We start from the raw sequence: 57,131 nt of genomic DNA, 5'->3' as shown, positions 1-57,131 counted from the left end.
GGATGCGCACGGCGGTGCAGCTCACCGGCAGGTCCGGGATCTCCAGGATCTTCCGGGTCTCCCAGGTCACCTTCATCTCCTCCTTCGTGTAGCCGTTCTCCTGGAAGGCGTCGATCTGGGGGATCAGGTTGAAGGGGATCGGGTGGCGGAACACGCTGTTGACGACCGGCTTGCCGTCGAGCTGGTTGCGGGTCTGCTCCTCAAGCTCGGCCATGCCCTCCGCACCGGCGCCGCTGGTCGCCTGATAGGTGGAGACGATCACGCGCTTCAGCCCGAACGCCTTGTGCAGCGGGCCGAGCGCCACCACGGCGATGGCCGTCGTGCAGTTCGGGTTCGCGATCAGCTTGGCGTCGCCCATGGCGTGGGCGTTGATCTCCGGCACGATCAGCGGGACGTTGTCGTCGTAGCGGAAGGCCGAGGAGTTGTCGATCACCAGAGCCCCGCCCGCGGCGATGGCCGGTGCGTGCTGCTTGGCGAAGTCGCCCGACACGGCGAGCAGGACGATGTCGTAACCCTTCACCTTCTCGACGTCGAACGCCACGAGGGTCTTCTCGCCGAACGGGGTCTCGACCGTGCGGCCGGCGCTGCGCTCCGACGCGAACAGGCCGAGCTCCGCGACCGGGAACGAACGGCGGTGAAGAACATCGACCATCTCGCGGCCGACGGCGCCCGTGGCACCGACGATGGCGACGCGGCGGGGAGAAGGAGAAGAGGTGCTCATGGGTCTGGTCCGTCCTTTGGTCTTGCCCGGATCGAGCGTGGACGGCGGCCCCGGATACACCAAGGCCCCGTCCGTGTCCGGCGGGGCCTTCGTGGTGGGTGAAGCGTCTTACTCGATCAACGCACGCCACCAGCCGACGGCCCGCCGGAGCGGGTCGTTTTGGTAGTGGTGGTGGTGATGGCGAGCGAGCGATTCATAACCCGGTAGATAAACGAAAGGCGCGGGGCTTGTAAAGCGCCCGCGCCTTCGCAACGCATTTTTTGTCTACGCTCCGGCAGCTCGCCTCAACGGTCCGTGTCGGTGGGATGCTCCGGCTTCACGGGATGCACGTCCCAGATTTCCGTCGCGTATTCCATGATGGTGCGGTCGGACGAGAACCAGCCCATGTTGGCCGTGTTCAGGATCGCCTTGCGCGTCCACTCCTCCTGGTCGCGGTAGAGGTCCATGGCCGCCTGCTGCGCCTCGCAATAGTCGGCGAAGTCCGCCGTCACCAGGAAATGGTCGCCGCCGTCGGTCAGCGCCTGGAGGATCGGGTGGTAGCGGTTGGGATCGTCCGGCGAGAAGACGCCGGTCGAGATCATGTCCAGCGCCCGCTTCAGGCTGGGGTTGGAGGCGATGACCTCGCGCGGGTTGAAGCCGCCGCTGGCGCGCAGGTCGTTCACCTCGTCGGCGGTCAGGCCGAAGATGAAGATGTTGTCCTCGCCCACATGCTCGCGGATCTCGACGTTGGCTCCGTCCAGCGTGCCGATGGTCAGGGCGCCGTTCAGGGCCAGCTTCATGTTGCCCGTGCCCGACGCCTCCATGCCCGCGGTCGAGATCTGCTCCGACAGGTCTGCCGCCGGCATGATGATCTCCGCCGCCGTCACGTTGTAGTTGGGCAGAAGCACGATCTTCAGGTTGTCGTGCACCGACGGGTCATGGTTCACCACCTTCGCCACATCGTTGATGAGCTTGATGATGAGCTTCGCCATGTGATAGCTCGGCGCCGCCTTGCCGGCGAAGATCTTGGTCACCGGCACCCAGGCGACGGTCGGGTTGTCGCGCATCTCGTTGTACAGCGCGATGGCCTGAAGGATGTTCAGGAGCTGGCGCTTGTACTCGTGCATGCGCTTGACCTGAACGTCGAACAGGCTGTCCACCTGCACGTCCACCCCGGTCTGGCGCGCGATGTAGGCGGCCAGCCGCTTCTTGTTCTTGCGCTTGGCGCGACGGAACTCCTCGCGGAAGACCACGTCGTCGGCCTTCTCGGCCAGCGCCTTGATCTGGCCGAGGTCCTTGATCCAGCCATTGCCGATCCGGCTGGTGATCAGCGCGGCCAGCGGCGGGTTCGCCTGATGCAGCCAGCGGCGCGGGGTGATGCCGTTGGTCTTGTTGTTGATGCGGTCCGGGAACTCCGCGTGGAAGTCGGCGAAGACGGTCTGCTTCATCAGCTCGGTGTGCAGCGCCGACACGCCGTTGACCTTGTGCGAGCCGAGGAAGGCCAGATTGCCCATGCGCACGCGGCGGTCGCCGCGCTCGTCGATCAGCGACAGGCGCGACAGGCGCCCGTTGTCGCCGGCCGCCCGCGCCTTGGAGCGGTTCAGGAACTTGGCGTTGATCTCGTAGATGATCTGCATGTGGCGCGGCAGAACGCGCTCCATCATACGGACGGGCCACGCCTCCAGCGCTTCGGGCAGCAGCGTGTGGTTGGTGTAGGAGAAGGTCGCGCGGGTGATGTCCCACGCCTTGTCCCAGAGCACACCGTGCTGGTCCACCAGCAGCCGCATCAGTTCTGCGATGCCGATGGCCGGGTGCGTGTCGTTGAGCTGGATCGCCGCCTTGTCCGGCAGGCTGTCGAAGTTGGAATGATGCTGGAGATAGCGGCGCAGGATGTCCTGGAGCGAAGCGGAGGTGAAGAAATACTCCTGCTTCAGCCGCAGCTCCTTGCCGCCCTCCGTCGCGTCGTTGGGGTAGAGGACGCGGCTGAGATTTTCCGTCAACACCTTCTGCTCGACCGCCTTCATGTAGGCGCCGTCGTTGAAGTGGCCGAAGTTGAAGTCGCGCGTGGCGCGGGCCGACCACAGGCGCAGCGTGTTGATCGTGTCCCCGCCGTAGCCGACCACCGGCGTGTCGTAGGCCATGGCCAGCACGCGCTCGGCATCGACCCAGCGGTAAGCGCGCTCGCCCACCGAATCCCGGAACTCCTCGACGCGGCCGTAGAACTGCACGGGGTACAGCACCTCCGGACGCGGGAATTCCCACGGGTTGCCGAACTGCAGCCACTGCTCCGGATACTCGACCTGCCAGCCATTCTCGAAGCGCTGCTCGAACAGGCCGAACTCGTAACGGATGCCGTAGCCGTAGCCGGGAAGGGCCTCCGTCGCCATGCTGTCCAGGAAGCAGGCGGCCAGACGGCCCAGGCCGCCGTTGCCGAGCGCCGCGTCCGGCTCCGCCTCCACCACGTCGTCGATGTTCAGGCCGATGCGGTCGAGCGCCTCGCGGCACTGGTCGTTGATGCCCAGGTTGGAAAGGCTGTTGGTCAGCAGCCGGCCGATCAGGAATTCCAGCGAGAGATAGTAAACGCGCTTGGCATCCTGCTGGTAATAGGTCCGCGTCGTGTCCATCCAGCGGTCCACGAGGCGATCGCGCACGGCCAGCGCCACGGTGTGGAACCAGTCGCGCCGGGTCGCCGCCCGCGCGTCCTTGCCGACGGAATAAACCAGCCATTCCAGAAACGAGCGCTTCAGCCCGTCGACATCCAGACTGCGGCGTTCGATCTCGCGGGACTTATACCGAGCGTCCATGTCTTGACTTTCTTCTTTCCAGGGCCAACTGGAGCGGGCGGTTTCGTAGCCGGCCTTCCATCGGCGGCAGTTTCCGGGGTTATGGTTAAGCAACTTTTAAGTCGCTGCGGCCAACCGGTCGAATCGGCTAGGCCGTTCGTCCAGAGCAACAGGCGGGACTTGCCCTTGTGCCGTCCCTTTTGCCGTACGCGCTTTGCCGATACGGAAACCATCGACGCGGAACACCGGATTCCGGTAACCGCTGCGAAGCCCCGCTGGAGGGAGTAAGATGGCGTCCGTGTCAGCCTCTTCGAACCTCCCGATGCTCGATAAAACCATTTCTGCGGACCTCGATCAGGACCGCGCCGGCGACGCCACCATCCTGCTCCGCCAGGCACAGCCGCCGGACATCCCGGCCCTGCTGGCCATCGAAGAGCGGTGCTTCGCCACCGACCGCCTGACCCGACGTAGTTTTCAATATTTGCTGACGAAAGCCAAGGCCACTTGCCTTGTGGAAGTCCACAGCGGCAAAATCGTCGGCTACGCGCTGGTGTCCTTCCATTCGGGAACCTCGCTCGCCCGGCTCTATTCCTTCGCCGTGGACCCGGACCACCGCGGCCAGGGTGTCGCCAAGCGCCTGCTCGCCGCGGCGGAGCAGGCGGCCCGGGCGCGGGACTGCATCCATCTGCGGCTGGAGGTGCGGCGGGACAACACCCCGGCCATCGACCTCTACAAGAAGAGCGGCTACCGCGAGTTCGGGGTCTACGCCGACTACTACGAAGACCATATGGAGGCGCTGCGGCTGGAAAAGCGCCTCGGCCACAGCGGCCCCAGCGCGCCGCCAGGCGGCCCCTTCGTGCCCTACTATCAGCAGACGCTGGACTTCACCTGCGGGCCGTCGGCCCTGATGATGGCGATGAAGGCCCTGAAGCCCGACGAGATCGAACTGGGACGGAAGCTGGAAATCCGGCTGTGGCGGGAATCGACGACGGTGTTCATGACCTCCGGCCATGGCGGCTGCGGCCCCTTCGGGATGGCGCTGGCGGCGGCGCGGCGGGGATTCGCGGTGGACATCCACGTCAAGGACAACGCCACCCCCTTCCTGGACAGCGTGCGCAGCGACGACAAGAAGGAGGTCATGCGCATCGTTCACGAGGATTTCCTCGACGAACTCGAGGGCAGCGGCGCCACCATCCGCCACAACACCCTGACAGCCCAGGACATGGCCGACGCGGTCGCGGGCGGCGCTGTTCCCATCGTGCTCATCAGTTCCTACCGGATCTATCGCGAGAAATTTCCGCATTGGGTCGTGGTGACCGGTGCCGACGACCGCTTTCTCTACGTTCATGATCCGCTTGTGTACGACCGTCACCACGCTCACATCGACCGGATGAACATGCCGATCCCGAAAGCCGACTTCGAGCGCATGGCCCGATACGGAAAGGCCCAGTTGAAGGCCGCCCTTATCCTCCATCCACGGCCGGCCGCCTGATGCCCGCGCATCTCCTCGTCGTCGACCGCCGGGCGGACGAGAGATGGGCGAAGGACGGCCTGCCGGTCGTCAGCGCCCGCGACTACATCGCCCGTCCGGAGCAGGCGCCGCGCGGCGCGCGGGTGCTGAACCTGTCGCGCAGCTACCGCTATCTGGGCACCGGCTACTACGTCTCGCTGCTGGCGGAGGCGCGCGGCGAGCGGGTGATCCCCTCCGTCCGGACCATCCTGGACCTGTCGCAGAAGACCTTCTACCGCGCCCAACTGGCCGAGGTGGAGGAGGCGCTGCGCAAGACCATAAGAAGGATGGAGCGTCCGCCGGAAGCGTCGTTCAACCTCCATGTCTTCTTCGGCCACGCCGACGACGCGCGCTTTCAGGACATCGCCCGGACGATCTTCGACCTGTTCCGCTGCCCGTTGCTGAAGGTGCAGGTGCGGCTGAAGGAGGGCTGGACCGTCCACGCGCTGGAACCGCTGTCGCTGGCCGACCTGCGGCCCGACCAGGAGGCCGCGTTCCAGGCGGCGCTGGACGCCTACACCCGCGCCTCCTGGCGGGAACCGGCGGCCAAGGCGCCGCCGCGCTACACGCTGGCGATCCTCCACAACCCGAAGGAGGAGCTTCCGCCGTCCAGCCCCCGCGCGCTCCAGAAATTCGTGAAGGCCGGGGAGAGCCTGGGCATCGCGGTGGAGTTGATCGAGAGGAAGGACTACGCCCGCCTCGCCGAGTTCGACGCCCTGTTCATCCGCGAGACGACGAATCTCGACCACCACACCTACCGCTTCGCCAAGAGGGCGGAGAAGGAAGGGCTGGCGGTGATCGACGATCCGGACTCGATTCTGAAATGCACCAACAAGGTCTATCTGGCCGAACTGCTCCGCGCCAACCGCATCCCGGCGCCGAAGACGGTGATCTTCGACAAGCGCGGGCTGGCGACGCTGGACCGGGAGATCCCCTACCCCATCGTCCTGAAGATCCCGGACGGCTCCTTCTCCCGCGGCGTCTTCAAGGTGCAGACCCGCGGCGAGCTGGAGGCGACGGCGGACAGCCTGTTCGAGCAGTCCGACGTGATCCTGGCACAGGAATTCATGTACACGGAGTTCGATTGGCGAGTCGGCGTGCTGAACCGGCAGCCGATCTATGTCTGCCAGTATCTGATGGCGAAGAAGCACTGGCAGATCGTGAAGCACGGCGGCAACGGGCGCGCCGAGCAGGGCTCCTCCCGCACGCTGGCTGTGGAGGAGGCGCCGCGCGAGGTCGTCGAGACCGCGGTGAAGGCGGCGGGCCTGATCGGCGACGGGCTTTACGGCGTGGACCTGAAGCAGAACGACCGCGGCGTCTTCGTCATCGAGATCAACGACAACCCCAGCATCGACCTCGGCGTCGAGGACGCCAAGCTGAAGGACGGACTGTACCGCCTCATCATGGGCGAGTTCCAGCGCCGGCTGGATTCACGGCCCCGGAAGCCGGGCGGCGGGACCTGAGATTCCCGTTCGGATAGCGGACTCATCCCAGTGGATGATCCCCGGATTCCAAACACTTCTCCTCCTAAGATGTTTTCGGCTGTGGCCGCCGGGGAACAAGCCACTTCCCCCCGCGTTATGAAACCAACGTCACCACGAACGGGAGCAATACCGAAGCGTTTCAGCGCTTTGGGATTGACCAGTTGGAGAACGGGAGACCGTTGATGACGACAGCCTGTTCCGCGTGCTGCACCGGACCGATGCCCAGGGCCTGCTAGGCGGCACCGCCGGATTCTACGTCACCACCATTCGCATCACGGGACCGGCGCGGCCTCATCGCCCGCGCCGGAAGGGGTAACGCGTCACCAAGGGATCGTCTGCGATCGAAATCTCGTGACCGGGGCGCCGTCACCACCGACCGGCAGCCCCGCCGAACGAAGAGAAGCTGGAGGAAGAGCAACAATGGCGTATTGTTTCGAATCCGAACTGATCCGTTGCATGCCGAACCTGCAGCGCTATGCCTGCAAGCTGACGCGCGACGTCAGCGCCGCCGAGGATCTGACCCAGGACTGCCTTGCCCGTGCCCTGTCCCGCCAGCACCGTTTCGAACCCGGAACCAACATGCAGGCTTGGCTGACCACGATGCTGAAGAACCTGCATTTCAACAACCTCCAGCGCGAGAAGCACGTCACCAAGGTGGAGCTTTGGGACGGCGCCATGTCGGTCGAAGCCTCGCAGATCGCCCGCCTCGTCTTCCGCGACGTGGACCGCGCCTTCGGCGCCCTCACCCCCAGCCAGCGCAAGGTCGTCAAGCTGGTCGCCATCGAGGGCCGTCCCTATCAGGAGGCCGCGGAGAAGCTGAACGTCTCCATCGGCACCATCCGGTCCCGCCTGTGCCGCGCCCGCGAACGGCTGAACAACCTTATGGCAGCCTAGGACGGTCGAAGACCGTACGTCTCCGGTGGGCGGGATTCGCCGCGGGGTATGGCAGCCGTACAACAGGTTGATTTTTCCGAAGCTTCCGGACGATCCGGCATCGGAACAAGCGATAAGGGCGGCTGTTACATCCCCCGTGCGAACCGAGCAACGGCTGCAATGGGGTTGCCAAGGCATCCACGGGGAACGAACGGATACGATCCGCCTACCACTTGGCGTAACCGGCGTCATCCCCATAAGAAGAGGTAAGGCACCACTCCCGACGCCGTGCAGGACGTACTATATTTGAACTCTGTGTCGCGGATCGTTTCCGTCTCGGAGGCTGGCCTCCGGAGACGTTCCGGGATCAAAAGACATGAAGCGTGTGACGATGAACCATATCAACGCATATCTTGACGGTGCCTTGGACGATAAGGAGCGTCAGGAGTTCGAGCAGTCCGTAGAGGGCGACGCCGACGCGAAGGCCGTGCTGACCTTCCACAAAAGCCATGTGGAGGAGCTTCACCGCCTTTACGACCCCGTGCTGGAAGAGCCGGTGCCGGCGCGCATGCTCGAACTGCTGAGGCAGCGCCGCAAGAGCTAGGCCCGCCGTTTCCCGCGTTCCATCGTCACACAAGGGGCGACCGGGCGATCCGGCCGCCTGTTTTTTTGTCCACACCCTTTTGTTGTCCGCACCCGGTTTTTCTGCGCCGCTGCGGGTCCTTCCGCATTTCCGCACCCCTTCTCCCTTCGGAGAGCCGCTTGCCCCTTTTACAGACCATCGGCTTTCCCCATAAACAGGAGCCGCGGAAACGGAAGCTGGGCCATGGGCGCCCGGACCGGCGGGAACGAAGAGGGTAAAGAGCGTTCATGGCGCGCGGCAGGCCGGCACCGAACATCATTCTGGGTCCCGTCCTTTATTTCCGGGGAGAACAGGGCGACCGCTGGTGGCTCTCCGCCCTCTTCGTGCTGGAGGGAGACGCCGAACCCGACGACCTGCGGGTCGATGGGGTGACCCTGCCCGTCCCGCCCCGCCACCTCGCCCGCTGGCGCAACCGGCATGTCTGGCGGTTCGATTTCGCCATTCCCCGCGGCACCCGGGACGTGGACGCCGCCTATGGCTTCACCGACAACGCCTCTCCGGGCGACACATGGACGGTGACCGTCCCGGGGCGCGCGTCGCCGCCGCGCATCGCCTACGTGTCCTGCAACGGGGCGGAGGACGAGGAGAAGATCGCCGCGCTGAACGCGCCGCGCAACGCCCTGTGGGGTGACCTCCGCCGCCGCCACGAGACGGAGCGGTTCCACCTGCTGCTGCAAGGCGGAGACCAGCTCTACGCCGACGCGGTGTGGCGCCGGCCGCCTCTGCTCAGCGCCTGGAAGAAGCGCACGGACGCCGCGCGCCTGGAGGAGTCCTTCAGCCCCGCCATGGCGGAAGAGGCGATGGACTTCTACTTCGACCTCTATCTGCGGGTCTGGGGCCAACCGGAAACCGCGGCGGTGACCGCCCGCGTGCCGTCCGTGATGATGTGGGACGACCACGACATCTTCGACGGCTGGGGCTCCCATCCGGACGAGGAGATGATGTCCCCGGCCTGGCGCGGCGTCTATATGGCCGCCCGCCGCCATTTCGCCCTGTTCCAGTTGGGCGCCACCACGGAAGCGCTTCCGGAATGCGTGTGGGGCGCGCCGCTCGGGTCCTTCAGCCAGGGGTTCCGGCTGGGCGACGTCGGCGTTCTGGCGCTGGACATGCGCAGCGACCGGACGCCCCGCCGGGTGCTGTCGGACCGGGTGTGGGACGCCCTGCCGGAGTGGATGGAACGCTTCAAGGGCTGCCGCCATCTCATCCTGATGTCGAGCGTGCCTTTGCTGTATCTCGACACCGGCGTGATGGAGCGGGCGGTCGGCCTGTCGCCCGTCCGCGTCGGGATCGAGGACGACCTGCGCGACCAATGGCGCAGCCCTGCCCATGCGGAGGAGTGGCATCGGCTGATCGATTTCCTGGCCGGATTTTCCCGCCGCACCGGCTGCCGCATCACCGCGGTGTCGGGCGAGATCCATGCGGGGGGCCGCGCCGTCCTGCGCGGCGGTGGGGTCGAAATCTGGCAGCTCATCGCGTCGGGCGTCGTCCATCCGCCGCCCGCCAAGGCGACCGCCTTCGTCCTGGAATGGCTGGCCGGACGCAAGGAGACCCTGCCCGGCGGCTATGGCTTCGAGATGCCGGCCTTTTCCGAATCGGGCAGGCGGATCATCCGGCAACGCAACTGGCTGTCGCTGATCTTCGACGGCAAGGGCCAGATTCATGCGCGCTGGTCCGCCGAAGGCGAACCGAACCGCTATATCCAGGTGATCTGACGGGAAGAGAGGCCGATCACTCCGACTGGGGCGAGCGGCGGCGGTTCCGCAGGTTCAGAGCGTTCAGGAAGCTGGTGGCCTGGGCCGGGGTGGCCGAACCGCCGGAACCCGGTGTCTTGGCCGAGGTCGCCAGGAAGCCGCCGACACGGGCGCGCAGTTCGACGGAATCGTGGGCCGCCTGATCGGCGTCCTCCGCCACCCGGCGGCGCACGTCGGCGTCCAGCGTGTTGAAGGCGCGGGAGGCGAACTCGAAGGCCGGCTGGGACTTGGTGGCGATCACCTGCCGCAGCGCCTTGGACACCAGAACCGTGTCCAGCCCGCCCGGGCCGTCAACCCCGTCCAGAACGTCGGCCAGGATGCCGATGGCTTGCAGGGTCTGGTTGTCATCGAGCGAGATGGGCTCCAGGCCGTCCATGACACTCACTTCCGATGTTGGTTGCCGAAGCTTGGTTGAACCGGCGGGCACCGCCGGCAAGGTTGCCGGTGCGGGGAAGCATAGTCGGACGGCCCCGCCGAGGCAATGCGCACGGCGTCAGGGGGCTCGCTTGCCGCTCCGGTTGACCAGCGCCACCCCGGCCACCGCCAACGCCATGCCGGCCAGGGCCAGAACCCCCAGCCGCTCCCCGAACATCGCCCAGGCAGTCACCGCAGTGACCGGCGGAACCAGATAGAACAGGCTCGCCACCCGCGCCGCCGCACCGCGCCGGATCAGCAGGAACAACAGGAAGATCGCCCCGACCGATAGAACAAAACTGAGCCACAACAGGGCGAAGACGAACTCGCCGGTCCAGTCGATGCGCATGGTCTCGAACAGCGGGGCCAGCACCGCCAGAACCGCCGCGGTCGCGGCGTACTGGATGGCCGCACCGCTGCGCAGGTCCATCGCCGTGCCGTGGCGCTTCTGGTAGAGCGTCCCGAAGGTGATGCCCAGCAGAGCGGCCAGAGCAAGCCCCACGCCGATCGCGTCCGCCGAGTCGAAACGGAGCTTCTCGCTCACCACCAGCCCGACTCCGGCCAGCCCCATCAGGAAACCGACCCACTGCCGCCCGGTCACCCGCTCGCCCAGAAGCGGACCGGACAGGGCGGCGGTCAGCAGCGGCTGGATGCCCACGATCAGGGCGGTCACCCCCGCCGGCATGCCCTTGGCGATGGCGCAGAAGACACCGGTCAGATAGACGCCGTGCACCAGAAGCCCGGCCAGAGCGATGCGCCCGGCCTCCGCCCAGCTTTTCGGCCAGGGCGCGCCGGTGATCAGGGCGACGATGCCCAGAACCACCGCGACCAGCCCCAGCCGGACCAGCAGGAAGGTCATCGGCTCCGCATAGGGAAGGCCGTACTTGGCGCCGATGAATCCCGTGCTCCACAGCAGCACGAACACGCCCGGCATCAGGCCGACCCAATCGGGCCGCCCGCCCGTGGCGGCGGTGGTGGCTTGCACGGTCATCTTGCGCCTTCGTCTCCTATCCCCGCGCCTGCGCGCCTTCGACGGATGATGCCTGGGCCTCATCCCGGACATCCGCCTGGACCTCCACAACAGCCGCCGTTTCGCCGGGCGGTTCCGGTGAGGCCGCGTCATCCACGGGCATCGCGGCCTCCTCGACCGGCTTCGGCGGCGGGTTGCGCCTTGCCTCGGCCACCGCCTGGAGATGGGCGCGCAGGCTCGCGTCCTTCTTCACCAGCCGGTGGAAATCTCTCACATCCAGGACCAGCAGTTGGCAATAGCCCATCGCACGCACATCGGCGTTGCGTCTTTGGCGGGTCAGCAGCGCCATCTCACCGAACACGTCCCCGGTGCCGAGTTGGACCGGCTCGTCCAGCCCCGGAACCAGCACCTCCACGGCGCCGGACGCGATGAAGAACATGGCGTCGCCCCGTTCGCCGCGCCGCACGACGGTTTCCCCCGGCAGGACCAGCCGCGGCTTCAGCAGGGTGGCGATGCCGCGCACGCGGTCGTCCTCCAGCCCCTTGAACAGCGGCACCCGCCCGACAAGCTCCATCAGATCGAGCCGCAGATCCAGCTTCGGCAGGGCGTCGAGCGCGCGCCGCCGGGCATCCAGGTCGCGTTGCAGGTCGCTCAGGATTTCCTGGCTGATGATCGACTCGGCGAAGAGCGTCCGGTAATCGGCCTCCTCCAGCCGCAGGGCAGCCCGGCTGACGTATCGCCTTTGCAGGAGCAGCGCGTAGTCGGGATATTGCAGCTTCAGCGCGGCCAGGGCCTGCTCCACCATGGCGAGGCGGACGGTGAGAATCCCCTCCAGTTCGCAAGCCACGTCGGTGCCCAGCACCTGCCCGACCTTGTCGTTGATGAACTCCAGCAGTTCGCGCTGCACCGTCCGCACGCCCAGCAGGATTTCGAACCGGAAGGCGAGGCGGCGGGCCAGCGGCGCATGGATGCCCAGCCGGCGGTGCAGCAGGCTGGCGAGGCGCATCCAGGGGGTGAAGGAGATGAAGGACTCCTCGAAGGCGCGGTAGCCGGCGCGCCCCTGGGTCTTCACCGCGTCGAGCAGGCTGCCGGTGCGGCGGGTCAGAAGCTCCGCCACCCCGCGCGACAGGATGCCTTCCTTGAAGTGCTCGTAATACAGCTCCTCTTCCCGGTTCACCAGGATGACGAGGCCGATGGTCACGCGGTCCTCGCTGCCCAGCGGCGCCTCGGTGGACCGCTCCCGGACGATGGCGTCGAGCCGGTCCACATATTGCGACACGGTGGAACCGACGGCCTGCTCGTCCACCTCGTACCGGTGGGCAAGCCCCTCCACCCGCTCGCGCACCCCGGCAAGCGACAGCGCCAGGGCGCGGTTGCGCATGGCGTGCTCCACGGGGGACAACCGGTTCAGCCCGAGCAGGTTGATGACGGCGCGCAGCGTCGTCCCGTTCACGAACAGCGTGTAGAAGACGAAACCGGTGACCAGGACGGCGACGAAGCCCTGCACGCGGTCGGGGACGCGCCCGTTCTCGGTGACGGCCAGCGCCAGCGTCAGCGACACCGCCCCGCGCAGGCCCCCCCACAGCATGACGGCCTTGTAGGCGTGGCTGACCCTCTGGGCCAGCCCGGCGGCGGACAGCAGCGGCAGCAGCCCGAACAGCACCACCGCACGCGCCACCGTGGCCGCCCCCACCACGACCAGCACCAGCCCCACATCCCTCCAGCCGATGCCGCCCAGCAGCCGCGGAACCAGAAGCGCCGTCATCAGGAAGATCAGCGAGTTCGCCCAGAAGCCGAGCTGCTTCCAGACATGCTCCAGCGCCCCCCAGGTGTCCGGGGAGATGCGCGTGCGCCCGACGGAGCCGACGACCAGCGCCGCCGTCACCACCGCCACGACGCCGGACGCGCCGACGTAATGCTCCGCCAGCACATAGCTGAGATAGGCGAGCGCCACGGTCAGGGTGATCTCGGCCATGGGCTGGTCGCGCACCGGCTCGACGATCATGCAGACGACGCGCCCGCACACATAGCCGGTCAGCACCCCGCCCGCGAAGTCGCGCAGGAACTCCACGCCCGCCTCCGCCGCACCCCCGTGGGCCTTGCTGGTCAGCATGCCGAGCAGCAGCGTGAACAGCGCGATGGCCGCGGCGTCGTTCAGCAGGCTCTCGCCCTCGACCAGCATGGTCAGGCGGCGCGGTGCGCCGAGATCGCGGAAGATGCTGACCACCGCCGCCGGGTCGGTGGTCGCGACGATGGCCCCCAGCAGAAGGCAGGCCACCAGCCCCATGGAGGTGAACAGGCTGAGCGCGTAACCGACGGCGAAGGTGCAGACGAACACCGCCACCACCGCCATCAGCAGGATCGGCCACATGTCGTCGAACAGCCGCCGTACGTCCACCGCCAGGGCGGTTTCGAACAGCAGCACCGGCAGGAAGACGTAGAGCAGCACCTCGGACGAGATGTTCATCTCGGCCAGGGAATTCAGGAAGTCATGGAAGGGGCCGGTGCCGCCGCTTCCCGCGAAGCTCTGGATCACCACGCCCAGCGCGACACCCACGGCGGCCAGCAGCACCGTGTAGGGCACCCGCAGCCGGGCCGCCAGCGGCGGCAGGAAGCTGACCAGCGCCAGAAGGCCGGAAACCGCGAGGACATAGATGACGATAACGTGCATGGGCCTGCCTTGCCCTTCGGGGGTCGGGCCGCACGGTATCGCCCGATCGGGCCATGAGCAAGGTCAGGATGGGGGACAAAGCTGTTCCGTACGTGTGACCGGACATGCGGTCCGGCCACATCCGTACGAGTTGGGCGCGTACAGGGCGCCAGCCCCCCGCGTTACGCCACCGCCAGGGTCACGGTCATGCGGAACCCGCCGGTCGGGCGGTTCTCGGCGCGGACCTTGCCGCCGAACGCCTCGATGTTCCGCCGCACGATCCACAGGCCGATGCCGAAATGGGTCGCCTCGGCCTGGTTCTGGGCCGCCGTGTCCTCCGGCATGCCCCGCCCCGGCTCGCGCTGGGAGAAGTAGCGTTCGAAGATGCGCGGCAGGTTCGCCGGATCGACGCCCGGCCCCTCGTCCTCCACCACCAGTTCCGCCCAGGCGCCGTTGCGGGACAGGCGCACGCTGACGGTGCCGTCCGGCGGGGAGAAGCTGACGGCGTTCTCCACGAGGTTTTCGATGACCGTTTCCAGAATGTCCTCGCTGGCCCGCACGACCACCCCGGATTCGATGCGCGAGCGCATGTGGAGCTGCCGTTCGGCGAGCAGGCTGGTGTAGCCGCCGGCCATCCGCTCCACCAGATCGGACAGGTCCACCCGGCGGCGCGGCGGGACCAGCAGATCGGCGGCGGCCTCGTCCATGCGGCGCCCGAAGGACACCAGACCGTCCAGCTTGTCCACCGACTTCTCGATCATGGTCAGGGCGCGCTGGCTGCGGCTGTCCCCGGCGGACAGGGAGCGGCGCAGCGGCTCCACCGACTGGCGGATGACCGCGATGGGAGTCTTGTAGGCGTGGGCGTTGTCCTCCGCCGCCCGGCGCAGCGACCGCGCGCTCTCGCGCAGAGTGTCCACCAGCCGGTCGAAGTCCTCGGCCACGCCGGACAGTTCCGGCACGGTGTTGCGGTTGGTGAAGGACCCCTGCCCGCCGTCGCCGATCCCGCCCGACACGATGTCGCGGGCCAGATCGCCGAAACGGTGCAGGTTGCGCCACACCCCCAGCAGGACGGCCAACACCAGCGCCGCCATGACGACGTAGATCGTCGCCGCGGCCTGGACGACCGGCGTGCTCCAATAGGGCCGCCCCAGGGAGGAGTCCAGATAGCCGCCGGCGGTGTGGCTGGTCACCAGGGCCCAGCAGCCGAAGGCGGTGTTGATCGGCGTGACGGAGGTGAGGATCTCATAGCCGCCGGAGGCGCGCGGCAGGCGCAGGGCCAGCGGCTCGTTCCCGGCGCAGGAAGCGCCCAGCCGGTCCAGAACGCCCTGCTCCAGAAGCTGGTGGCGCTCGGCGTCCAGATCGTCGGTGGGCACCGATGGGGAAGCGGCGACGTAATAGAATCCGTCGCTTCCCATCAGGTTGTTGCCGGCCAGGGCACGGGGCCGGACCAGCAGCTTCAGCCGGGTGCTCCCGTCCGCGAAGCGGCGCAGGATGGGGCCGAGCTGCGGCAGGGCCGCGCGGTTGGCGCGGGACAGGTCCGGCTCCAGCGCGCGGGCGATCAGCTCGCCCTGCCGCTGCGCGCTTTGCAGCAGCAGGGTCTGCGTCGTGGTGTCGGCCCGCTGGAACTGATCGTAGATCAGCACCGGGACCGCCAGGAACACGATGGTCAGCAGCGCCAGCCGGCTGGCCAGCGAGCGCCACAGCCACCGCAGCCGGCCTCCGGGAAAACCCGCCATGGAGAATCCTCCCTTGGAGAGTTCCGCCCTGTCCCGCCCGCCATCGGGCCCGTGGGCCTCAATCGGCAGCAGCGCCATCGGCCATCACATCGGCGTCGTCGTCGCGCGTGCGGCCCGTGCCGCCGGTTCCGTTGCCCCAGCGATAGCCGAAGCCCGGATAGTTCTCGATGCAATCGAACTCGGCGTCCACCACGCGGAACTTCTGGCGGATGCGCTTGATGAAGGCGCGGACGTTGGCGCGGTAGCCCGACGGGCCGTAGCCGGCCAGGAAGCCCTTGCCGTGCACGAGGTCGTAGATCTCGCGGTAGGACACGTCCTCTTCGGGGCGGGTCGCCATCAGCTTGACGATGTTGAACTCGGTCAGCGTCAGGTCGATGCGCTTGCCGCCCCACAGGGCGCGGCTGTTGTCCAGGCGCAGTTCCAGGTTGCCCAGGGCGTAGACGGATTCCTTCGGCCCTTCGGCCTCCTCCGGCGTGCCCTTGGAGCCGTCCACGATGAGGCGCATGCGCTTCAGCAGGATCGACAGGCTGCGCGACTTCTCGACGAAGTCCAGCGCGCCGCCGGCCAGGGCGGCCTCCTCATAGATCTGGTCCGACAGCACGGTGAGGAAGATCACCGGCAGGTCGATGCCGCGGGCGCGCATCTGGCGGAGGACGTCGATGCCGTCCATCTTCGGCATGCGCCAGTCCAGCAGGACGATGTCCACCGAACCGCCCTCGGCGAAGAAGTCGAGCGCGGGTTCGCCACGGTCGAAGGTAACGACCTCGTACCCCTCGTCGGCGAGGTTGAGGCTGAGGGATTCGCGGAACAGGTCGTCGTCGTCGACCAGCGCCACGCGGGCGACGGCGGCCTCAGTCATTGCGGACATCCCAGCCTTGGGCAAGGAGTTGAGCGAAGCATCGTTTATCGACATCTGGGACATTTTCGCTGCTCTTCATATCGTAGGAGAGGGCACGGAAGTCCTGGGAGGACGTCATGTCCATGAAGAAGAAGACTTTGAGCGAACAGTCGCCCTTAGCGTAATGCCACACCTTTGCAGGTGGCGCCTCTTCCGTTGCGGCAGGGGTGCCCAGGAGACGCCGGGTCTGGAGCTGGTCCAGGCCGACGAGCGTTTCGGGGGACAGGGTGGCGGGCGGGCTGGAGCCGCCGTAAGGAACGGGGGGCAGCCCCGCCACTTCTGTCCCGGCCATGGCGATGACCGCCGCTGCGGGGCCGGTCCCCGGACCGTTCACCGCCTGCGTGGCCGCCTGCTCCTTGCCCGCGGTCTTGACGCGCGGCGGAGCAGGCTTCGTCTTCGGCACCGGAACGGCCATGGCGGTCGGTCCGGCGGTCTGCGTCTCTGGAGGAACCGTGGTGCCGGGGCACCCGGCCAGCAGCAGAACCGCCAGCACAAGGCCCGCCTTCCGCCGCCGGCACCCCACTCCGGCGTTGGTTCCAGCCACTTCGCATATTGCACCCGTCATGGTCATCGTCGGGCCTTTCAAGCATCGTGGTTGAATTCGCGGGCGGTGTGGCCGGCACCATGCCTGCACTTGCCGCCTCCGTGAGATCAAGGTCAGTCCAGTCTGGTTAATGTGGCGTTAAGCCCCTGTTTGATACCCCCTTTTTGCGCACATTTGCGGCCAATTTTTGTTCCTACTCCTATCGATAGGGCGGATTTCGAACTAAATTGCTTATTTGCAGGCTAGATCGTGGGAGAGTGATCGCCTCGAATACCCACACTTTCCTTTGGATTATTCCAAGGCGCGAGCTGCCGGTGGGATGTGCGCACCGGACGCGAGACGGCAAGCGCTCACGGGCGGTGGAACGGAACGGCGGATGGAAAGGCTGGGGAAGGGACGGGAAGGATGCCCAGAAAAACAATCGGCGGCGGAGCCACCCGGGTATGGCTCCGCCGCCGGTCAGCCGGACGGGCAACAGTATCTATAAGATGAGCACGCCGCAGGGGCGCCTCAGGCGATGTTGCCGCTTGAACTCCAGCCTTCTATCCGGCCGGCATGACCGCCGGTCGGCACTGTGCGTTCAATGCTTTTCGAGCATCAACCTTCACACCGACGATCCTGCGCCTGTCCAACCCCGCGGTCAAGACCGTATTGACTGCGAAATGGTCGGCCTTACCCTGGTAGGGATAATCCCGTTGGCTGTCCGTCTGATCCCACGGAGGAGGTGCCCTCCGGTCCGGGGCGCCGGCGATCCTACGCGAAGACGTTGACCGAACCGGACGGCGTCGTCATGGCGATGTCCGCCCCGGTCTGCACCCCCGCCCCCTCCGCGGAGACGGTGTTCATGCCGTTGACGGCGGAGGGGTCGGCCAGTTCCGGATCACCGAGGCGGCCATCCACGTCGTCCGTGTCGCTCACCGCCTCCACGAAGTCCTTCAGGGTGACGCTGGACCCGAAGGCCGCCTGGCGCAATTCGTTGACGTTGTCCTGCGCCTCTTCCACGACCTTGTCATAGGCCTTGAAGGATTCCTTCCGCGCCTTGCGCCGCTCCTCCGCCTGATCCAGTTCGTTGGCGGCCTTCGCTTCGGCGATGACCGTCTTCGCCGCGGCCAGCACCGCTTCGACCCGCCGCCCGAACTCGTCCGCCTCGCGGTAGCGCGACATCTTCAGGTCGTTGTCCGCCATCATCCGCTGGATGTAGTTGCGGATCTTGTCGCCGTTGGGCGCCGCCGACGTGGCGTTCAGGCCGGGCGCCTCTTCCTGCAACAGCCGGTCGAGGCTGCCCCCCTCCCCGTCCGCGGCTTTCCCTTCGGCCTTCTCCTTGTCCTTCTCTTCGTCCGTCCTGCCGGTGGCGGACCGTCCATCCGCAGCCTCTCCGCCGTTCTCCCCGGCTCCCTGCGCGGTGGCCTGACCGGCCAGACCGGCGGCCTCCGCCGCTGCGGCTTCGGCGGAGCGCGCCTCCCCATCCTCCGCCGCCTCCTCCCCCTCCGCCATGCCCGCGGCCATGGTCTGGCCGGCGGGCTGGGAGGCCGTCCCGTCCGTCGGAAGCGGCGGCGGAGGCGGAGGCGGAGCGGTGGAAGCGTCCGGCGGGGCATCCCCCGGCGATGAGCCATCGCCGCGGATGGTCATCGTCACGTCGACGGCGATTTCCGTCTGCACGATGGTTACGGAGGTGCGGGTGATCGTCCGCTCAATGGTGATGCCGCCGGCGGACGGCGCTCCGGCTCCGCCGGGCAGCCCCATCTCCGCGGCGGCGGCCATGCCCGCGCCGTACTCCTTCGCCGCCCGACCCGCCTGTTTGGCGAGGATCGCGGCCTCACGCGCCAACTGCGCCAGCTTCTCCCGGTCCCCGTGGTTGTGGCGCATCATCATCTTCAGTTCGGCGATCTTGCGCTCGACCTCCTCCAGACGCTGCGCGGCGACGGCCTTCGGGCCGCCGACGCGCTTGGCCTCCTCCAGCGCGCTGACCGCGGCGGTGTGGTTCCTCTGCTGCTCCGGCGACAGGGTGAAGGGCTGCTGCGCCCGGTCGGCCTTGTCGGCAAGGCGTTGCGTGGCGTCCTTGTCGTCCATGGCGTCCATGGCCCGCTCCCAGTCCTTCTTGGCCTGCTGGAGCTGGAACATGCTGGTCTGGCCGCCGGACAGGACGGAAAAGATGCCGCTCACGACCGCCTCCCCCGGTTCATAGGAACCCTAGCGAATTCTCGGATAAGTTTAGCACACTTTCACGGAACGTCCAATTCCGGCAGAACCCCTGGTGCGCGCTCCGGCAACCCAGCGTTGCTCCTGCGGAACGCAATACACACACCGGAACTCCGATGCCCGTGGCCGTGTTTGATTCCCGACATCGGACGCCGCAGAGCGCGGCGAATTGCCGCAGGCCGCGAACCGGAACATGTCCGCGACCGATCCCGAGGAGGAAAACAGATGGCAGACCGCGATACGTTGGGCACCGGCGAACCGAACCGCAAGGCGTCGGACCCGATGGCCAGCAATTCCACGGCCAACAATTCCACGGCCAACAATGGGCACGGCAAGGACCATTCGCAGAACAGGGCGCCCTCGGACGACATCAACCGTCTGGCCGGGGAGGCCGCCGACGCGGGCCGGGACAGCATCGGCGCCGCGCAGGGCCGCATCCGCTCGCTTCTGGAGATGCAGACGGGCCGGGCCGCCGACCAGTTGGGCAGCGTCGCCAACGCGCTGCACAAGGCCGCGGAGCAGTTGAACGACGAGAACAACGGCACCGCCGCCCATTACGCCGGGCAGGCCGCCGACCGTGTGGAGCAGGTGGCCGACATGCTTCGCAACTCCACCGTGGACGACATGGTCGGCCAGGTGGAGCGTTTCGCGCGGCGCCAGCCGGAAGTGTTCGTCGGCGCCGCCTTCGCCGTCGGCTTCCTGTTCGCCCGCTTCGTCAAGAGTTCCGGAGAACGGCGATTTCGCGGCGCGACGTCGTCGCATCTGACCGGCGGCTACAGCCGGTACGACCGCGGCCGCCGCGATCACGACTACCGCGACTTCGGTCTGCAGGGCGCCGACCGCACCGGGCAGGAGTCCCTCGGCGGCGACCGCGATCTGGCCGGGCGCAGCCGGGGCATGGCCGGCGGGATCGCCGGTTCGGCGGCCATGAGCAGCGCCACCGCACCGCGTCCGCGCTCCGGCCTGTCGTCCGGCATGTCCTCCTCCGGCATGACCTCGACCGGCATGAGTTCGTCGGGCATGACGTCTTCTGGCATGACGTCGGCCGGCGGCGGAATCGCCCGGAACCAGGAGGGGCCGCGCCCGCTGGGTGTCGCCACCGCGGCGACCACCGCCGCGCGCACCCGTGATGCCGCCGAACTGGTGGCCGGCAACACTCCGGGCTCCACCTCCGAGAACAAGCCGGCCTCCGGCACTCCTGCCCAGGGGATGAAACCATGAGCGCTGCGGAGGATCGTTCCTACGATCCGCGGCAGGACCGTCCCATAGCCGGCCTGTTCGCCGATCTGGCGCGGGAAACCACCAATCTCGCCCGCACCGAAATCGAGCTTGCCAAGGCCGAACTGACCGAAAAGGCCGGTCAGGCCGCGGGCGGCGCCGCCTTCGTCGCCGCCGGGGGGCTGATCGCCTTCGCGGGTGTTCTGGTCCTTCTCGCCGCGGCGGTGCTGGCGCTTTCGAACGTGGTCGAGCCATGGCTGGCCGCCGTCATCGTCGGCGTCGTGGTGCTGGCCATCGGCGGGGTGCTGGCGATGATGGGCAAGAAGCGGCTGAGTCCGGAGAATCTCCAGCCGCAGCGCACCATCGAAACACTGCGCGACGACAAGCGCTGGGCCCGCTCCCAGCTTGCCCGATGAGCAGCGGTGAGGAAAGGGGCGGCACGCCCCGCGACTATGACGCGATGCAACGGGAGATCCGCGAACGTCAGGCTCGGATCGGGAACACGATCCAGATCCTGAAGCGCAAGACCGCGCGGCTCGCTCCCCGTCACTTGATGGAGCAGACCATGAACCGGATGCACACCTCCACCGGCGGCTACGGCAACGACCGCGCCGAGAACCGCTATTACGAGCCGATCCGCAACCAGAGCCACCAGCGGTCCCACTCGGTCGGAGACACCATGCGCAGCAACCCGATCCCACTCGCCATGATCGGCATCGGGCTGGGCTGGCTCGCCCTGACCGCCTCCGGCTACGACCGGCGCATCGCGCGCAGCGGCGCCATGCACAACGTCCGCGACCGGGCCGGCAGCGCCGCTCAATACGCCCGCGACACCTTCTACAGCGCCGGCAGCAGCGTGCGCGAGGCGGCAAGCCACGTCTATGACCGGGCGAGCGATGCCGTGGAGGATGCCGGCGACCGCGTGCGCGGAATGGCCGACCACGCCCGCGACCGGGCGCAGGGCATGCGCCGCGACATGGGCCACCAGTCCGGCGGCAGTTACGGCAACGCCGGCCACATGCGGGCGTCGGACCGCCTGCACAGCGCGACCGGGCGCTTCTGGGAGATGGTGGACGATCACCCCATGGTGGCCGGCGTGATGGGCGTCGCTCTGGGAGCCGCTCTGGGCGCCAGCATCCCGTCCACCCGCTATGAGGACCGCTGGGTCGGCGACTACGCCGACGAGGCGACCAACCGCGCCAAGGAAGTGGCCATGGATGCCATGGACCGCGGCACCCGCGCCGCCCGCGCCGCCGTCGAAGCGGCCAAGGAAGAGGTCGGCGATGCGGTGAGCGCCGCCAGCGACGCCGCCAGGGAAGAGGCGCGCAAGCCGGGCTGACGACCGGCCCGAGGGTCGGCCTTCCTTCCGGTTCCACGCCGACTGCACCGGCCCCGCGGCTCCAGCCGCGGGGCCGGCTTTCATTCCGACTGTGGCGCGTGGTTTCTCCCTTGCCGCGGGTCATCCGCGACAGTTCGCCGCAGCGTGCGCCGGGCGCAGTCCTGCCATCCTTATACCCGAGTGCTTTTCCCGGTTATCCGGCTCCGGTTCCGCTTGACAAAGGTCGTATGTTGACCACCTAATCTGGACCAATTTAGTCCTGTATCGGGGTGGTCATGATCCGGCTGAGCAAGCTGACCGACTACGCCATCGTCGTGATGAGCGAAATGGCGCGCCATGTGGGCACGGTGCACACCGTCACCCATCTGGCGGAGCGCACGGGCGTGCCCTCCCCCACGGTCGCCAAGCTCATGAAGACGCTGACCCCGGCGGGCCTCACGACCTCGCACCGCGGCGCCGCGGGAGGTTATGCGCTCAGCCGCACCGCCGACGCAATCTCAATCGCCGAGATCATCACCGCGCTCGATGGGCCGATCGCGCTCACCGCCTGCGTGGAGGGTGCCGACAGCCAGTGCGGGGTGCAGCGCCTGTGCCCCATGCGCGGAGGCTGGGAAAAGGTCAACAGCGCCATCCGCGGCGCGCTGGAACAGGTGACGCTGGCCGACATGATGGGACCGCCCGCCTGGGCGGAGGCTCCGCCCGGCCCGCTGAATGGAATGGAAGCCGGTTCGACCCCGGCACGGCGCGCCGCCGTCTGACGTTTCGGCGCCTTATTCGGACAACGCTTTCAGGGAACGAGAGACAAGCATGGCCGCCACGACCGAAACCGTCGAACAGGTCCGCGCCGTCACGGAGCAGAAGTACAAGTACGGCTTCACGACGGACATCGAATCGGATGTCGCGCCCAAGGGCCTGAACGAGGACACCGTCCGCTTCATCTCCGCCAAGAAGGAGGAGCCGGAATGGCTTCTCGAATGGCGCCTGAAGGCGTTCCGCGCGTGGCTGGAGATGGAGGAGCCGCGCCACTGGGCGAAGCTGTCCTATCCGCCGATCGATTATCAGGACGCGCACTACTACGCCGCGCCCAAGATGAAGGACCGCCCGAAGTCGCTGGACGAGGTCGATCCCGAACTGCTGAAGACCTACGAGAAGCTGGGCATCCCGCTGCGCGAGCAGGAGATCCTGGCCGGCGTCGAGGGGTCCGAGGGCCGGAGCCCGGCGGTCGCCGTGGACGCCGTGTTCGACAGCGTGTCGGTCGCGACCACCTTCAAGGCCAAGCTGGAGGAGATGGGCATCATCTTCTGCGCGATCTCCGAGGCCGTGCACAAGTGTCCGGAGCTGGTGCAGAAGTATCTCGGCTCCGTCGTGCCCTACACCGACAACTTCTACGCCACGCTGAACAGCGCGGTCTTCACGGATGGCAGCTTCGTCTACATCCCGAAGGGCGTGCGCTGCCCGATGGAATTGTCCACTTATTTCCGCATCAACCAGGCCAACACCGGCCAGTTCGAGCGGACGCTGATCATTGCCGACGAGGGCAGCTACGTCAGCTATCTGGAAGGCTGCACGGCGCCCCAGCGCGACGAGAACCAGCTCCACGCCGCGGTGGTCGAACTGGTGGCTCTGGACGACGCGCAGATCAAATACTCGACGGTCCAGAACTGGTATCCGGGCAACGCGGACGGTGTCGGCGGCATCTACAACTTCGTGACGAAGCGCGGCGCCTGCCGCGGCCGCAACTCCAAGATCTCCTGGACGCAGGTGGAGACCGGCTCCGCCATCACCTGGAAGTACCCGAGCTGCATCCTGCAGGGCGACAATTCGGTGGGCGAGTTCTATTCGGTCGCCATCACCAACAACTTCCAGCAGGCCGACACCGGCACCAAGATGATCCACATCGGCAAGAACACCCGCTCGACCATCGTGTCGAAGGGCATCTCCGCCGGTCGTGCGCAGCAGACCTACCGCGGGCTGGTGAAGATCCTGCCCAAGGCGGAGGGCGCGCGCAACCACACCCAGTGCGACAGCCTGCTGATCGGCGACCAGTGCGGCGCTCACACGGTGCCCTACATCGAGAGCCGCAACCGCACCGCCCGCATCGAGCACGAGGCGACGACCGCCAAGATCAGCGAGGACCAGCTCTTCTACTGCCGCCAGCGCGGCCTGTCGGAAGAGGACGCCGTGTCGCTGATCGTCAACGGCTTCTGCAAGGAAGTGCTGAAGGAGCTGCCCATGGAATTCGCCGTGGAAGCCCAGAAGCTCGTCGGCATCAGCCTTGAAGGCAGCGTCGGCTGAACCGCCCACCGTATCGCGAAGGAAGAAGAAACGATGATCGAGATCAAGAACCTGCACGCCACGGTGGACGGCAAGGAAATCCTCAAGGGCATCGACTTGACGATCAACCCCGGGGAGGTGCACGCCATCATGGGGCCGAACGGCTCGGGCAAGAGCACGCTCAGCTATGTGCTGGCCGGCCGCGACGGCTATGAGATCACCGAGGGCTCGGTGAGCTTCTTCGGCAAGGACCTGCTGGAGATGGAGCCGGAGGAGCGCGCCGCCGCCGGCCTGTTCCTGGCCTTCCAGTACCCGGTCGAAATCCCCGGCGTCGCCAACACCACCTTCCTGAAGTCCGCCCTGAACGCCATCCGCAAGCAGCGCGGCGAGCCGGAACTGGACGCCATGCAGTTCCTGAAGCTGGTGCGCGAGAAGACCAAGGCGCTGAACATGACCGACGAGATGCTGAAGCGCGCGGTCAATGTCGGCTTCTCCGGTGGCGAGAAGAAGCGGAACGAGACGCTCCAGATGGCCGTCCTCCAGCCGAAGTTCGCCATCCTCGACGAGACGGACAGCGGCCTGGACATCGACGCGCTGAAGATCGTGGCGGAAGGCGTCAACGCCTTGCGCGGGCCGGAGCGGTCGATGCTGGTCATCACCCACTACCAGCGCCTGCTCGACTACATCGTGCCGGACCATGTCCATGTGCTGGCCTTTGGCAAGATCCAGCGTTCCGGCGGCAAGGAACTGGCGCTGGAGCTGGAGAAGAACGGCTACGCCGAATTCGGCGTGAACGAGGCGGCCTGACCATGGCAAGCACGACCCTCACGGCAGCCCCCCGCGGCTACGACCCGGCGGCGGCCAAGCCCTTCCTGGAGCAGTTCGACCGGGTCAAGGACGGCCTGCCCGGCGGCGGCCTGTCCTGGCTGAACGACCTGCGCGCCCAGGGCCGCGCCCGTTTCGCGGAACTCGGCCTGCCGACGGTGAAGAACGAGTCCTGGCGCTACACCAACCTGCGCGCGCTCGACAAGCTGGCCTTCCAGCCGGCGGTCGGGACCGGCGAGGCCGTCCGCTTCGACGTGCTGCCGACCGTCCGCGCGGACGGCGCGACCGGGCCGCGGCTGGTCTTCGTGGACGGGCGCTTCCGGGCGGAGCTGTCCTCCACCGCCGGTCTGCCGGCAGGGGTCGAACTGCTGAACCTCGCCGACGCGCTGACCCGGCGGCCCGATCTGGTGGCCGAGCATCTGGGCCGCATCGCCGCTCCCGACGATCTGGCGCTGGTCGCGCTGAACACCGCCTTCCTGGCGGATGGACCGGTCCTGCATGTGCCGCGCGGCGTCACGGTCGATGAAACCATCGAACTGGTCTTCGTCTCCGTCGGCACCGAGGCGCAGCCGACCGCCTTCCACCCGCGCGGCCTGATCGTCGCGGAGGCGGAGTCCCGCGCCGTGATCGTCGAGCATCACGTCGGGTTGGGGTCCTGCACCACCCTGTCGAACGGCGTGACCGAGGTGTTCGTCGGCGAGGGCGCGTCGGTCCACCACTACAAGGCCCAGCGCGAGCACGCCGGCTCCTTCCACCTGTCGCACACCGCGGCGAAGGTGGCGGGCAAGGGCGTGTACGACAACTTCATCCTGACCACCGGCGCCAAGCTGTCGCGCAACGAGGTGCGCAGCGTCCTGGACGGCGAAGAGGGCGACACGCATGTCAGCGGCGCCTACATGGTGCGCGGCGGCCAGCATGTGGACACCACGACCTTCATCGACCACGCCCAGCCCTGCTGCAACAGCCGCGAGGTCTACAAGGGCGTCATTGACGACCAGGCCCGCGCCGTCTTCCAGGGCAAGATCATCGTGCGCCCCGGCGCGCAGAAGACCGACGGCTACCAGCAGAACCGCGCGCTGCTCCTCTCCGACACCGCGGAGATCGACGCGAAGCCGGAGCTGGAGATCTACGCCGACGACGTGAAGTGCAGCCACGGCGCCACGGTGGGCGAGCTGGACGACGACCAGCTCTTCTACCTGCGCGCCCGCGGCATCGACAAGGCGACCGCCCGCGGCCTGCTGATCGGCGCCTTCCTGGCCGAGGCGCTGGAGGAGATCGCCGAGGAGAGCGTCCGCGACGCCTTCCAAAGCTACGTCGCCGACTGGCAGAACGCGCGCTGAGGAGGGACCCGGAGATGGACACCCAAATTTCGGACACCCTCGCCGGCTACGACGTCGAGCGCGTGCGGGCCGACTTCCCGATCCTGTCGCGCACCGTGCACGAGCGGAAGGGCAAGCCCGGCAAGCCGCTCGTCTATCTGGACAGCGCCGCCTCCGCGCAGAAGCCGCGTCAGGTCATCGACGCCATGACCCGCTTCCTGGAGGAGGATTATTCCAACATCCACCGGGGCGTCCATTTCCTGTCGCAGACCGCGACCGACCAGTTCGAGGAGGCCCGCCGCAAGGTTGCCCGCTTCCTGAACGCCCCGTCGGAACGCAACATCGTCTTCACCCGCAGCGCGACCGAGGCCGTGAACCTCGTCGCCCACAGCTATGGCCGGACCTTCCTGTCGGAAGGCGACGAGATCATCCTCTCGGTCATGGAGCACCACGCCAACATCGTGCCGTGGCAGCTCCTCCAGATGGAAAAGGGCATCCGCATCAAGGTCGTCCCGGTGGACGAGCACGGCGTGCTGGACCTGGACGCCTATGAGGACCTGCTGTCCGACCGGACGAAGCTGGTGGCGATGACCCACTGCTCCAACGTGCTGGGCACGGTGACGCCGGCCAAGATCATCGCCCGCATGGCGCACGAGCGCGGCGTGCCGGTGCTGTTCGACGGCAGCCAGGCCGCCGTGCACGGCGTGGTGGACGTGCAGGACATCGACGCCGACTTCTACATCATGACCGGCCACAAGCTGTACGGCCCGACCGGGACCGGCGTGCTGTACGGCAAGTACGACCTGCTGAAGAAGATGCCCCCCTATCAGGGCGGCGGCGACATGATCGAGAGCGTCAGCTTCGAGGGCACCACCTTCAAGGCCCCGCCCGCCCGCTTCGAGGCCGGGACCCCGGCGATCACCGAGGTGATCGGGCTGGGCGTCGCGCTGGACTACATGGAAAGGCTGGGCCGCGACGCCATCGCGGCGCACGAGCACGACCTGCTCCAGTACGCCACCCAGCAGCTTTCCCAGATCGACGGCCTGCGCGTCTACGGCACCGCGCCGGGCAAGGGTCCGATCATCTCCTTCACGCTGGAGGGCGTGCACCCGCACGATCTTGGCACCATCGTGGACCAGTACGGCGTCGCCGTCCGCGTCGGCCGCCACTGCGCGGAACCGCTGATGGACCGTTTCGGGGTCGGCGCCACGGCGCGGGCCAGCTTCGCCCTTTACAACACGCGGGCGGAGGCCGACGCTCTGGTCGATTCGGTGATCGCGGTGAAGGAGTTCTTCGGAGCATGATGGACGAACTGCGCGAGCTGTACCAGGAAGTGATCCTGGATCACGGCAAGAACCCCCGGAACTTCCGGCATCCCGACGATGCCAACCGGGAGGCCAAGGGCGAGAACCCCATGTGCGGCGACCGCTTCATGGTCTATCTGAAGCTGAAGGACGGGGTGGTGGAGGATGTGGCCTTCCAGGGCCGCGGCTGCGCCATCTCCACCGCCAGCGCGTCCATGATGACGGAGGTGGTCAAGGGCAAGAGCGAGGCGGAGGCCAAGGCCCTGTTCGAGACCTTCCACGACCTGTGCACCAAGGACGACCACGACCACGGCGACCACGGTCCGGTGGACGAGGACGCCATGGAGAGGCTGATGGTGCTGTCCGGCGTCCGTCAGTTCCCGGTGCGCGTGAAATGCGCCACCCTCGCCTGGCACGCGATGAACGCGGCCATCGAAGGCGAGGACAAGGCGAGCAGCGAGTAAGTTGCAGGAAACGGTGGAACGTGATGCCCGATGACGCGATCTCCAAGGAAGCCGACGCCGCGGAGGCCAAGCCGATGAACCAGACCGAAGCGGACATGGCCGCGGCCAAGGCGGCCTACGACCCGCGCGCCGCGCTGAGCGAGGCGGTCATTTCGGCGCTGAAGAGCTGCTACGACCCGGAAATCCCCGTGGACATCTGGGAACTGGGCCTGATCTACCGCGTCGACATCGGCCCGAACAACGAGGTCGAGATCGACATGACCCTGACCAGCCCCATGTGCCCGGTGGCCGGCGAACTGCCGATGCAGGTGCAGCAGGCGGTTGCGTCCGTCGAGGACGTCACCACATGCAAGGTGGAGCTGGTTTGGGAACCCCCTTGGCACCAGGGCATGATGTCCGAGGTCGCGCGGGTCCAACTGGACATGTTTTAAGGAGGCGAAGATCCCCCATGGCTACGGCTTCTACGGCTTCTCTCCCCAAGGCCCTCTCCATCACCGACGCCGCCGCGGAGCGCGTGCGGATGCTGATGTCCAAGGCGACGGACGACACCATCGGCCTGCGCATCGGCGTGAAGGCGAAGGGCTGCTCCGGCCTCAGCTACGACATCCAGTACGCCAAGGAAAAGATGAAGTTCGACGAGGTGGTGGAGGACAAGGGCGTCACCGTCCTGATCGATCCCGCCGCGGTCATGTTCCTGATCGGCAGCGAGATGGACTACGTCGACGACAAGTTCCAGACCGGCTTTGTCTTCAAGAACCCGAACGAGAAGGGCCGCTGCGGCTGCGGCGAGAGCTTCCACGTTTGAGGCTCTTCAATTGCAGTGGATAAACGGCTTTCCTTAAAGAAAAGCCGTTTATCCATTGTAGTTTCCTATGAATGCTTGCCGAGCACGGAATTCACCAGGAACAATGCCGATTCTCTAGAGCATAGAGAAGGAAATCACTGTTTATGTCATGGCTTTTTATGTAACTTTGGTACTGATCTCGATAAATTTCCCTACTGAACGCCACCAAATTAAGATACCGATCAGTCAGGAACGGGAACTCTGAGAAGAAGCGTGCAATCTTTGCAAAAACGCTTCCATTCAATCTATTAGCCTGATTGATGAAGGTGTCGTTTGTTACTTTCGTGTATAAAGTCTTACCAATAAGAAGCTTCCCGAGCCCAACAATTGAACCTTCCAAGCTTCCGCACACAGCAAGACCGATTTGATCACCTGAATAGACGATACAGCGCTCATATGGCAATATAAAGAGGTTGAACAGCGGAACCTTCTTTATTGCACCCATAAGTTCGTCGATAATAGGGAAATAATGATCTCTCTTTACCTTCATATATCCGACAAAACGCGCTATAGACCATTCTATATCTTTGTAGTTTTTTGAAGTCTCACAAGACTCTACGAATGCCGAATTTATCACTATAAACTTTGTCCTGAAGAATCTGCACAAAAACATGTTAACAGAGCCATTTTCAACAATGTATATTTCAATATCTTTTGAGTACCTGATTTTTCTTTTTATTTCTTCTAAAATGTTATTGATCTCTGGGAAGTTCCCAGGTCCGACACGCACAGAATTTCCAATCAGAACCGCCCTCATCAACTCCAACAGGAACCAGACAACAGCCACCACGAAAAATATATACAAAACAAGAATAACAAACGCTTGCGGTACATAAAAAGCAAAATACCCCAACGTCAAAAATGCTGGAAGAACTCCTATTATCGCCATAAAGAAGCGAGTATTTATGCCACGGTGGACATAATCCTTCGGATTAAATTCATAAGCCCCTGCATCGACGGAACTTACCATGACAAACCTCCACTGATTTTTGCCATCAACACCAAACAATAACACTTTCTATATTTTAAATCAAGTTTGCTAAAATACATACATTTGAATTGGAGACCATCAGCCCTCTCATGGAAATATATTAACCAAAAAGGAAATCATAAATACAAATCAATACATATAAAAATGTCAACAAAAGTAGCTTTGGTCCGATATTTCATTAATGCAATATACATAAAATCCATAATTATTAGAATATATATTGTAACATCTTTTGAAAGTAACCAGGACAACTACCTGGAGCTTAGAGCATGGGGACTGTGCAGCCTTTTATCGAAAGGCGATGATTGTCAGGCCCTGTCCAACGGCGCCCCGCGTCCCCACTCTCCATGCTAGAGTCCGTCCCCGCGACGCCGACACGGCCAAAACAAGGTTAGAGAAAAGCCCCATGGACAAAGGCACGCCCAAGGCCATCCGCCTGCAGGACTACCGCCCGCCCGCGCACCTGATCGACACGGTCGACCTGTTCTTCGACCTCGGCGAAGACGTGACCACGGTCCGCGCGCAGCTCGGGCTGCGGCGCAACCCGGCGCGGGACGACGCGGCGGCGCAGCCGCTGACGCTGGACGGGCAGCGGCTGGAACTGGTGTCCGTTGCGCTGAACGGCCAACCGCTGGGCGATGCCGACTACACCGTCACGCCGGACCATCTGACCGTCCACAGCGTGCCAGAGAGTTTCACGCTGGAGACCGTCGTCCGCATCAAGCCGCAGGAGAACACGGCGCTGGAGGGGCTCTACAAGTCCTCCGGCAACTTCTGTACCCAGTGCGAGGCCGAGGGGTTCCGCAAGATCACCTATTTCGCCGACCGGCCCGACGTGATGGCCCGCTACACCACCACGATCACGGCGGACAAGGCGCGCTATCCGGTGCTGCTGTCCAACGGCAATCTCATCGAATCCGGCGACCTGCCCGACGGGCGCCACCGCGCGGTGTGGGAGGACCCCTTCCCCAAGCCCTGCTACCTGTTCGCCCTGGTCGCCGGGAACTTGGTGCATCAGGAGGACCGGTTCCGCACCGCGTCGGGCCGCGACGTGACCCTGCGCATCTATGTGGAGCCTGGGAACGAGGACAAGGTCGATCACGCCATGCGCTCGCTCATCAAGTCGATGCGCTGGGACGAGGAGGTGTTCGGGCTGGAATACGACCTGGACATCTTCAACATCGTCGCGGTCGGCGACTTCAACATGGGGGCGATGGAAAACAAGTCCCTCAACGTCTTCAACACGAAATACATCCTGGCCAAGCCGGAAACCGCCACCGACCAGGATTTCCTGGGCATCGAGGCGGTGGTGGCGCACGAGTATTTCCACAACTGGACCGGCAACCGCGTCACCTGCCGCGACTGGTTCCAGCTTTCGCTGAAGGAAGGGCTGACCGTCTTCCGCGATCAGGAATTCTCCAGCGACATGAACTCGCGGGCGGTCAAGCGGATCGCCGACGTGCAGCGCCTGCGCACCGTGCAGTTCCCGGAGGATTCCGGCGCCATGGCGCACCCCGTGCGCCCGGACAGCTATGTGGAGATCAACAACTTCTACACCCCCACCGTCTACGACAAGGGGTCGGAAGTCATCCGCATGATCCACACGCTGCTGGGGCCGCAGGGCTTCCGCAAGGGCATGGACCTGTATTTCGAGCGCCACGACGGGCAGGCGGTCACCTGCGACGACTTCGTGGCGGCGATGTCCGACGCGACCGGTGTGGACCTGACGCAGTTCAAGCACTGGTACCGGCAGGCCGGCACGCCGGAACTGAACGTAACCGGCGCCTATGACGGCGCGGTGAAGACCTACCGGCTGACCGTGAAGCAGACCGTGCCGCCCACCCCCGGCCAGCCGGTGAAGGAGCCGATGCACATCCCCCTGGTCATGGGGCTGCTCGGCCCGGACGGGGCGGACCTGCCGCTGCGCCTGAAAGGCGAGGAGGCCGCCGCCGGGACCAGCCGCACGCTGCACGTCACCGAATCCCAGCAGACCTTCGAGTTCGTGGACGTGCCGGCCCGCCCCGTGCCCTCGCTGCTGCGCGGCTTCTCCGCCCCGGTAAAGCTGCGGGCGGACCTGACGGACGGCGACCTGACCTTCCTGATGGCCAACGACAGCGACGCCTTCAACCGCTGGGAGGCCGGGCAGACGCTGGCCACTCGGCTGCTGCTCTCGCTCGTCGCCGACCGGCAGGCCGGGCGGGATCTGGCTTTGCCCCAGGACTTCATCGACGCGGTGGGCGCCGTCCTGAAGGACGCCGACCGGGACCCGGCCTTCGCCGCGCAGGCGTTGGTTCTGCCGACCGAGAGCTACCTCGGCACTCAGATGGAGGTGATCGACCCCGACGCCATCCACGCCGTGCGGGAGTTCGCCCGCCGCCGGCTGGCGGAGGCTCTGCGCCCCGGCTGGCTGCACACCCACCGCCGCAACGCGGGCAACGAGCCCTTCTCGGTGGACGCCGCGGCCATCGGGCGGCGGGCGCTGAAGAACCTCTGCCTCGCCTATCTCATGGCGCTGGAGGATGAGGAGGCGCTCGGCCTCTGCCTCGGCCAGTATCGCGGCGCCCAGGCGATGACGGACGTCATGGCGGCGCTCCAGTTCCTCAGCAATTCCAACGCGCCGGAGCGGGACGAGGCCATCGCCGGCTTCTACGAGCGCTGGAAGGGTGAGGCGCTGGTGGTGGACAAGTGGTTTGGCGTGCAGGCGACCTCGCACCGGCCCGACACGCTGGAGCGGGTGACCGCGCTGCTCTCCCACCCCGCCTTCGAGATCCGCAACCCGAACAAGGTCTACGCGCTGATCGGCGGCTTCGCGGGCGGCAACCCGGTGCGCTTCCACGACACCAGCGGGGCGGGCTATCGCTTCCTGGCGGATCAGGTGCTGCGGCTCGACCCGATGAACCCGCAGGTGGCGGCCCGGATGGTGGGTCCCTTCTCGCGCCTGCGCCGCTACGACGCGCCGCGCCGCGCCCTGATGAAGGCGGAACTGGAGCGGATCGTCGCCACGCCGGGCCTGTCTCCGGACGTCTTCGAGGTGGCGAGCAAGAGCCTGGAGGCCGCGGGCTGACCTGAAGAAAAGGAAACGGGCCGGAGGGTTTCCCCTCCGGCCCGTTCCCACCCCCGCGCCGAAACGCGGGCGTCTTTACTTCTGCTCGCCCAGGAAGGCGATCAGATCGTCCACCTTCGCGGCGTCCTTGATGCCGGCGAACGCCATCGTGCCGCCCGGAACGACTTCCTTCGGGGCGGTGATGTAGGCCTTCAGGTTGTCCGCATTCCAGACCAGACCGCCGGCGGCCTTCTCCTGCATCGGCTTGGAGTACTTGAAACCGTCGATCGAAGCGGCCGGGCGGCCGACGACGCCGAACAGCGACGGGCCGACCTTGTTCTTGCCCTGCTCCGTGGTGTGGCAGGCCATGCACTGCTTGAAAACGTCCTTGCCGGCGGCGGCGTCGGCGGCCTGCGCGGCGCCCGCGCCCATGGCAATGCCGGCGATCAGGGCGGCGCCCAGGATATGCTTGTTCATAGGTTTGATTCCCCCTTCCGGATGAAGCCGGCGTTCGGAGCCGGCAGGTTCGGAGCGCAGCATACACATTCTGTGGTTAAGGCCAACCCCCCAACGTGTCGCGTCCACAGCACAAACACCAAATGCGGGTTATTTCATCCACGCAAGAAGAAGGAGCAGAACCGCAACCGCGGCCAGCGCCGCCCACGGAACATAGAAGCCGCCGCGCTGGCGGACCGCGGGAAGCGGGATCGGAATCTCCGGCGGCGGCGGCGCCACGGCAGGCGTAATCGGGGGCGGCACGGCGGCGCCGTCCGCGGCGGGCGCCATGACCGGTTCCGGAACCGGGGCCGGCTTGGCCACCAGCACCGGTTCCGGTTCCGGTTCGGGCACCGGCCCGCCGACCACGGCGGTGAAGCGGGTGAAGAAATCGTCCGCCATCTTGCGTGCCGTGGCGTCCACCAGACGGGAGCCGATCTGCGCCAGCTTGCCGCCGACCGTGGCATGGGCGGTGTAGGAAAGGATCGTCGCCTCCCCGTCCGGTTCCAGCGACACCCTGGCGCCGCCCTTGCCGAAGCCGGCGGCCCCGCCCGAGCCTTCGCCGGTGATGGTGTAGCCGGCCGGCGGGTCGAGGTCGGACAGTGTGACCTTGCCGGAAAACTTCGCGCTGACCGGCCCGACCTTGGCGACCACCTTCGCGGTGAATTCGGTGTCGGAGATCTTCTGCACCTCCTCGCAGCCGGGAATGCACTGGCGCAGGATGTCCGGATCGTTCAGCGCCGCCCACACCGTGTCCCGCGGGGCCGCGATGCGCTGGCTGCCGCTCATGTCCATGACGTCGTTCCTCCCCTGCCTTCGTTACAGCCAAGCCTGAGCCGGACGATACGGCAAGGCCGCAACCGGCGACAGTCCGCCTTTCAGCCAGGAAGGGGCGGATCAGCGCGGAGCCGGCGGAACGCAGTTCTGCACGATGGGCGTGCAGGCCGACAGCGAGGCGTTGCCGGGGTAGGACACCTGCTCCACCCCGTCCGGCCCCAGCACGAACGTCGCCTCGCATGTGCCGGGCGACGACGAGCCGAACGGAAAGCCGAAGCCCAGGCCGACGCCGACGCCGCTGGAACCGCCCCCGCCGAAGCCGCCGACGCCGATGCTGCTGCCGCCCAGCGGGCTTATGGCCACGCCCGGATCGCCGACATAGGTGTAGTACTCCCGCCCGTTGGCCTGGGCCTGCCGCGTCGGCACCCCGGCGCAGGCGAGCAGCCGTTCCTTCGGCATGCCGACCAGTTCGGTCTGCGCGCGCCGGGCGATCTGCGGGTCCGGCCCCGTGGCGCAGGACGCCAGGAAAGCCCCGGCCACCCCCATCACCACCACCGTCCCGACACGCCGAACCGTCATGATCCCAATCCTCCGATGCAGCACCGCACGACTGGCACAACCCCGCCCGCCGCTTGCGGTTCCCGGAGAAAGCCGGCTACCTAAACCGAAACGTGTCCGGCGCTTTGACGGTTGATGGAACGGAGGATCGTGGTATGACTGACAAGGAATTGGTTTCGACTAACGACGGTTCGGCGATGACCACGGTCTACCTCGCACTTGGCAGCAATCTGGGGAACCGCGCCGCCAATCTGGAGGCGGCGCAGCACCGGCTCTCCCCGCAGGTCCGCATCACGCTGGCCTCGCCCGTCTACGAGACCGCTCCCATGTACGTGACCGACCAGCCGGCCTTCCTGAACATGGTGCTGCGCGGGCAGACCGCGCTTGGCCCGTGGGAACTGCTGCGCGTCGTCAAGGCGATCGAGGCCGACCTGGGCCGCGACCTGGATGGCGGTCTCCGCTATGGCCCGCGCCCCATCGACATCGACATCCTGCTGTACGGCGAGCTGGTGATGTACGCGCCGGAGCTGGAAATCCCCCATCCCCGCATCGCGGAGCGGGCCTTCGTTCTGGCCCCGCTGGCCGACATCGCGGGCGACCTCCAGCATCCGGCCATCGCGCGCAGCTTCGACGATCTTCTGGCCGCCGTTCCGGGCCGGGACACGGTGGTCCGCATCGGAACGGACCTGTCGGTGGCGGTCTGACCTTGCCGAAAGGGCGGGCGCCTGCGCTATAGTGGGCGCGGCGCAGCGACAAGGCGGCCGCCCGCGACCGGGAATGGTGCCTGGTCACGGACCAGGGCCGCCGCCCGCCAGGAGATGTCTTTTTTGGTCAACGATTCCGTTTCCCGACACACCGGCGCCGTCCCCCCCGGCGCGGCGGCGACTTACACCATCCTTCTGCGCGACTTCACCGCCACCGTGTCGCTCGCGGGGCGGCCCGGGCGCCCGACCGTCCGCATCAGCCTGGAGTTGAAGGTCAGCCACCCCGGTCCGGGCTTTCCCGACGACATCACCGCGGTCATGTCCTACGAGGACATCGTGGAAGCACTGCGCCGGCTCTGCGCGCAGGATGCGGTGCCCGGCCCCGACTATCTGGCCGACCGAACCGCGGACCTCTGCCTGGCCCACCCGAAGGTGCGCCGCGTGCGCGTGGATGTGGAGCTTCCGTCGCTGCTCCCCGACACCGCCGGGGCCGGCGTGACGATCACCCGGACCCGCAACGCGGAAGGCTGAGACCGCCCGTCGCCACCACCATCGCGGTAACTCTTTTGTCGATATAGGCAAACGGACGATGCTCTGGCATGAACAGTGAGCGGCTGTTTACCTTTGCGTCGGCCGCGACAGGATATTTCGCGATGCAGCATTGTTGCGAAATTCCATATCTTACGTACAATAAGATTAGAGCCGCCATAAGGCCGGCCGGAATGCACAGGGAGGGTAACATGGACCAACTGTCGGCTCCGACCCTGTCGGAAATCCTGGACGAGCCCATCATCGTCGCCCTGATGAAGAGGGACGGCATGACAGCGGAGACGCTGCGGCAGCTTCTCGAACAAGTCGGGCGCAATCTGCGCGCCCGCGAGGAGCGGCTGGCCGCCTGACGGGTGGAGGCAGGCGGCCCGGCCCTTCCGATTCCGGACCTACACACCCAGCACGTCGCGCACCGCGTCCATCACCTCGGCGGGGGTGAAGGGTTTGCGCAGGGTCTTCTGCGCGCCCAGCGCCTCCGCAACCGGAAGGACGTCCAGCGAGGCGCGCGCGCCGCCGCCGGAAATGGCAATGATCTTGATGTGCGGGAAGCTTCGCCGCAGTTCCATGATCGTCGCCAGCCCCTCCTGGTTCGGCATGAAGATGTCGGTGATGACGAGATCCGCGGGCTTTTCGCGGAAGGCGGCCACGCCCTCCGTCCCGTCGCGCGCGCCGGTCGCCGTGTGGCCACCACGGACGAGCGTGCGCAGCAGCATGGTGCGCACCATGTCGTCGTCGTCGATCACCAGAATCTCGGCCATCCACCCGCTCCTTTTCCGCCCATGATGTTTCGTCAGGCCCCGCAATGTTCCGCCTGGGCTCGGCGTTCCTTGATCAGCCGCCCCGCCAGCGTCACGAATTCGTCAGGCGCCACCGGGGTCCGCAGAATCCGCGTGACTCCCGCCGCCTCCATCGCCGCGCCCTCCAACTCGCCGCCGGGATCGGCGCAGACCAGGATCGGCACGCCCGGACAGGCCGCGGAAAAGGCCCGTGCCAGGGCCAGCAGGCGCCACGTCTGGGCGGCGTTGCCCTGCTCCAGCACGATCAGGTCGAAGCGCTCCGGCGCGATGGTGAAGAGGGCCAGCGCCCGCCGGCTGTTCGCCGACGCGACCACGCGGAATCCCTGCATGCGCAGCAGCCGCCCGGCCATGCCCAGCATCGTGCGTTCCTCGCCCGCCAGAAGGACGCGGCCACGCCCGCTCCGCCCCCAGCGGCCCGCGGCCCGGCGGGACCCGTCCGCGTCGTGGCGCGGCAGATAGACGGAAAAGGCGGCCCCTTCCCCCGGAGCGCTCACCACGTCGATCACGCCGCCGTGGTCGGCCACGATGCCGTGGACGGCGGCAAGGCCCAGCCCCGTGCCCTTGTCCACCGCCTTGGTCGTGAAGAACGGCTCGAACACCCGCTCCAGCAAGGCGCCGTCCATGCCGCAGCCGGTGTCCGCCACCGTCAGGCAGATGTAGTGGCCGGGGTTCAGCAAGGCGCGCGGCAGCGCCTTCGGCGTCGCGACGGTGGCATGGACCAGCGACACGGCGATCATCCGGGCGCCCGAAGCGCCGTCGGTGTGCGGGGCATCCTCGGTGGGAGTGTCTCCGGACACGGCGTCCACCGCGTTCTTGCAGAGATTCACCACCACCTGATGGATCTGCGTCGGCGCGGCCAGCACCGGCATTTCCCCGTCGTCGCACAGGAAGCGCAGGGTCACGTCGTGCGGGACCGTGGGCTGCACCAGCGCCAGCGCCTCCCTCACCACGCCCCGCACGTCCACCACCTCCCGCCCGACCTTCTCCTTGCGGGAGAAGGTGAGGAGCTGCTGCACCAGGGACTTCGCGCGTTCCGCCGCAATGGTGACCTGAAGGATGTCGTCGCGCGCCTCCGTCCCCTCCGGCAGGCTGTCGAGCGCCAGATGGCTGTAGCCGAGGATCGCCGTCAGGATGTTGTTGAAGTCATGGGCGATGCCTCCGGCCAGGACGCCGACGGCCTGCATCTTCTGGGCGCGGCGGATGTGCTCCTCCGCCTGCCGCCGCTCGGTGATGTCCTCGATGGAACCGACGATGTGGGTGATCCCCCCGCCCTCGTCCCGGACCGGCGCGATGGTGACCGACGCCCAGAAGAAGCCGCCCGGCTCCCCCGCCGTCCGCCGGCGCGCCGGCAGCTCGCCATGCCAGGTCCCGCCGCCCGACAGGACGCGCCACATCTCGCGGGCCGGGTCGGAACCGGGCTCCGCGAAGGTCTGGGCGAAGGCGTCGAAATCGGGAAGCTCTTCCGGGTGGCACCCGGTCATCGCGGTGAATCGCGGGCTGACGTAGGTGACCTGCCCCCGCGCGTCGGTGATGACCAGGGCGACCGGGCTCTGCGCCACGGCGAGCGACAGGGTGCGCAGCATGTCCCCGGCGCCGTCCGGCACGTCCTGCATTCCTGGCCGCAATCCTGGCCTCGTCCATTCCGCCATCGGCCGCCGCACGCCCCTCCCCGCTCCGCAGGGAGTCTATCCCGTGGAAGCGACCGGGCCGATACGGGCGGATTGCCGCAGGACGGCGGCTCAGCGGACGGAGGCCACGCGGAAGGGCCGCTGCACCCCGTCATGCTCGGTGATGGAGATGTATTCCCCCTCGACCAGCGTGTGACGGTCGAAGCGGAAGATCGGCTCGTCGTCGTCGCTGTCGTCGCTGTCATAGTCGAACAGCCAGCCCCGGCCCCGGTGGACGAGATGGCCGGTCTGCTCATCCTCGCCGCGCCAGAAGCGGCGGACCGTGCAAGCGCTCTTGTGGCTGCGCCATTCCTCCTGGTCCAGGTGGCCGTCCGCGGTCAGCGGGGCCATGAACTCGTAGCCATGCTCCGCGCTGCCTTCCGGATGGTCGGCGGTGCGGGCCAGTTCGAGGCGGATCGTCTTCAGGGGCACGGGCGTTCATCCTCTTCCAGTGGCGCGATGGGGCGGCCAACGGTCGGGGGAGCGCACTGACCGCGCTCCCCGCCGTCCCCCCGACGCGAACCCGCCGATGCCAACCGAACGGGGGGCCGGTTGTTCCGGACCTTCCCGCATTGCCCCTGCGCCGCACTTCCGTGACGCGGGGCGTTTCCTTCCTGCCGCATATTTTTTGGGGCCTGCCGCATTTTCTGGGGCCTGCCACTTTCGTCTACAGGGCCGGGTGCTGGTGCACGAAGCCGTCCAGGACCACCGTCAGTTCGCGGGCGTGGACGGTCTGCCCATGGCTGCGGGCCCGTTCGATGTCCTCGCGGATGATGCGGGCGATCCGGCGGATGCCCTCGGCGTCGTGGGCGAGGCAGCAGCCAAGCTCCACCGCCAGGATTTCCGGCAGATGCTCATGCTCCGCGATGGCGTCGATTTCCTCTTCGGTCAGATCGCTGAGCGCGATGCAATCGTCGATCGTCAACATGGCGCGTTCCCTTCCGAATGCCGGGCCTTGCCCGGACCGGAGTCCGGGCTGCCCTTGTGGTTGAAAACCACCGGCGTGGAGGGCGCCCTGCCTTACGGCGCCGCGCGTCGGATCAGAGAATGCCCGGCCTTCTGAAGAGCGGCCCCATGGTCAATGGGCCATCAGCACGGGCAGGCCGGCGTGGTTCAGCACGTAGCGGGTCACGCCACCCAGGATCATCTCCCGCATCCGGCTGTGTCCGTAGCCTCCCATGACGAGGAGGTCGGACCCAAGCTCCGCGGCCTTGTTGATGATGGCTTGGCCGACGGGTTCCGATCCCGGCTTCAATATGGTTACCTGAACGTTAACACCATGCCAAGCAAGATATTGGGCGATGCGACGTCCTGCCGCAGCCTGGGTGTTGGAGGTCTCGGCGGTCAGCACATGGACGGTGTCGGCGCCGGTCAGGAAGGGCATCGCCCCGGTCAGGGCGCGCACCGATTCCGGGCTGCCGTTCCAGGCCAGCGCCACCGTACGGCCGATCTCCGCCGGCAACGTGGCGGGCGCCAGGAACAGCGGGCGGGCTGCTCCCAGCAGGGCGCTCTCCACCGTCGCGTAGGCCTGGCTGTTGCTGTCCAGCGTGGTGTGGGCGAAGACCAGCAGGTCGGCCAGCCGTCCTTCGCGGGGCACCACCTCCTCGACGCGGCCCGTCTCCTCCCGCCACTGGGCGGTCGGGGCTTCCACGCCGCCGGGCATCTCGCGCAACTCCACGCCCGCAGCGCGGACCACGTCGTCGAACGTGCGGCGGGCGGTGTGGAGGTGGGTCTTCGACTCCCCTTCGGCGGCGCGCATGATCTCCTCGACCATCGCGCCGGACATCCCTTCGCCCAGCATCGGCACGGCGTCGCGCGGGTCCAGCGACACGAACAGCGCATCGACATGGGCATCGAATTCGCGCGCGATCCGCAGCGCGGCGTTCAGAGCCACCGTGTCGCCGTCGAGGCCGGCCAGCGGCACGAGAATCGTCTTGAGTGACATGATCTCCCCCCGGGCCGTTTCCGTCGGCCCATCTTATGGACGGTGCCTGTCGGAACGACGGCTGGATGCACCGTTTCCAGCGCCGCGCCGCGGGTATTCTAAACCATGAGGAACCGGCGGCGCCCGTTCCACCTGGAATTACACCAGTCGTTCCAGCGCGGCCGCAAGCGTTTCCCCCGCATCCCTGCCAGCATTCATACGCAGCCAATCGATTGGCCCTATGTCATAGCCCTCCTGCAGCTCCGCCACCTCCGCCGTGGCGTCGGAGGCATCGCCGCACCGGGTGCCGATTCGAGCGACCCGCGTGTCCAGCGGCGCGTCCAGCCAAACCCCGTCGAATCGCACCCCCATGTCGGCCGCGAGACGGGCGGCGGCGGCGCGCTCCTCGGGACGGGCGTGGACGGCGTCGAGGATCGCCGCGTGGCCGGCGGCCAGCACGGCCCGCGCCCGCTCCAGCAGTCCGGCGCAAACCCGCTCCATCACCGCCGGCGTGTAGACGTCCACGGGAAGCCGCTCCGCCTCCTCGACTCCGAACAGGCGCTTGCGCAGCGCGTCGGAGCGCAGGACCACCGCCCCCGGCGAGGCCCCCAGCGCCGGCGCCAAGGCGCGGGCCAGCCGCGTCTTGCCGCTGCCGGACAGCCCGCCGACGGCGACCAGCCGCGGCGGCGGCGGCTCCAGCGCCGCAAGGGCTTGGTCCAGATAGGCAGCGGCCTCATGTTCCAAGGATTGCGCTGCCGCACCGCCGCACCGGAGCGCCGCCGTCGCCGCCGCAACCTTGGCGCGGATGGCCGCCCGCGCCGACAGGAACAGGGGCAGCAGCGCCAGGGCGGCATAGTCCTCCGTCGCATCCAGGCTGCGGTTCAGCAGCGCGTTGCCGAGCGGGCGAAGCCCACGCTGCTCCAAATCCATCAGCAGGAAGGCGAGGTCGTAGGCGACGTCGATGACGGCCAGACTCTCGTCGAACTCGATGCCGTCGAACAGGACCGGACGCCCGTCCAGAAGCACGATGTTCCGCAGATGCAGGTCGCCGTGACCGTGCCGGACGAATCCGGACCGCCGCCGCTCCTCCAGCAGCGGGGTCAGGCGCTCCAGCGCGTCCGCCGATGCCCCGGCCAGCCGCTCGATCCGCTCCGGCGCGAACAGGGACGGGGCGGCGCGCAGTTCGGCGATGCTGCCCTCCACCACCTCCCGCATCGCCGCGGCTCCGCCGCCGTCCGGACGCCGTTCGGCGGCCCGGTGGAAGGCGGTCACGGCGTCGGCCAGATCGCGAACCAGACCGTCGGTGAGGCCGCCCCCCTCCGCCACGCGGTCCAGCAGGGCCTCCTGCGGAAAGCGGCGCATGGCAACCAGCCAGTCCAGCACCGCTCCGCCCTTCGCCCCCTCCCCACCGAAGGCGAGCGCGCCGTCCGCCCGGCGCACCACCGACTCCAGCCCGAGATAAAGGGTCGGCGCGGTGCGCCGGTTCAGCCGCAGTTCCTCCAGACAGGCCGCCCGGCGCCGCTCGACCGTCGAATAGTCCAGGTAGGGATAGCGCACCGCACGCTTCAGCTTGTAGGCCCGGTCGCCGGCCAGGAAGACGATGGCGGCGTGGGTTTCGACGCGCTCCACCGCCGCACCGCCGTGAGTCGCCGAGTCGGCGAGGAAGGCGGCCACCGTCTGCGTCGGGTCGGAGGCGGTCTGCTGCATGGCGGAAGTGTAGCACGGCCGGACGCCCCCCGCTGAGCCCCGCCGACGGTCCGGACCCTCGCAAACAGGGCAGCCCTCCCACTATTGACGCGGGCGCCTGCCCGCACGACATCTGGGAGTAGCACCGTTACGCGCTTGCGCGGGGGTGCGCTGCCAAGCGTAATGCCACAACCGCCCCGTGATCGGACGCGGTAGACTGGAGCAGCCGGAGTAGGACGGTCAACGAACGATCGGGAGCAGGCCGCCGTGCGTCATGGGACCTCGTGCCTCTGTGTGGTGGTTGCCGTCGCGGGTCTCGCGCTCTCGGCGTCCGCACGCGCGCAAACCCTGTCCATGCCCGACGACCGGATCGGCAACTGGAAGATCGGCGGACTGGCCTACGGCATCGGGGAGACACCGGACATCAAGGTGTCTGACCTGCACAACAAGATCCGCATCGGCTCCTCCCTCCTGCCCAAGCTGGACGGCTATGCCGAGGTGCGTCCCTGGGTGTCGCTCGGCCCAAGCGCGCCGGACGGCAGCCTGTACGGCATGGGCGGCATCCTGATCGACGTGCCGCTGGGCTCCTCCTTCGTCTTCACCCCCAGCGTCGGCGCCGGAACCCTGCCGGTCACTCCGCGCGATCCGGCGGCGACGGGCAGCGTGATGGAGTTCCGCTCGCAGCTCGAACTCGGGTACCAGTTCGAGAACAAGGCCCGCTTCAGCCTGGGCTACAGCCGCATCGACACCAGCGGAGCCGCCGCGGACGCCACCGCCCCGGCCAACAACGTGTTCGGATTCTATTACCGCATGCCCTTCGGCGCGCTGACCGGACGCTGAGTTCCCGCCGAATCTTTTGCGGCGCAGCATGACCATCCGCGAATCATTTCGAGTTCCTGCTGACGCAAGAGCTGCGCAAAAGGACTGGCAATACTCGTCTTAACCAATTGTTAACGACGGCTGGTTCTATTGACCTCGGGGACTAACGCAGGGGGATTCGATCATGGCCAAGCGCAAGACCGCCACCGCAAAGACCGCTGAAGCCGCTCCGTCGCCCGAAGCGGCCGAGGCGCTCGCCACCGACACCGGGGCGGAGATCGTCCTGAACACGAACTTCGTCGCCATCGAACAGGACGCGGTCGCCCTGCTGCACGCCGCCAGCCTGCTGGTCGAAGCCGACACCCCGGAGAAGGCGAACATCGCGCTGGACCACAACCTGCGCCTTTGGGTCGCCATCAAGACCGTGCTCCAGAACGAAGAGAACACGCTGGACCCGGAGGTGAAGGCCAACCTGCGCAACCTCGCGCAGTACGTCACCGTCACCACCATGGAAGCCACCCAGGGCTCCATCGAGGCGCGCAAGCTGGTGTCGCTGTCGCGCATCAACATGCACATCGCGGAGGGCCTGCTGCACGGCCAGAAGAACCGCATGGTGCAGGAGCGCGCCTATGAGATCTGGGAGCGCGAGGGCCGGCCGGAAGGGCGCGAGATGGACCATTGGCTGCTGGCCGAGGCGGAAATCGCCGATCTTCTGAAGGACCGCTGAGGCAGCCCGCACCGGACGGTCCGGCTCCGGACTGCAATCCGGCCATTCCGCCAGGACATGCCCCCCGCGTCGCGGCAACGTGACGCGGGTTGTTTCGCTTGATAGCATCCGGGCGTGACCGCGCCCTCCCTCTCCCCCGCCCCCGCCCGTCCCGCGACGCCCCGCCACACCCGCGTGGAGAACATACCGCTCGGCATCGTCATGATGCTGGGATCGGTGCTGCTGTTCTCGGTGATGAACGTGCTGGTGAAGCTGCTGTCGGAGACCTATCCGGTCATCGAGGTGACTTTCTTCCGCAACGCCGTGGCCCTGGTCCCGGTGGCCGTGGTCATCTCGTTGCAGGGCGGGTGGTTCAACAGCCTGCGCACCGAGCGTCCGATGGGCCATGTCTGGCGCTCCGTCGTCGGGCTGGCGGCGATGTCGCTGACCTTCTGGTCCTTCCATCTGCTGCCGCTGGGCGACGCCGTGGCGCTGAACTTCTCGGCCCCGCTGTTCCTGACCGCCCTGTCGGTGCCGCTGCTGGGCGAGAAGGTGGGCATCCATCGCTGGAGCGCGGTGCTGGTCGGCTTCGTCGGCGTCCTCATCATGGTCCGCCCGTCGGGCGAGACGCTGATGCATCTGGGCGCGCTGGTGGCGCTGGGCGCCGCCTTCTGCCAGTCCTTCGCGATGGTCGCCATCCGGCAGCTCAGCAAGACGGAGCACGCCAACACCATCGTCTTCTACTTCACGGCGATCACCACCCTGATCCTGGCGCTGGTCATGCCCTTCGTGTGGGTGACTCCGCACAGCCTGACCGACCTCGCTCTGCTGTCGGCCACCGGCATCCTGGGCGGCGGCGCGCAGCTTTTCCTGACGCGCGCCTACTCGCTGGCCCCGGCGGCGGTGGTGGCGCCGTTCAACTACGCCGCGCTGCTGTGGGCCGTGCTGTTCGGCTGGATGCTGTGGGGCGAGGTGCCGACCCTGCATATGGCGCTGGGCGCCGCGGTGGTGGCGACGAGCGGCCTCTACATCCTGCACCGCGAAACCCGGCGCCGTCCGCCGCCGCCTCACTCCGCCGGCTGAAGCGAGCGTTCCATGGCCCCGGCGAGCTGGCGCGGGGTCACAGGCTTGTGCATCAGGCCGAAGCCGTGGCGCACGGCGTCGCGCTGGCACTCCGGCCCGGTTTCCCCGGTGACGACGATGGCCGGGATGTCCGAGTCGAACAGCCCCCGAATCTCCAGGATGGCGTCGGTGCCCACCTTGCCCTCGCGCAGGCGGTAGTCGGCGATGATGATGTCCGGCTTGCGGTTGGCCGCGCGCAACTTGTCCACCGCCTGCTGGCCCGAGCCGGCGATCAGCACCTCGTACCCCCACTCGCGCAGGATGGCCTGAAGGCCCAGCAGCACGATGGCGTCGTCGTCGACGACCACGGCCAGCCGCTCCTCCCCGCCCGCCGCGGCCGCGGGGCCGAGGGCCGCCTGGAGCGGTTCCGCGGACCGCTGCGTCGCGCCCAGCGGCACCTCGATGGTGAAGACCGACCCCTCGCCGGGCGTGGAGCGGACGGTCACCGGATGGCCCAGAAGCTGCCCGATGCGCTGAACGATGGCGAGCCCGAGACCCAGCCCCTGGCTGCGGTCCCGCTCCGGGTTGCCGACCTGATGGAACTCTTCGAAAATGCGGGGAAGATGCTCGCCCGGAATGCCGATCCCGGTGTCGGCCACGGCGATCCGCATGTGGTCCCCCACGGTGGAGCAGGAGATGGAGATGCCGCCCCGCTCGGTGTAGCGGATGGCGTTCTCCACGAGGTTGCGGATCATCCGGCCCAGCAGGACCCGGTCGGAGCGGATGTTCTGCGGGCAGCCTTCCATGCGCCAGTCCAACCCTTTGCCGCGGGCCGCCGGGGCATAGCCGGCCGCGATGTGGTCCAGCAGGAGCGCCATCGGGAAATCCTCCAGCGTCGGCTTGACCACCCCGGCATCCAGACGCGACACGTCGAGCAGGCTGTCCAGCAACCCCTTCAGCGCGTCCAGCCCGCTTTCCAGGTGGCGCAACGCCATCATCCCCTTCTCGCCCTGCACATGGCCGTGCAGCGCGCCGGAGAACAGGAACAGCGACTGCAGGGGCTGGCGCAGATCGTGGCTGGCGGAGGCAAGGAACTTCGACTTGGACATGGCCGCCCGCTCCGCCTCCTCCTTGGCGCGGCGCAGGGCGTCCTCGGTCTCCAGCCGGTCGGTCACGTCGGTGTTGGTGCCGAACCACAGCACGATGGCGCCATCGGAATCGCGCACCGGCAGCGCGCGCGACAGGAACCAGCGGTAGGAGCCGTCCCGTCCGGCCATGGGGAAGGTGTCCTCCCACGGCTCCCCCGTGCCGAAGGAGCGGCGCAGGCTGGCCGTCACGCGCTCCGCATGGTCGGGCGGCAGGATGCCGTCCCACAGCGGACCGGTCGAGGTGCCGGCCTCCTCGACGCCGGTGTAATCGTACCAGCGCCGGTTGTACCAGAAGATGCGGCCGTCCGGACGGGCCATCCAGGCGAGCTGAGGGATGGAATCGGCCAGGGTGCGGAACCGCAGCCCGACCTCCTCCGCTTCCTCCTTGGCGGCCTGCATGGCGTCGCGGGCCTCGAAGATGTCGGTGATGTCGGTCGAGGTGCCGAACCACCGCTCCTCCCCGCTTTCCGGGTCGGTGATCGGCAGGGCGCGCTGCTTGAACCAGCGGTACACGCCGTCGGCGCGGCGGATGCGCGCTTCCGTATCGTAGACCGTCCGATTCTCGACTGCCTGCCTCCAGAGCCGGGCGAGGCGGTCCCGGTCGTCGGGGTGAATGGACTGGTACCATCCTTCACCCTGCGCCGCCTCCAGCGTCTGCCCGGTGTAGGAGAGCCACTGCCGGCTGAGGAAGTCGCAACGCCCGTCCGCCCGGCAGGTCCAGACCATCTGGGGCAGCGCCTCCAGAAGCGTGCGGTAGCGGTGCTCGCTGGCCCGCAGCGCCGCCTCCGCCGCACGGTGGGCGGACATGTCGCGGAAATAGATGGACAGGCCGCCGGACGCCTGGGGATAGACGTTGAACATGGTCCAGCGCTGGAAGATGTCCGACTGCGCCTCGAACTCCCGCGGCTGCTGGTCGGCCATCGCGGCCTCGAAGTTGCGGATGACCACGTTGCCCGCCACTTCGGGGAACAGGTCCAGCAACTGCCGCCCCATGATCTCATCCCGGGGACGCCCGAACATCTCCTGGGCGCGCTTGTTCACGTAGGTGATCCGCCAGTCGCGGTCGACGGCGTAGAAGGCGTCACCGATGCTTTCCAGGATCTGGTTGGCCTGCTCCACCGCGCGCTCCAGCGCCCGTTCGGCGTGAAGGCGCTTGCTGATGTCCTGAAAATAGACGGCCAGCCCGGCTGCGGACGGAAAGACCCGAAGGAAGAGCCAGACGCCGAGCGGCGCGAAGTAGGCCTCGAATTCGTCCGGGCGTCGTTCCTTCATGGCGGTGTGCAGGCGATCCCAAAGCACCGTTCCCATGGCATCGGGGAAGATGTCCCACAGGCGGTGGCCGGTCAGGTCGCTTCTGCCGCCCATCAGGCCGCGCGCCCGTCCGTTCATGAAGGCGATCCGCCAGGACCGGTCGAGTTCACAGACGCCGTCCGTGGTGCTTTCCAGGATGGCGTGGGACCGCCGGTCGGCCTCCGCCGCGGCCTCCGCCACCCGTGCGCGCTGCTCCGCCTCTTCCCGCCGGGCGTGGGAACGGGCCAGGACCCAGGCGAGCAGAGCCGCCACCGCGAGCGCACCCAGCCCGCCGCCGGCGACCGTGTAGACGGTGCGCCGCGCCGCCGCCTTGATGGGTTCCGCCGGCGCGCCGAGCGACAGGAGCCAGCCCGGGGCGGCGATGGACCCCGTCTTCGCCGAAAGCACCTCCTCCCCCTGCCGGGTGTTGGACAGGAAGAACTCGTTGCCGCCCCGCAACGCGGCGGCCAGGGATTCATGCGCCTGTTGACCGATCACCGGGTCGAACGCATCGCCGGACCGGGTGCGGGCGATGACCCGGCCATCCGCGTCGAAAAGACCGACGATCCAGTTGGGTCCCACGATCTGATCCATCAGGACCCGGTTCAGCGACCAGGCCCGCACATAGGCGGTCAGGACCAGCCGCACCTCCCCCACGCCCCAGACCGGCACGCTGACGGCAAAGACCGGTTCGGCCCGGCCGGCCGGATCGGTGATGATGCCGCTGACCCAGACCTCCCCCGACCGGAACACCCGGTCCGCCTGCATGGCACGGGCGGCGGAGTCGATGCCGCCCGCCGCCTCCTGCGGGCGGTGGATCAGATGGGTGGCGCCGTCGCGGTCGCGCAGTTCCAGGGCCAGCCAGTCCGACCGGTGCCGCAGGGCGCGTTCCGCCCGCTCGACCCAGACGGCGCGGTCGCCGATGTCCAGAGAGCGGGCGGTGGACATGATTTCGAGCGCGCTGCGCGTCATGAGGACGCGGGCGTCCACGGTCTGCACCGCCGCGTCGGTGGCGTGGCGGATCAGCTCTTCCACCGACCGCTCCTGCTGCCGGTCGACCAGCACGATCGCGGCCGCCGCAAAGGCGACGAGTGGAAGAAGCGCCAGCAGGGCTACGAAAGGCAGACGAAGGCGCATGCCCGATGATCACAGACTGTTGAGGCTGAGCAATATAGACAGCGATTTCGAAGCCTCCCATAGAATCCGCGCACGCATCACTATTTTCATCCCACCTGGCTTGAATTTCTTTAGTTTTTGAAATGAGATTTGGTTGTGCCGTTGAAAAGAATTATACACCTTGCGTTGCGGGTGACGGCGGCACAGCCTTGAATTGTCGATGACCAATTATCGATGGCCGGGCTGCGAGAATTCGATTTGCCGCAAGAACGGGTACGCCGCACATTGCTCCGATGCCACAGTCCACGTCCCTCCCTGCTTCCACCGGCCGGACCGGCGACATCCGCTTCGGCGAATTCGTCGCGCTCATGGCCCTTCTGATGGCGCTGACGGCGCTGTCCATCGACATCATGCTGGTCGCGCTGCCGGACATCGCCCATTCCTTCGGGGTGGTACGGGAGAACGACCGCCAGCTCGTCATTACCGCCTACATGCTGGGATTCGCCATCGGCCAGCCCTTCCATGGGCCGCTGTCCGACCGGTTCGGTCGAAAGCCGGTGCTGGCCGCCGGTCTGGTGATCTTCGCCATCGGGTCGCTGGGCGCGGTCTTCGCCCCCAGCTTCACCACGCTGCTGGCCGCCCGCGCGCTGCAGGGCTTCGGGGCCGCCGCACCGCGCGTCGTCGCCATCGCCATCGTGCGCGACCGCTTCGTCGGGCGCGACATGGCGCGGGTGATGTCCTTCGTCATGATGATCTTCATCGTCGTGCCGATCATCGCCCCCGCGCTCGGCGAGGGGATTCTGCGGCTGGGGACCTGGCCCTGGGTGTTCGGCGCGCTGTTCCTGGCCGGCGTGCTCGCCTTTGCCTGGTCGATGCTGCGTCTGGCGGAAACCCGCTCCGCCGAGGACCGGATGCCGCTGTCCCCGGCGGCGCTCGGCCACGCCTTCCGCACGGTGGTGACGACGCGCGCGACGGTCGGCTACACCGCGGCCATGGGCCTGCTGTTCGGCGGGCTGCTGAGCTACGTCGGCAGCGCCCAGCAGATTTTCGTGGACGTCTATGGTCTGGGCGCGATGTTCCCGGTGGCCTTCGGCGCGATCGCGGGTGTGATGGCCCTGGCCTCGCTCGTCAATGCCCGTCTGGTCGGACGGGTCGGCATGCACCGGGTGTCGCACGTTGCCCTGATCGGTTATGTGCTGGCCGGCGCCGCCATGGCCGTGATCGGCTTTCCGGAGCATCCGCCCCTGCTCGGCCTCAGCCTCTTCATGGCCGCGATCTTCTTCTGCTTCGGCCTGATCGCTCCGAACTTCAACGCCATGGCGATGGAGCCGCTGGGTCATGTGGCGGGCATGGGCTCGTCCTTCGTCGGCTTCTTCAGCACGGGCATGGCTGCGGTGGTCGGCTGGATCGTCGGCCAAGCCTTCGACGGCACCGTGCGTCCGCTGACGGTCGGCTTCACCGTGCTGGGCGTTCTGGCGCTGCTGACCGTGCTGCTGACCGAGCGCGGGACCCTGATGCGGTCCATTCACCACGCTTCCGGGGCTCAGCCGGGAGACTGACGCGAACGGACGGACGGGCGGACGCCTCATCCCTTGCCAGCGGTGTGTCCGCTTCGGCATAACGTCCTCTGCGCCGGACAGGGGCCGGATGAGGATGCCGGACCGTCCGGCTCGGGGAGGTTGCTCGTGTTCCGTAAATTCGTCTATTTGCTGGCCCTGGCGCGCGAGCAGCATTTCGGCCGGGCGGCGGAGGCCTGCCACGTCTCCCAGCCGACGCTGTCCAACGCCATCCGCCAGCTTGAGGACGAGTTGCGCGTGCCCATCGTGGAGCGCGGGCAGAAGTTTTCCGGCTTCACGCCGGAAGGGCTGAAGGTGCTGGAATACGCCCGCCGCATCGTCGCCGAGCGGGATGGCCTCTATCAGGAACTGACGGCGCTGGGCCAGGGCCTGTCGGGCCATCTGCGCATCGGCGCCATTCCCACCGCACTGCCCGCCGTTCCCCATGTGCTGGCCCGCTTCGCCGAGCGCTACCCGCAAATCCGCTCCAGCGTGCGCTCGCTCAGCTCGCGCGACATCCAGCGGGACCTCGACGGGTTCGAACTGGACGCCGCCGTCACCTATCTGGACAACGAACCGCTGAGCAACGTCCGCACCGTGCCGCTGTTCTCGGAGCGGTATTTCCTGCTGGCCCAGCGGCGTCAGGTCCGGGAGGGAGCGACCGGCATCCGCTGGGCGGACGCGGCGGAGCTGCCGCTGTGCCTGCTGACCCCCGACATGCAGAACCGCCGCATCGCCGACACCGCCTTCCGCATGGCCGACCGGACGGTGGTTCCGCTGATGGAGACGAACTCCATCGTCACCATCTACACCATCGTGCGCAGCGGTCTGGCGGCCAGCGTGGTGCCGAGCCAGCTCCTGACCCTGGTCGCGCTCCACCCCGATCTGGTCGCCCTGCCCCTGACCGAACCGGACCTGACCTACGCCGTCGGACTCGTCTACGCCGACCGCGAGCCGCCGGCCCCGCTCGCCAAGGCGCTGGCCACGGTCGCGGCGGAACCGGGCCTCGCCGAGCGCGTGCGCGCTTTGACCGACGAGGCGCTGGCGCCCTGGAGCCTGTGAAGTCGTTATGATATCAACAGCATAACCGCGCGTTTCGTGTGGTGATAGCCAAACCCTATCACCGCATCGGAAAATCAAATTTGCGCGCCCTCCCCAATGTCCGCCACGCTGATGGACGAGACACGAACGAAGCGCCGCCGATGTCAGGCGGGCGCGGGGGAGGAGACCATGAACGCCCGATCTCCATGGAGCGAGGAGCGCGCCACGGCGGTGATCGCCGCCAACCGGCACCTGCGCGGAGCCCTGTTGCCGATCCTGCACGCCTTGCAGGAAGAGTTCGGCTGCATCGACGAAGAGGCCATTCCGCTGCTGGCGCGTGAGCTGAACCTGTCGCGCGCCGACGTGCACGGGGTGGTGTCCTTCTACCACGAGTTCCGCCGCAGCCGTCCGGGCCGCCACACCATCAAGGTCTGCCGGGCCGAAGCCTGCCAGTCGATGAACGCGGACGGGCTGATCGACCACATCCGCCGCCGCCTGAAGGTGGATTTCCACGAGACCACCGCCGACGACGCCTTCTCGCTGGAGCCGGTCTTCTGCCTGGGCAACTGCGCCCTGGCCCCCGCCGTGATGGTGGACGAGACGCTGCACGGGCGGGTCAGCCCGGCCCGCTTCGACGCCATCGCCGCCTCCACCCTGGCCGCGGAGGCTGCACGATGAGCGAGACCCTGCACACGGTCTATGTTCCCCGCGACGCCGCCGCCCTGTCGGTGGGCGCCGACGAGACCGCCGCCGCCATCCGGGCCGAGGCCACCAAGCGCGGCATTCCGCTGCGCATCGTCCGCAACGGCTCCCGCGGGATGCTGTGGCTGGAGACTCTGGTCGAGGTCGAGACGCCCGAGGGCCGCGTCGCCTATGGGCCGGTGATGGCCGAGGACGTGGCCGGCCTGTTCGACGCCGGCTTCCTCGACGGCGCCGACCATGCCCTGGCCCACGGCCTGACCGAACAGATCCCCTATTTCGCCAAGCAGGAGCGGCTGACCTTCGCCCGCTGCGGCATCATCGACCCGCTGTCGGTCGAGGATTACCGGCTGCACGGCGGCTTCCGCGGGCTGGAGCGGGCGCTTGCCATGACCCCGGCGGAGATCGTGGCCGAGGTCACCGAATCCGGCCTGCGCGGGCGCGGCGGCGCCGGTTTCCCGACCGGCATCAAGTGGAACACGGTGCTGAACGCCCAGGCGGACCAGAAATACATCTGCTGCAACGCCGACGAGGGCGACAGCGGCACCTTCGCCGACCGCATGATCATGGAGGGCGACCCCTTCTGCCTGATCGAGGGCATGACCATCGCGGCCATCGCGGTGGGCGCCACCGAGGGCTACATCTACATCCGTTCCGAGTACCCGCACGCCGTCGCGACCATGCGCGAGGCGATCCGGCTGGCCTACGACGAGAAGTGGCTGGGTGACGCGATCCACGGCACCGGCCATCGCTTCCATCTGGACGTCCGCGTCGGGGCCGGCGCCTACATCTGCGGCGAGGAGACCTCCATGCTGGAAAGCCTGGAGGGCAAGCGCGGCACCGTCCGGGCCAAGCCGCCGCTGCCGGCGCTGGAGGGTCTGTTCGGCAAGCCGACCGTCGTCAACAACGTGCTGTCGCTGACCTCGGTCCCGGTCATCCTGGACAAGGGAGGCAGCTACTACCGCGACTTCGGCGTGGGCCGGTCGCGCGGCACGCTGGCCTTCCAGCTCGCCGGCAACATCCGCCATGGCGGCATCGTGGAGAAGGCGTTCGGCGTCACCCTGCACGAACTGCTGTACGAGTTCGGCGGCGGCACCATCACGGGCCGTCCGATCCGCGCGGTGCAGGCTGGCGGCCCGCTGGGCGCCTATCTGCCGCCGTCCCTGTTCGACCTGCCCAAGGATTACGAAGCCTTCGCGGCGGTCGAAGCGATGGTCGGCCATGGCGGCATCGTCGTCTTCGACGACAGCGTGGACATGGCCAGACAGGCCCGCTTCGCCATGGAGTTCTGCGCCGCCGAATCCTGCGGCAAGTGCACCCCCTGCCGCATCGGCGCGGTGCGCGGCGTCGAGGTGATGGACCACATCATCGCCGGCGAAAAGGTCGCGGCGAACATCACGCTGCTGAACGACCTGTGCGAGGTCATGACCGACGGCTCGCTCTGCGCCATGGGTGGCATGACGCCGATCCCGGTGCGCAGCGCCCTGAAGCACTTCCCCGAGGATTTCACCCGCAGCCCCGCGGCTGTCGCGGCCGAGTGAGCGAAGGACCAGACACCATGTCCATCCAAGACATCGATTACGGCACCCCGGCCCGCGAGTCCGCCACCCTGGTGACGCTGGACATCGACGGCCGCACGGTGACCGTGCCGGAAGGCACCTCGGTGATGCGCGCGGCGATGGAAGCCGGCATCACCGTGCCGAAGCTGTGCGCCACCGACATGCTGGACGCCTATGGCTCCTGCCGCCTGTGCATGGTGGAGATCGAGGGACGGCGCGGCACGCCGGCCTCCTGCACCACGCCGGTCGCCCCGGGCATGAAGGTGCACACCCAGAACGAGCGTCTGGGGCGGCTGCGCCGCGGCGTGATGGAGCTGTACATCTCCGACCACCCGCTCGACTGCCTGACCTGCCCGACCAACGGCAATTGCGAGCTTCAGGACATGGCCGGCGCGGTCGGCCTGCGCAACGTCCGCTACGGTTACGAGGGCGAAAACCACCGCGTGGCGGTGAAGGACGAGAGCAACCCCTACTTCACCTTCGACCCGTCCAAATGCATCGTCTGCTCCCGCTGCGTGCGGGCCTGCGGCGAGGTCCAGGGCACCTTCGCGCTGACCATCGACGGGCGCGGTTTCGACAGCAAGGTATCGCCGGGCGCGCTTGAGAGCTTCATGGACAGCGAGTGCGTGTCCTGCGGCGCCTGCGTCCAGGCCTGCCCGACCGCGACCCTGACCGAGAAGTCGCTGATCGAGCTGGGCCAGCCGGAACACAGCGTCATCACCACCTGCGCCTATTGCGGGGTGGGGTGCTCCTTCAAGGCGGAGATGAAGGGCACCACCGTGGTCCGCATGGTCCCCCACAAGGACGGCGGCGCCAACGAGGGCCATTCCTGCGTCAAGGGCCGCTTCGCCTGGGGCTACGCCACCCACGCCGACCGCCAGATGAAGCCGATGATCCGCGAGTCCATCGACGACCCGTGGCGCACCGTGTCCTGGGAGGAGGCGATCAGCTACGCCGCGACCCGCCTGCGCGCGGTCCAGCAGAAGTATGGCCGCGGCTCCATCGGCGGCATCACCTCGTCCCGTTGCACGAACGAGGAGGTGTACGTCGTCCAGAAGATGATCCGCGCCGCCTTCGGCAACAACAACGTCGACACCTGCGCCCGCGTCTGCCACTCCCCGACCGGCTACGGCCTGAAGCAGACCTTCGGCACCTCCGCCGGCACGCAGGACTTCAAGAGCGTCGACAAGTCCGACGTGATCCTGGTCATCGGCGCCAACCCGACGGACGGCCACCCGGTCTTCGGTTCGCGCATGAAGAAGCGGCTGCGCCAGGGCGCCAAGCTGATCGTCATCGACCCGCGCCGCATCGACCTCGTGCGCAGCCCGCACGTCTCGGCCACGCACCACCTCCAGCTCCGTCCCGGCACCAACGTTGCCGCGATGAACGCGCTGGCCCATGTGATCGTGACCGAGGAACTGGTGGAGCGCAATTTCGTGGCCGACCGGTGCGACCCGATGGAGTTCGCCCGGTGGGAGGCCTTCGTCCGCGACCCGCGCCATTCCCCGGAAAACACCGAGCAGTACACTGGCATCCCGGCGGCGGAGATGCGCGCGGCGGCCCGGCTCTATGCCACGGGCGGCAACGCGGCCATCTATTACGGCCTGGGCGTGACGGAGCACAGCCAGGGCTCCACCGCCGTCATGGGCATGGCGAACCTCGCCATGGCGACCGGCAACATCGGGCGTGACGGCGTCGGCGTGAACCCGCTGCGCGGCCAGAACAACGTTCAGGGCTCCTGCGACATGGGCTCCTTCCCGCACGAGCTGACCGGCTACCGCCACGTCTCCGACGACGTGGTCCGCCAGCAGTTCGAGGAGGTGTGGAACGCCGCGCTCGACCCCGAGCCTGGCCTGCGCATCCCCAACATGTTCGACTCCGCGGTGGACGGCACCTTCAAGGGCATCTTCGTGCAGGGCGAGGACATCGCCCAGTCCGACCCGAACACCCAGCATGTGTTCGCCGCCCTGCGGGCCATGGAGATCGTCGTGGTGCAGGACCTGTTCCTGAACGAGACCGCGGCGTTCGCCCATGTCTTCCTGCCCGGCACCTCCTTCCTGGAGAAGGACGGCACCTTCACCAACGCCGAGCGCCGCATCAACCGCGTCCGCCCGGTGATGCCGTCCAAGACCGGCAAGCAGGAATGGGAGGTCGTCTGCGAACTGGCCACGGCCATGGGCTATCCCATGTTCTACCGGACCAGCGCGCAGATCATGGACGAGATCGCCCGTCTGACACCGACCTTCTCCGGAGTCAGCTTCGCGAAGCTGGACCGGGTGGGCAGCGTGCAGTGGCCCTGCACCGACGAGGACTCGGTCGGCACGCCGATCATGCACGCCGACGGCTTCGTCCGCGACGGCAAAGCGTCCCAGGGCCGCTTCATGATCACCGAGTATGTGCCGACGGAGGAGCGCGCCTCCCGCTTCTACCCGCTGATCCTGACCACGGGCCGCATCCTCAGCCACTACAACGTCGGCGCCCAGACCCGCCGCACCGCCAACGTGGCGTGGCACCCGGAGGACATCCTGGAGGTCCACCCCCACGACGCCGAGGAGCGGGGCATCCGCGACGGCGATCTGGTGTCCATCGCCAGCCGCATCGGCGCCACCACGTTGCGGGCGCGCATCTCCGACCGGATGCCGCAGGGGGTGGTCTACACCACCTTCCACCACCCGGTGACGGGCGCCAACGTGGTCACCACCGAGAATTCGGATTGGGCGACCAACTGCCCCGAATACAAGGTGACCGCGGTCCAGGTGACGCTGAGCAACCACCCGTCCGACTGGCAGATCCGCCGCGGCGATCTGGTGGAAGTGGCGGCGGAGTGATCCCAATCCCTCTCCCGTCCCGGGAGAGGGTGGACGCGAAGCGGCCGGGTGAGGGTACCAGCAAGGATCAGGCATCTGCCCGTTGCAAGCGCCCTCACCCTTCCCACGCTCCGCGCGGGCCCCTTCCCTCTCCCGGGGCGGGAGAGGGAGGACACAGGAGACCATCGATGCAGGCACCCGCCCATTCCCTGCCGGCCAGCGGCACCGGATTCCCGGAGACCGCGAATCAGGCGGCCAACGCGGCAAACGTGACGTGGCTGGTCGCCGAGGAGACTCCGGTGGCGTTCGAATACAACGGACGCTCCCACGCCGTGATGATGGCGACGCCCGCCGACCTGGAGGACTTCGCGCTGGGATTCAGCCTGTGCGAGGAGATCGTCGGCAGCGCCGCCGACATCGACCGCATCGCGGTGCGCACAGTGGAGGACGGGATCATTCTGTCCATTGCGGCGGACCCGTTGCGTCTTCTGCGCGGCTCGCTCCGCCGCCGCTCGATGGAAGGGCGGAGCGGCTGCGGCCTGTGCGGGGTGGACAGCCTCGCCAACGCCGTCCGCGAGCCGCCGAAGGTGACGGCGGGCTTCACCCCGTCGGTGGAGGCGGTGTCCGCCGCCTTCGCCGCCCTGCCCGACCACCAGCCGATGAACCGCGCCAACCGGTCGCTTCACGCGGCGGCCTGGGCCGGGCCGGACGGGCGAATCGTCATGGCGCGGGAGGATGTCGGGCGCCACAACGCGCTGGACAAGCTGGCCGGCGCGCTGGCCCGTGCCGGAATCGACCCGTCCGGCGGCTTCGCCGTCATGAGCAGCCGGTGCAGCTTCGAACTGGTTCAGAAGGCCGCGACCATCGGCATTCCCATGCTCGCCACCATTTCCGCCCCCACGGCGCTGGCGCTGAAGCTCGCCCGCGCCGCCGGCATGACGCTGGCCGCCCGCGCGCGCGGCGACGGCGTCATGCTGTTCCGTTGACGAAAAGCACTCTTTCCGGGAGCCGACCCATGGACACCACACGCGAACTCATCCGCATGGCGAACCAGATCGCCGGCTATTTCCAGTCCTACCCGCAGGACGAGGCGGTGACCGAAACCGCTGGCCACATCCGCGCCTTCTGGGAACCGCGCATGCGCCAGCGCCTGCTGGACCACACCGCCGCGGGTGGGGAGGGGTTGCATGAGATCGTCACCCAAGCGGTGGAGCGGCTGAGGGGACCGGTGGCGGGGAGCGTGTAGAGGTGCAGTGCCCCCTCCCCGGCCCTCCCATAGGCGCTAACATGCTTGTCTCCTTATGAAAGGAGCCGGCATGGTTTCGGTCTGGCGTGTTCGTCGTCTGGGCGGGTCGGCGATGTGTCGGGCGAGCCGCGGCGCGCTGGGATCAAGCG

50 protein-coding genes (1 of these 50 running past the window's edge) are annotated in these 57,131 nt (G+C 67.4%); 30 read left to right on the top strand and 20 right to left on the bottom strand.

Annotated features, from left to right (window positions below):
- Positions 1–721, bottom strand: partial view of an aspartate-semialdehyde dehydrogenase gene (locus DS843_RS00250; protein WP_149466898.1) — the 5' portion only. 293 nt of this gene lie to the left of the window's left edge; the window shows 721 of its 1,014 coding nt (coding positions 1–721); it begins with the start codon at positions 719–721; the stop codon falls past the left edge of the window.
- A gap of 284 nt (positions 722–1,005) precedes the next feature.
- The gene (locus tag DS843_RS00245; RefSeq protein ID WP_149466897.1) at positions 1,006–3,504 is read right to left on the bottom strand and encodes a glycogen/starch/alpha-glucan phosphorylase; all 2,499 of its coding nucleotides are present in this window, start codon (positions 3,502–3,504) and stop codon (positions 1,006–1,008) included.
- A gap of 301 nt (positions 3,505–3,805) precedes the next feature.
- Here DS843_RS00245 and rimI point away from each other — a divergent pair, with 301 nt between their 5' ends.
- The 5 genes from rimI (at position 3,806) to DS843_RS00220 (ending at position 9,705) form a co-directional block, all read left to right on the top strand.
- Positions 3,806–4,975, top strand: coding sequence for a ribosomal protein S18-alanine N-acetyltransferase (gene rimI / locus DS843_RS00240; protein WP_286191844.1), 1,170 nt, complete (start codon positions 3,806–3,808; stop codon positions 4,973–4,975).
- A complete protein-coding gene (locus tag DS843_RS00235; RefSeq protein WP_149466896.1) occupies positions 4,975–6,456 on the top strand; it encodes a RimK family protein in 1,482 nt (493 codons plus the stop codon). The genes rimI and DS843_RS00235 overlap by 1 nt, the downstream gene beginning before the upstream one ends.
- Before the next feature lie 477 nt (positions 6,457–6,933).
- A complete protein-coding gene (locus DS843_RS00230) occupies positions 6,934–7,371 on the top strand; it encodes a sigma-70 family RNA polymerase sigma factor (RefSeq protein ID WP_237906122.1) in 438 nt (145 codons plus the stop codon).
- Between the two features lie 355 nt (positions 7,372–7,726).
- The gene (locus tag DS843_RS00225) at positions 7,727–7,954 is read left to right on the top strand and encodes an anti-sigma factor family protein (protein ID WP_286191843.1); all 228 of its coding nucleotides are present in this window, start codon (positions 7,727–7,729) and stop codon (positions 7,952–7,954) included.
- Between the two features lie 266 nt (positions 7,955–8,220).
- A complete protein-coding gene (locus DS843_RS00220) occupies positions 8,221–9,705 on the top strand; it encodes an alkaline phosphatase D family protein (protein ID WP_149466895.1) in 1,485 nt (494 codons plus the stop codon).
- A gap of 16 nt (positions 9,706–9,721) precedes the next feature.
- Here DS843_RS00220 and DS843_RS00215 read toward each other — a convergent pair whose 3' ends face one another.
- From DS843_RS00215 to DS843_RS31680, 7 genes are all read right to left on the bottom strand, one after another.
- Complete coding sequence (locus tag DS843_RS00215; protein ID WP_149466894.1) at positions 9,722–10,120, bottom strand: hypothetical protein; 399 nt, start codon at positions 10,118–10,120, stop codon at positions 9,722–9,724.
- 117 nt (positions 10,121–10,237) lie between these two features.
- On the bottom strand, positions 10,238–11,149 hold the full coding sequence (locus DS843_RS00210) for a DMT family transporter (RefSeq protein ID WP_149466893.1): 912 nt from the start codon (positions 11,147–11,149) through the stop codon (positions 10,238–10,240).
- Between the two features lie 16 nt (positions 11,150–11,165).
- Positions 11,166–13,799 carry a cation:proton antiporter gene (locus DS843_RS00205; protein WP_149466892.1) on the bottom strand — a complete coding sequence of 878 codons (2,634 nt, stop codon included), beginning with the start codon at positions 13,797–13,799 and terminating at the stop codon, positions 11,166–11,168.
- 161 nt (positions 13,800–13,960) lie between these two features.
- Complete coding sequence (locus tag DS843_RS00200; protein WP_286191842.1) at positions 13,961–15,514, bottom strand: sensor histidine kinase; 1,554 nt, start codon at positions 15,512–15,514, stop codon at positions 13,961–13,963.
- Between the two features lie 58 nt (positions 15,515–15,572).
- Positions 15,573–16,373, bottom strand: a complete 801-nt coding sequence (locus DS843_RS00195; RefSeq protein WP_167525149.1) for a response regulator transcription factor — start codon at positions 16,371–16,373, stop codon at positions 15,573–15,575.
- On the bottom strand, positions 16,366–16,905 hold the full coding sequence (locus DS843_RS00190) for a hypothetical protein (protein WP_149466889.1): 540 nt from the start codon (positions 16,903–16,905) through the stop codon (positions 16,366–16,368). Before DS843_RS00190 ends, DS843_RS00195 begins: the two co-directional genes overlap by 8 nt.
- An 804-nt stretch (positions 16,906–17,709) precedes the next feature.
- A complete protein-coding gene (locus DS843_RS31680) occupies positions 17,710–19,119 on the bottom strand; it encodes a hypothetical protein (RefSeq protein WP_286191840.1) in 1,410 nt (469 codons plus the stop codon).
- Positions 19,120–19,380: 261 nt separating this feature from the next.
- Between DS843_RS31680 and DS843_RS00180 the strand changes: the two genes are divergently transcribed.
- The 11 genes from DS843_RS00180 to DS843_RS00130 all read left to right on the top strand — a co-directional run bounded on the left by DS843_RS00180 (position 19,381) and on the right by DS843_RS00130 (position 28,703).
- Positions 19,381–20,376: a hypothetical protein gene (locus tag DS843_RS00180; protein ID WP_149466888.1), complete on the top strand. Its 996-nt coding sequence runs from the start codon at positions 19,381–19,383 to the stop codon at positions 20,374–20,376.
- Positions 20,373–20,789, top strand: a complete 417-nt coding sequence (locus DS843_RS00175) for a phage holin family protein (protein WP_149466887.1) — start codon at positions 20,373–20,375, stop codon at positions 20,787–20,789. Before DS843_RS00180 ends, DS843_RS00175 begins: the two co-directional genes overlap by 4 nt.
- On the top strand, positions 20,786–21,712 hold the full coding sequence (locus tag DS843_RS00170) for a hypothetical protein (RefSeq protein WP_149466886.1): 927 nt from the start codon (positions 20,786–20,788) through the stop codon (positions 21,710–21,712). The genes DS843_RS00175 and DS843_RS00170 overlap by 4 nt, the downstream gene beginning before the upstream one ends.
- Positions 21,713–21,987: 275 nt before the next feature.
- On the top strand, positions 21,988–22,470 hold the full coding sequence (locus tag DS843_RS00165; protein ID WP_149466885.1) for an SUF system Fe-S cluster assembly regulator: 483 nt from the start codon (positions 21,988–21,990) through the stop codon (positions 22,468–22,470).
- Between the two features lie 49 nt (positions 22,471–22,519).
- Entirely contained in the window at positions 22,520–24,007 is a 1,488-nt protein-coding gene (sufB, locus tag DS843_RS00160) for a Fe-S cluster assembly protein SufB (protein WP_149466884.1), read from the top strand.
- 33 nt (positions 24,008–24,040) lie between these two features.
- Entirely contained in the window at positions 24,041–24,793 is a 753-nt protein-coding gene (gene sufC / locus DS843_RS00155) for a Fe-S cluster assembly ATPase SufC (protein ID WP_149466883.1), read from the top strand.
- 2 nt (positions 24,794–24,795) lie between these two features.
- Positions 24,796–26,151 (top strand): Fe-S cluster assembly protein SufD, encoded by a 1,356-nt coding sequence (gene sufD, locus DS843_RS00150; protein ID WP_149466882.1) that lies wholly within the window; start codon positions 24,796–24,798, stop codon positions 26,149–26,151.
- 14 nt (positions 26,152–26,165) lie between these two features.
- The gene (locus DS843_RS00145; protein WP_149466881.1) at positions 26,166–27,434 is read left to right on the top strand and encodes a cysteine desulfurase; all 1,269 of its coding nucleotides are present in this window, start codon (positions 26,166–26,168) and stop codon (positions 27,432–27,434) included.
- Complete coding sequence (gene sufU / locus DS843_RS00140; protein WP_149466880.1) at positions 27,431–27,898, top strand: Fe-S cluster assembly sulfur transfer protein SufU; 468 nt, start codon at positions 27,431–27,433, stop codon at positions 27,896–27,898. The genes DS843_RS00145 and sufU overlap by 4 nt, the downstream gene beginning before the upstream one ends.
- 23 nt (positions 27,899–27,921) lie before the next feature.
- A complete protein-coding gene (locus DS843_RS00135) occupies positions 27,922–28,329 on the top strand; it encodes an iron-sulfur cluster assembly protein (RefSeq protein ID WP_145623600.1) in 408 nt (135 codons plus the stop codon).
- A gap of 17 nt (positions 28,330–28,346) precedes the next feature.
- Positions 28,347–28,703, top strand: a complete 357-nt coding sequence (locus DS843_RS00130; protein ID WP_149466879.1) for a HesB/IscA family protein — start codon at positions 28,347–28,349, stop codon at positions 28,701–28,703.
- Positions 28,704–28,794: 91 nt separating this feature from the next.
- Here DS843_RS00130 and DS843_RS00125 read toward each other — a convergent pair whose 3' ends face one another.
- Entirely contained in the window at positions 28,795–29,712 is a 918-nt protein-coding gene (locus tag DS843_RS00125; RefSeq protein ID WP_149466878.1) for a M48 family metallopeptidase, read from the bottom strand.
- A 427-nt stretch (positions 29,713–30,139) separates the two neighbouring features.
- Here DS843_RS00125 and pepN point away from each other — a divergent pair, with 427 nt between their 5' ends.
- On the top strand, positions 30,140–32,797 hold the full coding sequence (pepN, locus tag DS843_RS00120; protein WP_149466877.1) for an aminopeptidase N: 2,658 nt from the start codon (positions 30,140–30,142) through the stop codon (positions 32,795–32,797).
- 75 nt (positions 32,798–32,872) lie between these two features.
- Here the strand turns inward: pepN and DS843_RS00115 are convergent, their stop codons facing one another.
- From DS843_RS00115 to DS843_RS00105, 3 genes are all read right to left on the bottom strand, one after another.
- Positions 32,873–33,253 (bottom strand): c-type cytochrome, encoded by a 381-nt coding sequence (locus tag DS843_RS00115; RefSeq protein WP_149466876.1) that lies wholly within the window; start codon positions 33,251–33,253, stop codon positions 32,873–32,875.
- Positions 33,254–33,382: 129 nt separating this feature from the next.
- The gene (locus DS843_RS00110) at positions 33,383–34,066 is read right to left on the bottom strand and encodes an SRPBCC family protein (protein ID WP_149466875.1); all 684 of its coding nucleotides are present in this window, start codon (positions 34,064–34,066) and stop codon (positions 33,383–33,385) included.
- A gap of 102 nt (positions 34,067–34,168) precedes the next feature.
- Positions 34,169–34,627, bottom strand: a complete 459-nt coding sequence (locus tag DS843_RS00105) for a hypothetical protein (protein WP_149466874.1) — start codon at positions 34,625–34,627, stop codon at positions 34,169–34,171.
- 134 nt (positions 34,628–34,761) lie between these two features.
- On the opposite strand from DS843_RS00105, the gene folK reads away from it, so the two are divergent.
- From folK to DS843_RS30980, 3 genes are all read left to right on the top strand, one after another.
- The gene (folK, locus tag DS843_RS00100; RefSeq protein ID WP_286191838.1) at positions 34,762–35,310 is read left to right on the top strand and encodes a 2-amino-4-hydroxy-6-hydroxymethyldihydropteridine diphosphokinase; all 549 of its coding nucleotides are present in this window, start codon (positions 34,762–34,764) and stop codon (positions 35,308–35,310) included.
- A 123-nt stretch (positions 35,311–35,433) separates the two neighbouring features.
- Positions 35,434–35,841, top strand: coding sequence for a dihydroneopterin aldolase (locus DS843_RS00095; protein WP_286191837.1), 408 nt, complete (start codon positions 35,434–35,436; stop codon positions 35,839–35,841).
- A 209-nt stretch (positions 35,842–36,050) separates the two neighbouring features.
- Positions 36,051–36,209, top strand: coding sequence for a hypothetical protein (locus DS843_RS30980; RefSeq protein WP_167525148.1), 159 nt, complete (start codon positions 36,051–36,053; stop codon positions 36,207–36,209).
- 39 nt (positions 36,210–36,248) lie between these two features.
- Here DS843_RS30980 and DS843_RS00085 read toward each other — a convergent pair whose 3' ends face one another.
- The 6 genes from DS843_RS00085 to DS843_RS00060 all read right to left on the bottom strand — a co-directional run bounded on the left by DS843_RS00085 (position 36,249) and on the right by DS843_RS00060 (position 41,954).
- A complete protein-coding gene (locus DS843_RS00085; protein ID WP_149466871.1) occupies positions 36,249–36,617 on the bottom strand; it encodes a response regulator in 369 nt (122 codons plus the stop codon).
- Between the two features lie 32 nt (positions 36,618–36,649).
- Positions 36,650–38,269 (bottom strand): ATP-binding protein, encoded by a 1,620-nt coding sequence (locus tag DS843_RS00080; RefSeq protein ID WP_167525147.1) that lies wholly within the window; start codon positions 38,267–38,269, stop codon positions 36,650–36,652.
- Positions 38,270–38,395: 126 nt separating this feature from the next.
- Positions 38,396–38,755 (bottom strand): hypothetical protein, encoded by a 360-nt coding sequence (locus DS843_RS00075; protein WP_149466869.1) that lies wholly within the window; start codon positions 38,753–38,755, stop codon positions 38,396–38,398.
- A gap of 235 nt (positions 38,756–38,990) precedes the next feature.
- Positions 38,991–39,251 carry a hypothetical protein gene (locus DS843_RS00070; protein WP_149466868.1) on the bottom strand — a complete coding sequence of 87 codons (261 nt, stop codon included), beginning with the start codon at positions 39,249–39,251 and terminating at the stop codon, positions 38,991–38,993.
- A gap of 150 nt (positions 39,252–39,401) precedes the next feature.
- Positions 39,402–40,268 (bottom strand): universal stress protein, encoded by an 867-nt coding sequence (locus DS843_RS00065; protein ID WP_149466867.1) that lies wholly within the window; start codon positions 40,266–40,268, stop codon positions 39,402–39,404.
- Positions 40,269–40,406: 138 nt separating this feature from the next.
- On the bottom strand, positions 40,407–41,954 hold the full coding sequence (locus DS843_RS00060) for a bifunctional aminoglycoside phosphotransferase/ATP-binding protein (protein ID WP_149466866.1): 1,548 nt from the start codon (positions 41,952–41,954) through the stop codon (positions 40,407–40,409).
- Between the two features lie 333 nt (positions 41,955–42,287).
- Here DS843_RS00060 and DS843_RS00055 point away from each other — a divergent pair, with 333 nt between their 5' ends.
- From DS843_RS00055 to DS843_RS00045, 3 genes are all read left to right on the top strand, one after another.
- A complete protein-coding gene (locus DS843_RS00055; RefSeq protein ID WP_149466865.1) occupies positions 42,288–42,773 on the top strand; it encodes an acyloxyacyl hydrolase in 486 nt (161 codons plus the stop codon).
- Between the two features lie 163 nt (positions 42,774–42,936).
- Positions 42,937–43,479, top strand: coding sequence for a DUF2934 domain-containing protein (locus tag DS843_RS00050; protein WP_149466864.1), 543 nt, complete (start codon positions 42,937–42,939; stop codon positions 43,477–43,479).
- 114 nt (positions 43,480–43,593) lie between these two features.
- Positions 43,594–44,541 (top strand): DMT family transporter, encoded by a 948-nt coding sequence (locus tag DS843_RS00045; protein ID WP_149466863.1) that lies wholly within the window; start codon positions 43,594–43,596, stop codon positions 44,539–44,541.
- On the opposite strand, the gene DS843_RS00040 is transcribed toward DS843_RS00045, so the two are convergent.
- Positions 44,526–48,095, bottom strand: coding sequence for a hybrid sensor histidine kinase/response regulator (locus tag DS843_RS00040; protein WP_149466862.1), 3,570 nt, complete (start codon positions 48,093–48,095; stop codon positions 44,526–44,528). The two genes, DS843_RS00045 and DS843_RS00040, sit on opposite strands and share 16 nt — an antisense overlap.
- Positions 48,096–48,367: 272 nt before the next feature.
- Here DS843_RS00040 and DS843_RS00035 point away from each other — a divergent pair, with 272 nt between their 5' ends.
- From DS843_RS00035 to DS843_RS00005, 7 genes are all read left to right on the top strand, one after another.
- Positions 48,368–49,633, top strand: coding sequence for a multidrug effflux MFS transporter (locus tag DS843_RS00035; RefSeq protein ID WP_149466861.1), 1,266 nt, complete (start codon positions 48,368–48,370; stop codon positions 49,631–49,633).
- 126 nt (positions 49,634–49,759) lie between these two features.
- A complete protein-coding gene (locus DS843_RS00030; RefSeq protein WP_149466860.1) occupies positions 49,760–50,692 on the top strand; it encodes a LysR family transcriptional regulator in 933 nt (310 codons plus the stop codon).
- A 168-nt stretch (positions 50,693–50,860) separates the two neighbouring features.
- Positions 50,861–51,349 carry a formate dehydrogenase subunit gamma gene (locus DS843_RS00025; protein ID WP_149466859.1) on the top strand — a complete coding sequence of 163 codons (489 nt, stop codon included), beginning with the start codon at positions 50,861–50,863 and terminating at the stop codon, positions 51,347–51,349.
- Positions 51,346–52,911, top strand: a complete 1,566-nt coding sequence (locus DS843_RS00020; RefSeq protein ID WP_149466858.1) for a formate dehydrogenase beta subunit — start codon at positions 51,346–51,348, stop codon at positions 52,909–52,911. The genes DS843_RS00025 and DS843_RS00020 overlap by 4 nt, the downstream gene beginning before the upstream one ends.
- A gap of 17 nt (positions 52,912–52,928) precedes the next feature.
- Complete coding sequence (gene fdhF, locus DS843_RS00015; protein ID WP_149466857.1) at positions 52,929–55,757, top strand: formate dehydrogenase subunit alpha; 2,829 nt, start codon at positions 52,929–52,931, stop codon at positions 55,755–55,757.
- A 167-nt stretch (positions 55,758–55,924) separates the two neighbouring features.
- Positions 55,925–56,722 carry a formate dehydrogenase accessory sulfurtransferase FdhD gene (fdhD, locus tag DS843_RS00010; protein WP_149466856.1) on the top strand — a complete coding sequence of 266 codons (798 nt, stop codon included), beginning with the start codon at positions 55,925–55,927 and terminating at the stop codon, positions 56,720–56,722.
- A gap of 29 nt (positions 56,723–56,751) precedes the next feature.
- Positions 56,752–56,982, top strand: coding sequence for a formate dehydrogenase subunit delta (locus tag DS843_RS00005; protein WP_149466855.1), 231 nt, complete (start codon positions 56,752–56,754; stop codon positions 56,980–56,982).
- Positions 56,983–57,131 lie beyond the last annotated feature (149 nt).

Origin of the sequence: Roseomonas genomospecies 6, assembly GCF_008365375.1 — a bacterium.
Lineage (GTDB): Bacteria > Pseudomonadota > Alphaproteobacteria > Azospirillales > Azospirillaceae > Azospirillum.
Note: the sequence above shows the minus strand (reverse complement) of the source record. Positions and strands in the feature narration are given on the sequence as shown.

What these genes read in the sequence shown, in the direction of transcription:
- DS843_RS00195 (WP_167525149.1), bottom strand. Translation starts at nt 16,373, where the DNA reads ATGACTGAGGCCGCCGTCGCCCGCGTGGCGCTGGTCGACGACGACGAC.
- DS843_RS00235 (WP_149466896.1), top strand. Translation starts at nt 4,975, where the DNA reads ATGCCCGCGCATCTCCTCGTCGTCGACCGCCGGGCGGACGAGAGATGG.
- sufC (WP_149466883.1), top strand. Translation starts at nt 24,041, where the DNA reads ATGATCGAGATCAAGAACCTGCACGCCACGGTGGACGGCAAGGAAATC.
- DS843_RS00200 (WP_286191842.1), bottom strand. Translation starts at nt 15,514, where the DNA reads ATGGCGGGTTTTCCCGGAGGCCGGCTGCGGTGGCTGTGGCGCTCGCTG.
- fdhD (WP_149466856.1), top strand. Translation starts at nt 55,925, where the DNA reads ATGCAGGCACCCGCCCATTCCCTGCCGGCCAGCGGCACCGGATTCCCG.
- DS843_RS00215 (WP_149466894.1), bottom strand. Translation starts at nt 10,120, where the DNA reads ATGGACGGCCTGGAGCCCATCTCGCTCGATGACAACCAGACCCTGCAA.
- DS843_RS00225 (WP_286191843.1), top strand. Translation starts at nt 7,727, where the DNA reads ATGAAGCGTGTGACGATGAACCATATCAACGCATATCTTGACGGTGCC.
- DS843_RS00220 (WP_149466895.1), top strand. Translation starts at nt 8,221, where the DNA reads ATGGCGCGCGGCAGGCCGGCACCGAACATCATTCTGGGTCCCGTCCTT.
- DS843_RS00070 (WP_149466868.1), bottom strand. Translation starts at nt 39,251, where the DNA reads ATGTTGACGATCGACGATTGCATCGCGCTCAGCGATCTGACCGAAGAG.
- DS843_RS00110 (WP_149466875.1), bottom strand. Translation starts at nt 34,066, where the DNA reads ATGGACATGAGCGGCAGCCAGCGCATCGCGGCCCCGCGGGACACGGTG.
- DS843_RS00135 (WP_145623600.1), top strand. Translation starts at nt 27,922, where the DNA reads ATGCCCGATGACGCGATCTCCAAGGAAGCCGACGCCGCGGAGGCCAAG.
- DS843_RS00210 (WP_149466893.1), bottom strand. Translation starts at nt 11,149, where the DNA reads ATGACCGTGCAAGCCACCACCGCCGCCACGGGCGGGCGGCCCGATTGG.
- DS843_RS00025 (WP_149466859.1), top strand. Translation starts at nt 50,861, where the DNA reads ATGAACGCCCGATCTCCATGGAGCGAGGAGCGCGCCACGGCGGTGATC.
- DS843_RS00035 (WP_149466861.1), top strand. Translation starts at nt 48,368, where the DNA reads ATGCCACAGTCCACGTCCCTCCCTGCTTCCACCGGCCGGACCGGCGAC.
- DS843_RS30980 (WP_167525148.1), top strand. Translation starts at nt 36,051, where the DNA reads ATGGACCAACTGTCGGCTCCGACCCTGTCGGAAATCCTGGACGAGCCC.
- DS843_RS00065 (WP_149466867.1), bottom strand. Translation starts at nt 40,268, where the DNA reads ATGTCACTCAAGACGATTCTCGTGCCGCTGGCCGGCCTCGACGGCGAC.
- DS843_RS00205 (WP_149466892.1), bottom strand. Translation starts at nt 13,799, where the DNA reads ATGCACGTTATCGTCATCTATGTCCTCGCGGTTTCCGGCCTTCTGGCG.
- folK (WP_286191838.1), top strand. Translation starts at nt 34,762, where the DNA reads ATGACTGACAAGGAATTGGTTTCGACTAACGACGGTTCGGCGATGACC.
- DS843_RS00165 (WP_149466885.1), top strand. Translation starts at nt 21,988, where the DNA reads ATGATCCGGCTGAGCAAGCTGACCGACTACGCCATCGTCGTGATGAGC.
- DS843_RS00085 (WP_149466871.1), bottom strand. Translation starts at nt 36,617, where the DNA reads ATGGCCGAGATTCTGGTGATCGACGACGACGACATGGTGCGCACCATG.
- DS843_RS00245 (WP_149466897.1), bottom strand. Translation starts at nt 3,504, where the DNA reads ATGGACGCTCGGTATAAGTCCCGCGAGATCGAACGCCGCAGTCTGGAT.
- DS843_RS00050 (WP_149466864.1), top strand. Translation starts at nt 42,937, where the DNA reads ATGGCCAAGCGCAAGACCGCCACCGCAAAGACCGCTGAAGCCGCTCCG.
- DS843_RS00060 (WP_149466866.1), bottom strand. Translation starts at nt 41,954, where the DNA reads ATGCAGCAGACCGCCTCCGACCCGACGCAGACGGTGGCCGCCTTCCTC.
- DS843_RS00130 (WP_149466879.1), top strand. Translation starts at nt 28,347, where the DNA reads ATGGCTACGGCTTCTACGGCTTCTCTCCCCAAGGCCCTCTCCATCACC.
- fdhF (WP_149466857.1), top strand. Translation starts at nt 52,929, where the DNA reads ATGTCCATCCAAGACATCGATTACGGCACCCCGGCCCGCGAGTCCGCC.
- rimI (WP_286191844.1), top strand. Translation starts at nt 3,806, where the DNA reads ATGCTCGATAAAACCATTTCTGCGGACCTCGATCAGGACCGCGCCGGC.
- sufD (WP_149466882.1), top strand. Translation starts at nt 24,796, where the DNA reads ATGGCAAGCACGACCCTCACGGCAGCCCCCCGCGGCTACGACCCGGCG.
- DS843_RS00175 (WP_149466887.1), top strand. Translation starts at nt 20,373, where the DNA reads ATGAGCGCTGCGGAGGATCGTTCCTACGATCCGCGGCAGGACCGTCCC.
- DS843_RS00020 (WP_149466858.1), top strand. Translation starts at nt 51,346, where the DNA reads ATGAGCGAGACCCTGCACACGGTCTATGTTCCCCGCGACGCCGCCGCC.
- DS843_RS00105 (WP_149466874.1), bottom strand. Translation starts at nt 34,627, where the DNA reads ATGACGGTTCGGCGTGTCGGGACGGTGGTGGTGATGGGGGTGGCCGGG.
- DS843_RS00180 (WP_149466888.1), top strand. Translation starts at nt 19,381, where the DNA reads ATGGCAGACCGCGATACGTTGGGCACCGGCGAACCGAACCGCAAGGCG.
- DS843_RS00115 (WP_149466876.1), bottom strand. Translation starts at nt 33,253, where the DNA reads ATGAACAAGCATATCCTGGGCGCCGCCCTGATCGCCGGCATTGCCATG.
- DS843_RS00005 (WP_149466855.1), top strand. Translation starts at nt 56,752, where the DNA reads ATGGACACCACACGCGAACTCATCCGCATGGCGAACCAGATCGCCGGC.
- DS843_RS00040 (WP_149466862.1), bottom strand. Translation starts at nt 48,095, where the DNA reads ATGCGCCTTCGTCTGCCTTTCGTAGCCCTGCTGGCGCTTCTTCCACTC.
- DS843_RS00125 (WP_149466878.1), bottom strand. Translation starts at nt 29,712, where the DNA reads ATGGTAAGTTCCGTCGATGCAGGGGCTTATGAATTTAATCCGAAGGAT.
- DS843_RS00080 (WP_167525147.1), bottom strand. Translation starts at nt 38,269, where the DNA reads ATGCAGGACGTGCCGGACGGCGCCGGGGACATGCTGCGCACCCTGTCG.
- DS843_RS00170 (WP_149466886.1), top strand. Translation starts at nt 20,786, where the DNA reads ATGAGCAGCGGTGAGGAAAGGGGCGGCACGCCCCGCGACTATGACGCG.
- DS843_RS00055 (WP_149466865.1), top strand. Translation starts at nt 42,288, where the DNA reads ATGCCCGACGACCGGATCGGCAACTGGAAGATCGGCGGACTGGCCTAC.
- sufB (WP_149466884.1), top strand. Translation starts at nt 22,520, where the DNA reads ATGGCCGCCACGACCGAAACCGTCGAACAGGTCCGCGCCGTCACGGAG.
- DS843_RS00230 (WP_237906122.1), top strand. Translation starts at nt 6,934, where the DNA reads ATGCCGAACCTGCAGCGCTATGCCTGCAAGCTGACGCGCGACGTCAGC.
- DS843_RS00145 (WP_149466881.1), top strand. Translation starts at nt 26,166, where the DNA reads ATGGACACCCAAATTTCGGACACCCTCGCCGGCTACGACGTCGAGCGC.
- sufU (WP_149466880.1), top strand. Translation starts at nt 27,431, where the DNA reads ATGATGGACGAACTGCGCGAGCTGTACCAGGAAGTGATCCTGGATCAC.
- pepN (WP_149466877.1), top strand. Translation starts at nt 30,140, where the DNA reads ATGGACAAAGGCACGCCCAAGGCCATCCGCCTGCAGGACTACCGCCCG.